49 protein-coding genes (2 of these 49 cut by a window edge) are annotated in these 57,671 nt (G+C 72.4%); 16 read left to right on the top strand and 33 right to left on the bottom strand.

Going from position 1 to position 57,671, the window contains the following annotated elements:
• On the top strand, positions 1–157 hold the 3' portion of the coding sequence (locus CRV15_RS22720) for a hypothetical protein (protein ID WP_003957039.1). Its footprint begins 281 nt before the window's first position; the window shows 157 of its 438 coding nt (coding positions 282–438); the start codon falls outside the window, past its left edge; it ends in the stop codon at positions 155–157.
• Between the two features lie 16 nt (positions 158–173).
• Here CRV15_RS22720 and CRV15_RS22715 read toward each other — a convergent pair whose 3' ends face one another.
• Positions 174–890 (bottom strand): antibiotic biosynthesis monooxygenase, encoded by a 717-nt coding sequence (locus CRV15_RS22715; RefSeq protein WP_009995770.1) that lies wholly within the window; start codon positions 888–890, stop codon positions 174–176.
• Positions 891–1,122: 232 nt separating this feature from the next.
• Here CRV15_RS22715 and dapA point away from each other — a divergent pair, with 232 nt between their 5' ends.
• Together dapA and CRV15_RS22705 are read left to right on the top strand one after the other, a co-directional pair.
• Positions 1,123–2,004 carry a 4-hydroxy-tetrahydrodipicolinate synthase gene (gene dapA / locus CRV15_RS22710; protein ID WP_029182876.1) on the top strand — a complete coding sequence of 294 codons (882 nt, stop codon included), beginning with the start codon at positions 1,123–1,125 and terminating at the stop codon, positions 2,002–2,004.
• Between the two features lie 204 nt (positions 2,005–2,208).
• The gene (locus tag CRV15_RS22705) at positions 2,209–3,096 is read left to right on the top strand and encodes an FG-GAP repeat domain-containing protein (RefSeq protein ID WP_009995772.1); all 888 of its coding nucleotides are present in this window, start codon (positions 2,209–2,211) and stop codon (positions 3,094–3,096) included.
• A 102-nt stretch (positions 3,097–3,198) separates the two neighbouring features.
• Here the strand turns inward: CRV15_RS22705 and dapD are convergent, their stop codons facing one another.
• The 9 genes from dapD to CRV15_RS22660 all read right to left on the bottom strand — a co-directional run bounded on the left by dapD (position 3,199) and on the right by CRV15_RS22660 (position 11,184).
• Positions 3,199–4,188 carry a 2,3,4,5-tetrahydropyridine-2,6-dicarboxylate N-succinyltransferase gene (gene dapD / locus CRV15_RS22700; protein ID WP_003957035.1) on the bottom strand — a complete coding sequence of 330 codons (990 nt, stop codon included), beginning with the start codon at positions 4,186–4,188 and terminating at the stop codon, positions 3,199–3,201.
• 287 nt (positions 4,189–4,475) lie between these two features.
• Positions 4,476–4,790 carry a metal-sulfur cluster assembly factor gene (locus tag CRV15_RS22695; protein ID WP_029182877.1) on the bottom strand — a complete coding sequence of 105 codons (315 nt, stop codon included), beginning with the start codon at positions 4,788–4,790 and terminating at the stop codon, positions 4,476–4,478.
• A 143-nt stretch (positions 4,791–4,933) separates the two neighbouring features.
• Positions 4,934–5,398 carry a Fe-S cluster assembly sulfur transfer protein SufU gene (sufU, locus tag CRV15_RS22690; protein ID WP_003957033.1) on the bottom strand — a complete coding sequence of 155 codons (465 nt, stop codon included), beginning with the start codon at positions 5,396–5,398 and terminating at the stop codon, positions 4,934–4,936.
• Positions 5,399–5,411: 13 nt separating this feature from the next.
• A complete protein-coding gene (locus CRV15_RS22685; RefSeq protein ID WP_003957032.1) occupies positions 5,412–6,668 on the bottom strand; it encodes a cysteine desulfurase in 1,257 nt (418 codons plus the stop codon).
• A complete protein-coding gene (gene sufC, locus CRV15_RS22680) occupies positions 6,665–7,429 on the bottom strand; it encodes a Fe-S cluster assembly ATPase SufC (protein WP_003960049.1) in 765 nt (254 codons plus the stop codon). The genes CRV15_RS22685 and sufC overlap by 4 nt, the downstream gene beginning before the upstream one ends.
• Before the next feature lie 7 nt (positions 7,430–7,436).
• Positions 7,437–7,754, bottom strand: a complete 318-nt coding sequence (locus tag CRV15_RS22675) for a non-heme iron oxygenase ferredoxin subunit (RefSeq protein ID WP_003960050.1) — start codon at positions 7,752–7,754, stop codon at positions 7,437–7,439.
• Positions 7,751–8,935 (bottom strand): Fe-S cluster assembly protein SufD, encoded by a 1,185-nt coding sequence (gene sufD / locus CRV15_RS22670; RefSeq protein ID WP_003957030.1) that lies wholly within the window; start codon positions 8,933–8,935, stop codon positions 7,751–7,753. Before sufD ends, CRV15_RS22675 begins: the two co-directional genes overlap by 4 nt.
• 93 nt (positions 8,936–9,028) lie before the next feature.
• Positions 9,029–10,450, bottom strand: a complete 1,422-nt coding sequence (sufB, locus tag CRV15_RS22665) for a Fe-S cluster assembly protein SufB (RefSeq protein WP_003957029.1) — start codon at positions 10,448–10,450, stop codon at positions 9,029–9,031.
• Complete coding sequence (locus CRV15_RS22660) at positions 10,447–11,184, bottom strand: helix-turn-helix transcriptional regulator (RefSeq protein ID WP_003957028.1); 738 nt, start codon at positions 11,182–11,184, stop codon at positions 10,447–10,449. Before CRV15_RS22660 ends, sufB begins: the two co-directional genes overlap by 4 nt.
• A 299-nt stretch (positions 11,185–11,483) precedes the next feature.
• On the opposite strand from CRV15_RS22660, the gene CRV15_RS22655 reads away from it, so the two are divergent.
• From CRV15_RS22655 to CRV15_RS22640, 4 genes are all read left to right on the top strand, one after another.
• The gene (locus CRV15_RS22655) at positions 11,484–12,410 is read left to right on the top strand and encodes an ABC transporter ATP-binding protein (RefSeq protein WP_003957027.1); all 927 of its coding nucleotides are present in this window, start codon (positions 11,484–11,486) and stop codon (positions 12,408–12,410) included.
• A complete protein-coding gene (locus CRV15_RS22650) occupies positions 12,407–13,174 on the top strand; it encodes an ABC transporter permease (RefSeq protein WP_003957026.1) in 768 nt (255 codons plus the stop codon). The genes CRV15_RS22655 and CRV15_RS22650 overlap by 4 nt, the downstream gene beginning before the upstream one ends.
• A 182-nt stretch (positions 13,175–13,356) precedes the next feature.
• Entirely contained in the window at positions 13,357–14,598 is a 1,242-nt protein-coding gene (locus CRV15_RS22645; RefSeq protein WP_009995777.1) for a hypothetical protein, read from the top strand.
• A 7-nt stretch (positions 14,599–14,605) separates the two neighbouring features.
• Complete coding sequence (locus tag CRV15_RS22640; protein ID WP_003957023.1) at positions 14,606–15,616, top strand: COX15/CtaA family protein; 1,011 nt, start codon at positions 14,606–14,608, stop codon at positions 15,614–15,616.
• A gap of 87 nt (positions 15,617–15,703) precedes the next feature.
• Here the strand turns inward: CRV15_RS22640 and CRV15_RS22635 are convergent, their stop codons facing one another.
• The 3 genes from CRV15_RS22635 to CRV15_RS22625 all read right to left on the bottom strand — a co-directional run bounded on the left by CRV15_RS22635 (position 15,704) and on the right by CRV15_RS22625 (position 18,373).
• On the bottom strand, positions 15,704–16,783 hold the full coding sequence (locus CRV15_RS22635; protein WP_003957022.1) for a hypothetical protein: 1,080 nt from the start codon (positions 16,781–16,783) through the stop codon (positions 15,704–15,706).
• A 136-nt stretch (positions 16,784–16,919) separates the two neighbouring features.
• Complete coding sequence (locus CRV15_RS22630) at positions 16,920–17,303, bottom strand: hypothetical protein (protein ID WP_003957021.1); 384 nt, start codon at positions 17,301–17,303, stop codon at positions 16,920–16,922.
• A 95-nt stretch (positions 17,304–17,398) separates the two neighbouring features.
• Positions 17,399–18,373: a heme o synthase gene (locus CRV15_RS22625; RefSeq protein WP_029182879.1), complete on the bottom strand. Its 975-nt coding sequence runs from the start codon at positions 18,371–18,373 to the stop codon at positions 17,399–17,401.
• Between the two features lie 274 nt (positions 18,374–18,647).
• Here CRV15_RS22625 and tkt point away from each other — a divergent pair, with 274 nt between their 5' ends.
• Genes tkt through pgl form a run of 5 tightly spaced genes read left to right on the top strand, consistent with a single transcriptional unit; the run spans position 18,648 to position 25,293 of the window.
• Complete coding sequence (gene tkt / locus CRV15_RS22620) at positions 18,648–20,750, top strand: transketolase (protein ID WP_003957019.1); 2,103 nt, start codon at positions 18,648–18,650, stop codon at positions 20,748–20,750.
• Positions 20,751–20,787: 37 nt separating this feature from the next.
• Complete coding sequence (gene tal, locus CRV15_RS22615) at positions 20,788–21,906, top strand: transaldolase (protein WP_003957018.1); 1,119 nt, start codon at positions 20,788–20,790, stop codon at positions 21,904–21,906.
• Between the two features lie 14 nt (positions 21,907–21,920).
• Positions 21,921–23,441, top strand: a complete 1,521-nt coding sequence (zwf, locus tag CRV15_RS22610) for a glucose-6-phosphate dehydrogenase (RefSeq protein ID WP_003957017.1) — start codon at positions 21,921–21,923, stop codon at positions 23,439–23,441.
• The gene (gene opcA / locus CRV15_RS22605; RefSeq protein WP_003957016.1) at positions 23,438–24,514 is read left to right on the top strand and encodes a glucose-6-phosphate dehydrogenase assembly protein OpcA; all 1,077 of its coding nucleotides are present in this window, start codon (positions 23,438–23,440) and stop codon (positions 24,512–24,514) included. The genes zwf and opcA overlap by 4 nt, the downstream gene beginning before the upstream one ends.
• Positions 24,511–25,293 (top strand): 6-phosphogluconolactonase, encoded by a 783-nt coding sequence (pgl, locus tag CRV15_RS22600; protein ID WP_003960059.1) that lies wholly within the window; start codon positions 24,511–24,513, stop codon positions 25,291–25,293. Before opcA ends, pgl begins: the two co-directional genes overlap by 4 nt.
• Positions 25,294–26,352: 1,059 nt before the next feature.
• On the opposite strand, the gene CRV15_RS22595 is transcribed toward pgl, so the two are convergent.
• The 15 genes from CRV15_RS22595 to CRV15_RS22520 form a co-directional block, all read right to left on the bottom strand.
• Positions 26,353–27,978: a PH domain-containing protein gene (locus tag CRV15_RS22595; protein WP_003957013.1), complete on the bottom strand. Its 1,626-nt coding sequence runs from the start codon at positions 27,976–27,978 to the stop codon at positions 26,353–26,355.
• A complete protein-coding gene (locus tag CRV15_RS22590) occupies positions 27,975–28,580 on the bottom strand; it encodes a PH domain-containing protein (protein WP_003960062.1) in 606 nt (201 codons plus the stop codon). The genes CRV15_RS22595 and CRV15_RS22590 overlap by 4 nt, the downstream gene beginning before the upstream one ends.
• A 4-nt stretch (positions 28,581–28,584) precedes the next feature.
• Complete coding sequence (gene pgi / locus CRV15_RS22585; RefSeq protein ID WP_003960063.1) at positions 28,585–30,237, bottom strand: glucose-6-phosphate isomerase; 1,653 nt, start codon at positions 30,235–30,237, stop codon at positions 28,585–28,587.
• Between the two features lie 185 nt (positions 30,238–30,422).
• The gene (locus CRV15_RS22580) at positions 30,423–30,758 is read right to left on the bottom strand and encodes an RNA polymerase-binding protein RbpA (RefSeq protein ID WP_003957010.1); all 336 of its coding nucleotides are present in this window, start codon (positions 30,756–30,758) and stop codon (positions 30,423–30,425) included.
• Between the two features lie 147 nt (positions 30,759–30,905).
• The gene (gene secG / locus CRV15_RS22575; protein ID WP_003960065.1) at positions 30,906–31,133 is read right to left on the bottom strand and encodes a preprotein translocase subunit SecG; all 228 of its coding nucleotides are present in this window, start codon (positions 31,131–31,133) and stop codon (positions 30,906–30,908) included.
• Positions 31,134–31,252: 119 nt separating this feature from the next.
• Complete coding sequence (gene tpiA, locus CRV15_RS22570; RefSeq protein WP_003957008.1) at positions 31,253–32,029, bottom strand: triose-phosphate isomerase; 777 nt, start codon at positions 32,027–32,029, stop codon at positions 31,253–31,255.
• 6 nt (positions 32,030–32,035) lie between these two features.
• Positions 32,036–33,247: a phosphoglycerate kinase gene (locus CRV15_RS22565; RefSeq protein WP_003957007.1), complete on the bottom strand. Its 1,212-nt coding sequence runs from the start codon at positions 33,245–33,247 to the stop codon at positions 32,036–32,038.
• A gap of 146 nt (positions 33,248–33,393) precedes the next feature.
• Positions 33,394–34,401, bottom strand: a complete 1,008-nt coding sequence (gene gap, locus CRV15_RS22560) for a type I glyceraldehyde-3-phosphate dehydrogenase (protein ID WP_003957006.1) — start codon at positions 34,399–34,401, stop codon at positions 33,394–33,396.
• A gap of 220 nt (positions 34,402–34,621) precedes the next feature.
• On the bottom strand, positions 34,622–37,573 hold the full coding sequence (locus CRV15_RS22555; RefSeq protein WP_029182880.1) for a M14 family metallopeptidase: 2,952 nt from the start codon (positions 37,571–37,573) through the stop codon (positions 34,622–34,624).
• 338 nt (positions 37,574–37,911) lie between these two features.
• Complete coding sequence (whiA, locus tag CRV15_RS22545; protein ID WP_009995792.1) at positions 37,912–38,901, bottom strand: DNA-binding protein WhiA; 990 nt, start codon at positions 38,899–38,901, stop codon at positions 37,912–37,914.
• Positions 38,892–39,926, bottom strand: coding sequence for a gluconeogenesis factor YvcK family protein (locus CRV15_RS22540; protein ID WP_003960069.1), 1,035 nt, complete (start codon positions 39,924–39,926; stop codon positions 38,892–38,894). Before CRV15_RS22540 ends, whiA begins: the two co-directional genes overlap by 10 nt.
• Positions 39,923–40,861 carry an RNase adapter RapZ gene (gene rapZ / locus CRV15_RS22535; protein WP_003960070.1) on the bottom strand — a complete coding sequence of 313 codons (939 nt, stop codon included), beginning with the start codon at positions 40,859–40,861 and terminating at the stop codon, positions 39,923–39,925. Before rapZ ends, CRV15_RS22540 begins: the two co-directional genes overlap by 4 nt.
• Positions 40,858–43,056: an excinuclease ABC subunit UvrC gene (gene uvrC / locus CRV15_RS22530; RefSeq protein WP_009995797.1), complete on the bottom strand. Its 2,199-nt coding sequence runs from the start codon at positions 43,054–43,056 to the stop codon at positions 40,858–40,860. The genes rapZ and uvrC overlap by 4 nt, the downstream gene beginning before the upstream one ends.
• Before the next feature lie 154 nt (positions 43,057–43,210).
• On the bottom strand, positions 43,211–44,110 hold the full coding sequence (locus tag CRV15_RS22525; protein ID WP_003960072.1) for a hypothetical protein: 900 nt from the start codon (positions 44,108–44,110) through the stop codon (positions 43,211–43,213).
• A 5-nt stretch (positions 44,111–44,115) separates the two neighbouring features.
• Entirely contained in the window at positions 44,116–44,775 is a 660-nt protein-coding gene (locus CRV15_RS22520; RefSeq protein ID WP_003960073.1) for a papain-like cysteine protease family protein, read from the bottom strand.
• 269 nt (positions 44,776–45,044) lie between these two features.
• On the opposite strand from CRV15_RS22520, the gene CRV15_RS22515 reads away from it, so the two are divergent.
• Positions 45,045–45,980: a hypothetical protein gene (locus CRV15_RS22515; RefSeq protein WP_009995800.1), complete on the top strand. Its 936-nt coding sequence runs from the start codon at positions 45,045–45,047 to the stop codon at positions 45,978–45,980.
• A gap of 444 nt (positions 45,981–46,424) precedes the next feature.
• Here the strand turns inward: CRV15_RS22515 and CRV15_RS22510 are convergent, their stop codons facing one another.
• On the bottom strand, positions 46,425–46,856 hold the full coding sequence (locus tag CRV15_RS22510; RefSeq protein ID WP_003960075.1) for a Rieske (2Fe-2S) protein: 432 nt from the start codon (positions 46,854–46,856) through the stop codon (positions 46,425–46,427).
• 984 nt (positions 46,857–47,840) lie between these two features.
• On the opposite strand from CRV15_RS22510, the gene CRV15_RS22505 reads away from it, so the two are divergent.
• A complete protein-coding gene (locus tag CRV15_RS22505) occupies positions 47,841–48,830 on the top strand; it encodes a carbohydrate kinase family protein (RefSeq protein ID WP_003960076.1) in 990 nt (329 codons plus the stop codon).
• A gap of 41 nt (positions 48,831–48,871) precedes the next feature.
• Here CRV15_RS22505 and uvrA read toward each other — a convergent pair whose 3' ends face one another.
• Entirely contained in the window at positions 48,872–51,955 is a 3,084-nt protein-coding gene (gene uvrA, locus CRV15_RS22500; RefSeq protein WP_009995801.1) for an excinuclease ABC subunit UvrA, read from the bottom strand.
• A gap of 333 nt (positions 51,956–52,288) precedes the next feature.
• On the opposite strand from uvrA, the gene CRV15_RS22495 reads away from it, so the two are divergent.
• Positions 52,289–52,981 (top strand): maleylpyruvate isomerase family mycothiol-dependent enzyme, encoded by a 693-nt coding sequence (locus CRV15_RS22495; RefSeq protein WP_003956668.1) that lies wholly within the window; start codon positions 52,289–52,291, stop codon positions 52,979–52,981.
• Positions 52,982–53,079: 98 nt separating this feature from the next.
• Positions 53,080–53,736: an MBL fold metallo-hydrolase gene (locus CRV15_RS22490; protein WP_003956667.1), complete on the top strand. Its 657-nt coding sequence runs from the start codon at positions 53,080–53,082 to the stop codon at positions 53,734–53,736.
• A gap of 72 nt (positions 53,737–53,808) precedes the next feature.
• Here the strand turns inward: CRV15_RS22490 and CRV15_RS22485 are convergent, their stop codons facing one another.
• The 3 genes from CRV15_RS22485 to CRV15_RS22475 all read right to left on the bottom strand — a co-directional run.
• Positions 53,809–54,834 carry a TerC family protein gene (locus CRV15_RS22485; RefSeq protein WP_003960078.1) on the bottom strand — a complete coding sequence of 342 codons (1,026 nt, stop codon included), beginning with the start codon at positions 54,832–54,834 and terminating at the stop codon, positions 53,809–53,811.
• Positions 54,835–55,114: 280 nt separating this feature from the next.
• Positions 55,115–57,145: a TerD family protein gene (locus tag CRV15_RS22480; RefSeq protein WP_009995809.1), complete on the bottom strand. Its 2,031-nt coding sequence runs from the start codon at positions 57,143–57,145 to the stop codon at positions 55,115–55,117.
• Positions 57,146–57,284: 139 nt separating this feature from the next.
• Positions 57,285–57,671, bottom strand: the 3' portion of a protein-coding gene (locus CRV15_RS22475) for a TerD family protein (protein WP_003956661.1). The gene runs 231 nt beyond the window's last position; 387 of the gene's 618 nt are visible here — the last part of the coding sequence; the start codon falls outside the window, past its right edge; its stop codon occupies positions 57,285–57,287.

Raw genomic sequence — 57,671 nt, 5'->3', positions numbered from 1 at the left:
GAGCAACAAGTGCAACGCCTCGTACGACCTCGTCCCCGCATGGGTCAATCCGACGGTCGCGGCCTGCTTCGCCATCGCGGTGCTCAGCGTCATCGCGCTCGGCTGCCTCGGCGTCTCCCGCGCATCGGCGGCGATGCGCGGGGAGCCTCGTTCATGACGAGCCCGCGTCGGGCTCACGCGCCGGGGACAAGCGTGATCCCCGGCGTATAGCGCCGCACCCCGCCCCCCTGCACCCCCGGGAAGGTGTGCACCCGGTCCCACTCCGGGGTGCCGGAACCGACGCCCGCGCCCGGCGCGGCCAGCGCCCGCTCATGGGCGTCGGCGCTCTCCCACTCGGCGTAGTTCAGCACCCGGTCGCCCTCGGTGCCGACATGGAACCAGCCCGAGATGCCGCCGGACCTGGCCCTGTTGTCCGCGTCCGACGCCAGTGCCGTGAGGACCGTGTCCACCCACTCCCGCTGGCGCTTCGCGTCCGGCCCCGCGAACTCGACCTCGACGATCACGATCGAGCCGGGGTCCCGGGCGGCGTCGCCCGCGCCCCGGTACAGCTCGTAGAAGTCCAGCCGGACGCGCTCGATACCGGGGACCGCCGCGTCGATCTCGGCGTTGCGTTCGTCGCGGAAGGTACGGACGAAGCGGTCGTACGCCTCCTTGTCCGGCCACTGCGAGTAGTGCAGCAGGGTGCGGCCGTCGTCGCCGAGATGGACGGTGTAGGAGAGCGGGCCGCCCTCGGGCCAGGGGCGGCCGAGCCAGGCCCGTTCGATGGCGGCCAGGGTGGCGCGCTGGCGTTCGGAGGTCCCGACGTCCCAGGTGGAGACACCCACCAGGCCCACTCCGGGGCGCTCGAAGTCGGGGCGGGGCCGCGGACGGCTGAGGGCGGGCACGGACATGACGGGCTCCTTCCGGCGCGCGCTCCCCTGCGGTGCGCGGCGATTGCCATCGTTCAAGCTCAAGCGAGATTGAGGTCAAGGGCCCGAGGGGTGCCGCACTCAGGCGTGCCCGGCTCCGCACCGCCCGGCCCGGCCCGGGAGCGCCCGGCTCCGCACTGTTCAGCCGCGCTAAACCGACGAGCCAAGCCGATCTAAGTGGACCGTGACCGCCGGAGGCCCGCAGACTGCCGTCATGATCACCTCACCCCCCTTCGGCCGAGCGCTCTGCGCGATGATCACCCCGTTCACCGAGGACGGGGAGCGACTGGACCTGGACGCGGCGGGCGCCCTCGCCGCCCGGCTGATCGCCGACGGCTGCGACGGGCTCGTCCTCAGCGGCACCACCGGCGAGTCCCCGACGACCTCCGACGCCGAGAAGACCGCGCTGATCACAGCGGTACGGCAGGCCGTGGGCCCGGACGTCCCGCTGATCGCGGGGGTGGGATCGGCCGACACCCGGCACACGGCCGGCCTGGCCCGCGCCGCCGAGGACGCGGGCGCCGACGGGCTGCTCGTCGTCACGCCGTACTACAGCAGGCCCCCGCAGACCGCCGTCGAAACGCACTTCCGCAGGGTCGCGGACGCGGTCGGCGTACCGGTGATGCTGTACGACATCCCGGGGCGCACCGGCACCCGGATCGAGGTGGAGACGGTACTCCGGCTGGCCGAGCACCCCCGGATCACGGCCGTGAAGGACTGCTCGGGCGATCTGCTCGGGGCCACCCGGGTGATCGCCCGGACCGGTCTCGCGTACTACTCCGGCAACGAGGAGCTGAACCTCCCCCTGTACGCGGTGGGCGGGGCCGGCTATGTGAGCACCGTGGCCAATGTGGCGCCTGCCGCGCTGCGGGCGGTGCTCGACGCGTTCGACCGGGGGGACACCGCACGGGCGGCGCGGCTCAACGCGCGGGTGATGGAGCTGGCGGAGCGGATGATGCACGGGGGGCTGCCCGGCACGGTCACCGCGAAGGCGCTGCTCGGCGCGGGTCCGGTGCGCGAGCCCCTGTGGTCCGCCGACGCGGAGACGACCGGCGAACTGCGCGAGCTGTACACGGCGCTGCTGAACGGCGTCTAGATCGTCCCGTTACTCCGGAATATTTCCTTCCGTCAAACTTCAAGCCAACTGTCTGCTTCGTCCGGCCATCTTCATGCGCCCGGCCTCACAACGAGCCCCCGAGTGGGATACAACCCCCGTCATTGAGACGGCTCTTCCCCAGGAGGCACAGTGAAGCCGGAAACGTACTCGTTACAGACCGCACAAACGTCACGAAGATCGCGGGTGAAGCGGTCGCTGACCACCGTTCTGCTGGGCGCGGCCCTGTCGCTGCTCGCTCCGGCCCTGGCCGAGGCCGCGCCGCCGGCTCCCGCCGAGTCGGTGGCCGCCGAGGGCTACACCTCGTTCGGAACGGTCGACTGGGACCGCGACGGCTTCCGGGATGTCGTCACCCGCGAGGACACCAACGGAAACCTCTGGCTCTACCCCGGCAAAGGCGGACGCGGCCCCAACTGGGACGCCCGCATCCTGATCGGAACCGGCTGGACCGCCTACACACCCTTCGGCCTCACCGACTGGGACCGCGACGGCTTCCAAGACGTCCTCACCCGCGAGGACACCAACGGAAACCTCTGGCTCTACCCCGGCAAAGGCGGACGCGGCCCCAACTGGGACGCCCGCATCCTGATCGGAACCGGCTGGACCGCCTACACACCCTTCGGCCTCACCGACTGGGACCGCGACGGCTTCCAAGACGTCCTCACCCGCGAGGACACCAACGGAAACCTCTGGCTCTACCCCGGCAAAGGCGGACGCGGCCCCAACTGGGACGCCCGCATCCTGATCGGAACCGGCTGGACCGCCTACACACCCTTCGGCCTCACCGACTGGGACCGCGACGGCTTCCAAGACGTCCTCACCCGCGAGAACGCCAACGGAAACCTCTGGCTCTACCCCGGCAAAGGCGGACGCGGCCCCAACTGGGACGCCCGCATCCTGATCGGAACCGGCTGGACCGCCTACACACCCTTCGGCCTCACCGACTGGGACCGCGACGGCTTCCAAGACGTCCTCACCCGCGAGGACACCAGCAGAATCCTCTGGCTCTACCCCGGCAAAGGCGGACGCGGCCCCAACTGGGACCCCCGTGTCCTGATCGGAACCGGCTGGTAGACGCGGTTCGCGCACGGGCCGCCCGGCCGGGTGGCCCGCCATGACCCGGGACCGGACCGGCACGCTGTCAGCGGGCCGGTCCGGTCCCCCAGGGCGGGATGCTCAGTTGTGGCTGTGGAGCACGTCGTTCAGCCCGCCCCACACCGCGTTGTTCGGGCGCGCCTCGACCGCTCCGGTCACCGAGTTGCGGCGGAAGAGGATATTGCTCGCGCCGGACAGCTCACGGGCCTTGACGATCTCTCCGTCCGGCATCGTGACCCGGGTCCCGGCGGTGACATACAGACCGGCCTCGACGACGCACTCGTCACCGAGCGGAATGCCGACACCCGCCTCCGCGCCGATCAGGCAGCGCTCGCCGATGGAGATGATGACGTTGCCGCCGCCGGAGAGGGTGCCCATGGTGGAGGCGCCGCCGCCGATGTCGGAGCCGTCGCCGACGACCACACCGGCGGAGATCCGGCCCTCGACCATGGAGGTGCCGAGCGTTCCGGCGTTGAAGTTGACGAAGCCCTCGTGCATCACGGTGGTGCCCTCGGCGAGGTGCGCGCCGAGGCGGACGCGGTCGGCGTCACCGATGCGCACGCCCTTGGGGGCGACGTAGTCCGTCATCCGGGGGAACTTGTCGATGCTGGTCACCTGGAGGTGCAGGCCCTCGGCGCGGGCGTTCAGCCGGACCGTCTCGATGTCGTCGACGGCGACGGGGCCGAGCGAGGTCCAGGCGACATTGGTGAGCAGCCCGAAGAGGCCGTCCAGGCTCTGGCCGTGCGGCTTGACCAGCCGGTGGGAGAGCAGGTGCAGCCGCAGGTACGCGTCGTGTGCGTCGAGCGGCTTGTCGTCCAGCGAGGAGATGACCGTCCGCACGGCGACGACCTCGACGCCTCGGCGGGCGTCGGGGCCGAGTGCCTTGACGGCTCCCGCGCCGAGGAGTTCCCCGGCCTGCTCGGCGGTCAGCCGCTCGGTCCCGGCGGGGCCGGGGGCCTCCGCCAGCTCCGGGGCGGGGAACCAGGTGTCGAGCACGGTGCCGTCGGCGGTCAGGGTGGCGAGACCGGCGGCGACGGCGCCGGTGGTGCGGGGGGTGGTGGTATCGGTCATGGGGAAAACCTAACCTCCGGCGCGCCACCCGGGCGAACCGGTCCCACGCTTCGGCCCGGACCGGAAATTCCGGGATGGAACCTCCCACCGGACATTCCGGAACGGGACCCCCACCGGGCATTCCGGAGCAAGGCCGGGACCGGACATCCCGGAACGAGGCCCGCGCCGGTACTTCCCGGACGAGGCCCGCGCCGATACTTCCGGAACGGGGTCCGCGCCCCGCACGAAGACGGCCGCGCCCCCAGGGGACGCGGCCGTCTCACCGTACGCGGCGACGGGACCGGGGCTCAGACGTTGAAGCCCAGCGCCCGGAGCTGCTCCCGGCCGTCGTCCGTGATCTTGTCAGGACCCCACGGCGGCATCCAGACCCAGTTGATCTTCAGCTCGTTGACGATGCCGTCGGTGGCCGACTTCGCCTGGTCCTCGATCACATCGGTGAGCGGGCAGGCGGCCGAGGTCAGCGTCATGTCCAGGGTCGCGATATTGGACTCGTCGACATGGATGCCGTAGATCAGCCCGAGGTTGACCACGTCGATCCCCAGCTCGGGGTCGACCACGTCGTACAGCGCCTCGCGGACCTCTTCCTCAGTGGCGAGCGTCAGCCCGGTGACCGCAGGGGTCCCTTCGGCCACAGCGGCCCCGTCAGTCCCGGCAGCCTCAGGGGCCTCAGGGGTCTCAGAAACCTCGGGCGCCTTCTCGACCTCAGGGGTCTCGATGGCAGCCTCGGCGGCCTCGGTGTTCTCCGTCATACCGTCTTCCTCCCGGCGCTCTCGCCCAGGGCCTGGGCGGTCGCGTCCTTCCATGCCATCCAGCTCAGCAGCGCGCACTTCACCCGAGCCGGGTACTTGGAGACACCGGCGAACGCGACCGCGTCCTCCAGCACCTCCTCCATCGCGTCGTCGGGCTCGACCTGTCCCTTGGACTGCATCAGCTCCAGGAAGGTCTCCTGGATCTTCTGCGCCTCGGCCAGCTCCTTGCCCACCAGCAGTTCGTTCAGGACGGACGCGCTGGCCTGGCTGATGGAGCAGCCCTGACCGTCGTACGACACGTCCGCGACGCGCGAGCCGTCGTACCTCACCCGCAGAGTGATCTCGTCACCGCAGGTGGGATTGACATGGTGCACCTCGGCATCGCCGTCCCGCAGACCGCGCCCATGAGGGTGCTTGTAGTGGTCCAGGATGACGTCCTGGTACATCGAATCCAGCTTCACTGACGACCCCGCTCTACCCGAAGAACTGACGGACGTGCTCCAGCCCGTCGACCAGCGCGTCCACCTCGGCGGGCGTGGAGTACAGATAGAACGACGCCCGGGTGGTCGCGGGAATTCCGTACCGCAGACAGACCGGCCGCGCGCAGTGGTGGCCGACCCGGACCGCGATGCCCTGCTCGTCCAGGACCTGGCCCACGTCGTGGGGGTGGATGTCCCCCAGCGTGAAGGAGATCGCCGCGCCCCGGTCCTCGGCCGAGACCGGGCCGATGATCCGCAGGTCGGGGACCTCCTGGAGCCGTCGGACCGCGTACTCGGTGATCGCGTGCTCATGCGCGGCGATCTTGTCCATGCCGATGGCGGTGAGGTAGTCCACCGCCGCGCCGAGACCCACGGCCTGGGCGATCGGCGGCGTACCGGCCTCGAACTTGTGCGGCGCCGGGGCGTAGGTGGAGGAGTTCATCGAGACGGTCTCGATCATCTCGCCGCCGCCGAGGAACGGCGGCAGGTCCTCCAGCAGCTCCTGCCGTCCCCACAGCACGCCTATGCCCGTCGGACCGCACATCTTGTGACCGGTGAAGGCCACGAAGTCCGCGCCGAGCGCCTGGACGTCCAGCGGGGAGTGCGGGGCCGCCTGGGAGGCGTCGATCAGCACCAGGGCGCCGACCTCCTGGGCGCGGCGGACGATCGCCTCGACCGGGTTGACCGTGCCCAGGATGTTGGAGACCAGCACAAAGGAGACGATCTTCGTCTTCTCGGTGATGATCTCGTCGATGTGCGAGAGGTCGAGACGGCCGTCGTCGGTCAGCCCGAACCACTTCAGCTTCGCCCCGGTGCGCTGCGCCAGCAGCTGCCACGGAACGATGTTGGAGTGGTGCTCCATCTCGGTGATCACGATCTCGGTGTCGCGGTCCACCCGGTAGGGCTCGTCCGCCCAGCCGAGCATGTTCGCCACCAGGTTCAGCGACTCCGAGGCGTTCTTGGTGAAGATCACCTCATCGCGGCTGGGCGCGTTGATGAAGGCCGCCACCTTGTCCCGGGCACCCTCGTACAGCGCGGTGGCCTCGTCCGCGAGCACATGGATGCCCCGGTGGACATTGGCGTGGTGACGCTCGTAGTACTCGTTGACCGCGTCGATCACCTGGCGCGGCTTCTGCGAGCTGGCCGCGCTGTCGAGGTAGACGAGCTTCTTGTCCCCATGGATCACCCGGTCGAGGATCGGGAAGTCCTTGCGGATCGCCTCGGTGTCGAGGAGGCCCGGCAGCAGTGTCACGAAGATGCGCCGCCCTTCACATACGCCTCGTAGCCCTCCGCCTCCAGCTTGTCCGCCAGCTCGGGGCCGCCGGACTCGGCGATCCGCCCGTTGGCGAAGACATGCACGTGGTCGGGCTTGATGTAACGGAGGATACGCGTGTAGTGCGTGATCAGGAGAGTGCCGACCTCGCCGGTCTCGCGGACCCGGTTGACGCCCTCGGAGACGATCCGCAGCGCGTCGACGTCCAGACCGGAGTCGGTCTCGTCCAGGATGGCGACCTTCGGCTTCAGCAGTTCGAGCTGAAGGATCTCGTGGCGCTTCTTCTCACCGCCGGAGAAGCCCTCGTTGACATTGCGCTCGGCGAAGGCGGGGTCCATGCTCAGCCGCTCCATGGCCTCCCGGACCTCCTTCACCCAGGTGCGCAGCTTGGGCGCCTCGCCGCGGACGGCGGTGGCGGAGGTGCGCAGGAAGTTGGAGACGGAGACGCCGGGGACCTCGACCGGGTACTGCATGGCCAGGAAGAGGCCGGCGCGGGCGCGCTCGTCGACGCTCATCTCCAGCACGTCCTCGCCGTCCAGGGTGACCTGACCGCCGGTGATCGTGTACTTGGGGTGACCGGCGAGGGAGTACGCCAGGGTGGACTTGCCGGAGCCGTTGGGGCCCATGATGGCGTGGGTCTCGCCCTGCTTCACGGTCAGGTCGACGCCCTTGAGGATCTCCCGGGGGCCGTTCTCGGCTTCGACGGAGACATGCAGGTCGCGGATTTCAAGCGTTGCCATGGGTGACTCAGGACTCCTGGGTGATGGAGACGAGCACATCGTCCCCTTCGATCTTGACGGGGTATACGGGGACGGGGCGCGTCGCGGGCAGTCCGGACGGCTTGCCGGTGCGGAGGTCGAAGGCGGAGCCGTGGAGCCAGCACTCGATCCGGCAGTCCTCGACCTCCCCCTCGGAGAGGGAGACGTTCGCGTGCGAGCAGATGTCGTGGATCGCGAAGACCTCGCCCTCCGTGCGGACGAGCGAGACGGGGGTGCCGTCCAGCTCCACCCGCTTGGGGGTGTCCTCCTCCAGCTCACTCAGGCCGCAGACACGGACGAAGCTCATGCGACCGCCGCCTCCAGCTCTTCCTCGATCTTGGCGAGCAGCCGCTCCTCGACGTCGGGCAGGCCGATCTGCTGGACCAGCTCGGCGAAGAAGCCGCGGACCACCAGGCGGCGGGCCTCGTGCTCCGGGATGCCGCGGGCCATCAGATAGAAGAGCTGCTCGTCGTCGAAGCGGCCGGTGGCCGACGCGTGCCCGGCCCCGGCGATCTCACCGGTCTCGATCTCCAGATTGGGCACGGAGTCGACCCGCGCGCCGTCCGTGAGGACGAGGTTCCGGTTCATCTCGTAGGTGTCGGTGCCCTCGGCGGCGGCCCGGATCAGCACATCGCCGATCCACACCGCGTGCGCGTCCTCGCCCTGGAGCGCGCCCTTGTACACGGCGTTCGACCGGTTGTGGGGCTTGTTGTGGTCGACGAGGAGACGGTGCTCCTGGTGCTGGCCCCGGTCGGTGAAGTAGAGGCCGAACAGCTCGGCCTCGCCGCCGGTGGCCGCGTAGGAGACCCGGGGGTGGAGCCGGACCAGGTCGCCGCCGAAGGTGACGACCACGGACTTGAAGCTCGCGTCCCGGCCGACGAGCGCGTCGTGCTGCGCGACGTGGACGGCCTTGTCGTCCCAGTCCTGGACGGAGATCACGGTGAGCTTGGCGCCGTCGCCGATGACGTACTCGACATTGGCGGCGAGCACCGCGTCACCGGTGTGGTCGATGACGACGACGGCCTCGGCGAACGGGCCCAGCTCGATCACCTGGTGGGCGAAGGCGACCCCGCCCTCCCCGTGGACCGCGATCCGCACCGGCTCGGTGAGCACGGTCTCCTTGGGCACAGTCACGACCGACGCCAGCTCGAAGGAGGTGTACGCCTGGGCCGCGACCCGGTCGACGGGGGTGCCGGCCCGGCCGAGGCGGGCGTCGTCCCGGCCGACGGTCTCGACGGTGACGCCCTCGGGCGCCTCGACCGCGACCTTGACACCGGTGCCGGTGGCGACGGCGGTGCCGTCGTGGAGCCCGGCGAGCCGCTCCAGCGGGGTGAAGCGCCACTCCTCCTCCCGGCCGTGCGGCACCGGGAAGTCCGCCACGTCGAAGGACGGGGGCGCGCTCATACGGGTGGCGACGGTCGACTCGGCGGCCACCGCGATCGCGCCGGACGTGGTAGATCCGGCCGGAATGTTCTGAGCCTCAGCCATGGCTGTCGTCGTGCTCTCTCTCTGCCTTCTGGGTCACGAAAATCTCATCCGAGGGGGCGGGCCGTCCGGGCCCGCCCCGCCGCTGCGGCCGGGTCAGCCGACCGAGCCCTCCATCTGGAGCTCGATCAGCCGGTTCAGCTCCAGCGCGTACTCCATCGGCAGTTCCTTGGCGATCGGCTCGACAAAGCCGCGCACGATCATCGCCATCGCCTCGAACTCGGTCAGACCCCGGCTCATCAGGTAGAAGAGCTGGTCCTCGGAGACCTTGGAGACCGTGGCCTCATGGCCCATCGAGACGTCGTCCTCGCGGACGTCGACATAGGGGTAGGTGTCCGAGCGGGAGATGGTGTCCACCAGCAGCGCGTCACAGAGCACATTGGACTTGGCGCCCGGGGCGCCCTCGCCGATCTCGATCAGACCGCGGTAGGAGGTGCGGCCGCCGCCCCGCGCCACCGACTTGGAGACGATGTTCGACGAGGTGTTGGGGGCCATGTGGACCATCTTGGCGCCCGCGTCCTGGTGCTGGCCCTCGCCCGCGAAGGCGATGGACAGGGTCTCGCCCCTGGCGTGCTCGCCCATGAGGTAGACGGCCGGGTACTTCATCGTCACCTTGGAGCCGATGTTGCCGTCGACCCACTCCATGGTCGCGCCCTCGTAGGCCACGGCGCGCTTGGTGACCAGGTTGTAGACGTTGTTCGACCAGTTCTGGATCGTCGTGTAGCGGCAGCGGCCGCCCTTCTTCACGATGATCTCGACGACGGCGCTGTGCAGCGAGTCCGAGGAGTAGATCGGGGCGGTGCAGCCCTCGACGTAGTGGACGTAGGCGTCCTCGTCGACGATGATCAGCGTCCGCTCGAACTGGCCCATGTTCTCCGTGTTGATCCGGAAGTAGGCCTGGAGCGGGATGTCGACGTGCACGCCCTTGGGGACGTAGATGAACGAGCCGCCGGACCACACGGCGGTGTTCAGCGAGGCGAACTTGTTGTCGCCGACCGGGATGACGGTGCCGAAGTACTCCTGGAAGAGCTCCGGGTGCTCCTTCAGCGCGGTGTCCGTGTCCAGGAAGATGACGCCCTGCTCCTCCAGGTCCTCACGGATCTGGTGATAGACCACCTCGGACTCGTACTGGGCGGCGACACCGGCGACCAGGCGCTGCTTCTCCGCCTCCGGGATGCCCAGCTTGTCGTAGGTGTTCTTGATGTCCTCGGGCAGGTCCTCCCAGGACGCCGCCTGCTTCTCCGTGGAGCGGACGAAGTACTTGATGTTGTCGAAGTCGATGCCGGAGAGGTCCGAGCCCCAGCTCGGCATGGGCTTCTTGTCGAACAGCCGCAGCCCCTTCAGGCGCAGCTTCAGCATCCACTCGGGCTCGTTCTTCTTCGCCGAGATGTCACGAACGACCTCTTCGGACAGGCCGCGTTTGGCGACGGAACCTGCCTCATCGGAGTCGGCCCAGCCGAATTCGTACGTACCCAGCCCTTCGAGTTCGGGGTGGGCAGTCTCCGTGGGGAGAGTCATGCGGGGTTCCTCCCGGCCGTGCTTCCAGATGCTGATGGGGTTGTGGTGCTGCGCGGAATGTACGTCGTGCACACACCGTCGCCGTGGGCGATGGTGGCGAGACGCTGCACATGGGTCCCGAGCAGACGGGAGAAGAGCTCGGTCTCCGCCTCGCACAGCTGCGGGTACTGCTCGGCGACATGCGCGACCGGACAGTGGTGCTGGCAGAGCTGCTCGCCCTGCTGGGGGGTGGGGGCGCTACGCGCTGTAGCAGCGTACCCGTCGTCGCTCAAGGCTTTCGCCAGAGCCTGGGTGCGCTCCCCGGGGGCCGCCCGGGCGATCGCCTCGCGGTACGGCGCGGCCTGGGCCTCCGCCCGGGCCCGGGCGAAGGCGGCGACGGCCGCCTCTCCCCCGGCGTTCCGCTCGATCCAGCGGAGGGCGTCCACCGCGAGCGAGTCGTAGGACTGGTCGAAGGCGTCCCGTCCGCAGGCGGTGAGCGCGAAGACCCGGGCAGGTCTGCCACGGGTACGCGCCCCGTAAACCCGCTGCTCACGGGCCTCTACCATGGTCTCGGCCACCAGGGTGTCGAGATGGCGGCGGACGGCCGCCTGGGTGAGGCCGAGGCGGGCGGAGAGGTCCGCGACGGTGGACGGGCCGTGGTCCAGGATGGAGCGCGCGACCCGGTTGCGTGTCGGATGATCCGCACGCGCACCGGCCGCGAAGTCCTCCCGGGGAGCCTCGCCGACGTTTTTCACAACGCCATTGTTGCGTAATTCGCTGGAACGTGACAACAGGCGAAAGCCCCTCGTCTGGTGCGCTTCGTCACTTAGGGTCACCTAACGAAGGCTCCCCTCACCCGGCCTCACCAGGTGGTTTCCCGGCGGACCCGAGGGGCGCGCGGACCCGTCGAGCCGGATGGAATCTAGGGTTCCGCCAGCATGGGAACACCGGGGGAGCAACAGGGGAGCGACCGGAGGCACCGGCTCCGGGGGGCGTGGAAGGCATCCCGGGGGCGCGGCCCGGGCCCCTCGGGCGCCCGCCTAGACTTCCCGGCATGCGCAGCGAGTCCGTCGTCCGGATCAAGGGCCTGGTCAAGCGGTACGGAACCAAGACCGCCGTCGACGGGCTCGACCTCGACGTCGCCCAGGGCCGGGTCACGGCCGTCCTCGGCCCCAACGGAGCCGGGAAGACCACCACCATCGAGACCTGTGAGGGCTACCGCCGCCCCGACGCGGGCACGGTACGCGTCCTCGGGCTCGACCCCGTCGCCGACGCGCCGCGGCTGCGCGCCCGGGTCGGGGTGATGCTCCAGTCGGGCGGCGTGTACTCCACCGCCCGCGCGGGCGACATGCTCCGCCATATGGCGAAGCTGCACGCCCACCCGCTGGACGTCGACTCCCTGATCGAACGGCTCGGCCTCGGCGGCTGCGGCCGTACCCCCTACCGCCGGCTCTCCGGCGGCCAGCAGCAGCGGCTCTCCCTGGCGATGGCCGTCGTCGGCCGTCCCGAGCTGGTCTTCCTGGACGAGCCCAGCGCCGGGCTCGACCCGCAGGCCCGCCGCGCCACCTGGGAGCTGGTCCGGGAGCTGCGCGCCGACGGGGTCTCCACCGTCCTCACCACCCACGCCATGGACGAGGCCGAACAGCTCGCGGACGACGTCGCCGTCATCGACGCCGGACGGGTGATCGCCCAGGGCACCCCGGAGGAGCTGTGCCGGGGCGGCGCCGAGAACACCCTGCGTTTCACCGGCCGCCCGGGGCTGGACCTGGCCTCCCTGCTCAAGGCGCTGCCGGAGGGCACCGCCGCCGTCGAGCAGGCCCCCGGCGGCTACCGCATCACCGGCAGCGTCGACCCCCAGCTCCTGGCGACGGTCACCTCGTGGTGCGCCCAGCACGGCGTCCTGCCGGACCGCATCTCGGTGGAGCGGCACACGCTGGAGGACGTCTTTCTTGAACTGACGGGCAAGGAGCTGCGCGGATGAGCGCCGGTACGTTTACGCCGAAGCCGGGCGCCGCCCCGATCGGCCGGATGATCGCGGCGCAGACCGCGTTCGAGACGAAGATGCTGCTGCGCAACGGCGAACAGCTGCTGCTCACCATCGTCATCCCCTCGCTGCTGCTCGTGCTCTTCTCCACCGTCGACATCGTCGACACGGGCACCGAGGACCCCGTCGACTTCCTCGCCCCCGGGGTGCTCGCGCTCGCCGTGATGTCCACCGCCTTCACCGGCCAGGCCATCGCCACCGGCTTCGAACGGCGCTACGGGGTGCTCAAGCGGCTCGGCGCCTCGCCGCTGCCGCGCTGGGGCCTGATGTGCGCCAAGACCCTGTCGGTCCTGGTCACCGAGGTGCTCCAGATCGCGCTGCTGACCGGGATCGCGCTGGCGCTCGGCTGGTCACCGGCGGGCGACCCCTTCTCCGTGCTGCTGCTGCTCGTCCTCGGGACGGCCGCCTTCAGCGGGCTGGGCCTGCTGATGGCGGGCACCCTGCGGGCCGAGGCCACCCTCGCGGCGGCGAATCTGGTCTTTCTGCTGCTGCTGATGGGCGGCGGGGTGGTCGTGCCGCTGGACCGCTTCCCGGACGGGGTGGAGTCCGCGCTCTCCCTGCTGCCGATATCGGCGCTCTCGGACGGGCTGCGCGACGTGCTCCAGCACGGGCAGTCGCTGCCGTGGGGCGCGCTGGGCGTGCTCGCGCTCTGGGCTGCGGCCGGGCTCGCCGCGGCGGGCCGCTTCTTCCGCTGGGAGTAGCCGCCGGTCCCGCCGGGAGGAGCCGCCGGGAGGAGTCGGCGCCCGGCCCGCGAGCACGGGGCACACCGGCGGACGACGGGGTTCCGGGCGCTCCCGGACCCGGGCGGGTGGTCGGGCCCCGGCCACCCGTGCCCCCGCGGGTGCTCCCCGAGTCTTCCCCGAACACCCGCCCCGGGGTGACTATGACCCTGCGCAAGATCGGCCACGGTGGGCGCGGTCCGGTCGGCGTGCTCGCGCAGGGAGGGCTCATGGAGCGCACCGCCGTACTGCGGCTGGACGCGGAGTGGACCAAGGTCAGGGCGGGCCGTGCGGCGGTCCCGCCCGGTGAGCGCGAACGGATGCTGCTGGACCTGATATCCGCGCTCGCCCCGCACGCCGCGAACGACCTCCCCCTCACCGCGCGGCTCAGCCTGCGGTACGCGGACCTCGCCCGGCACCACTTCGACGCGGGCCGCCGGGTCAAGGCGCTGCGCGCGGTCGCCGAGGCGGTCCGGCACTGCGCCGAGCCCGCCCGCCACGACGAGGAGCACGCCCGCTGGTACGCCAGGGCGCTGCTCAGCCAGTCCGTCTATCTCGCCGAGCCGCTCAGCGACGAGCTGGGGCTGCCCCGGTACGCGTTCCCCGCGCGGGGCGAGCGTCCGCCCGCCGCCGCCCGCGCGGACGGGATCGCGGCCCTGGAGGCGACCCGGCGGGCCATGGCGGTCTGGGAGGGGCTGCCCGGGGGCGACCCGCGCAACCGCGAAGGGCTCGCCCAGTCGCGGGCCTTCCTCGGGGACCGGCTCGAAGAGCTGGGCGACCCGGTGGAGGCGGTGGTCTGGGCGGTCCGCGCGGAGCAGGAGTTCCACGCGCTGGGCGAGCGGCCCGGCGCCCCGCACGGCACGGCCCTCGAACACCTCGGCGACCAGCTCGTCCGGCGGCTGCGCCGGTGCGGTTTCCAGGGCGGGCTGACCCGGCTGCGGGCCGAGGGGCTGCTGCCCGGCCGGCTGCTGCCGCTGGCGGTGGTCGCCGCCCGGGTGGAGGGGGTGGAGCCGGAGGCGATAGCGCGGGGGCTGCGGCTCGCCCCGGAGGAGGTGCGGCGGGTCCTGCGGGCGCGCTGCTGGCGGGCGGTGTGGCGGTTCGACGTCCGGGAGCGCGACGGCGCGCCCTGGACCCCGATGCCCTACCCCTGGCGGGGGATGGACGCGGTCACCGACCGCAGCGCGGCCGAGGTGGCGGCGGAGCTGACGGACGCCCTGCTCACCGGGGAGGACCGGCCGCCGGACACGGCGCACTGGCGGATCGCCGTCTGGTGGGAGGACGAGGGGCGGCTCGAAGGCGCGTGCTTCCGCCGGACGCACGCGCCCCGGCGGGGGCGGGCCCCGCGCCCCGGGAACCACCCGGACGGCGGCCTGACCCCCCGGGGCACACCGCAATCGCCCCCCTAGTGAAAACATGCACAAGGCCCGCCCTACGATGGAGCCCGTGCAGACCCCCCTCGCCCATATCGCCCAGCGCTGGACACCCGACCCGCGAACGGTCCGGCGTGCCGCGCTCTCCGCGGTCGTGATGACCGTCGTGATCATCGTCACCGGTGGCGCGGTCCGGCTGACCGGCTCCGGTCTCGGCTGCGACACCTGGCCCAAGTGCACGGACGACAGCCTCTTCGCCACGCCCGAACAGGGGATGCACGGGGCGATCGAGTTCGGCAACCGGATGCTGACGTACGTCCTGTCGGCGGCCGTGGGCTGGGCGATCGTCGCCGCCCGCGCGGCGAAGCCGCGCCGCCGCTCGCTGACCCGGCTGGGCTGGGCCCAGTTCTGGATCGTGCTGAGCAACGCGATCGTCGGCGGCATCACGGTCTGGGCGGGGCTCAACCCCTGGACGGTCGCGGGCCACTTCCTGCTGGCGAACGCGCTGCTCACGGTGGCCGTGCTGACCTGGCACCGCACCGGTGAGGGCGATGGGGCCCCGCGGCCCCGGGTGCCGCGCCCGGTCCTGCGCCTCGGCTGGGCGATCGTCCTCGTCTCCGGGCTGCTCGTCGTCCTCGGGACGGCGGTGACCGGCGCGGGCAAGCACGCCGGTGACTCCAGCGACGTCCCCCGGATGCCGTGGGACTGGGTCGACGCGGCCCGGCTGCACTCCGCGTCCGCGTGGGCGGTGTGCGCGCTCGCCCTCGCGATGTGGCTGGTGCTGCGGGTGGTGGACGCGCCGGACGACATCCGGGCGCGCGCCCGCGACCTGCTGGTCGTGCTGCTCGTGCAGGGCGGCCTCGGCTATGTCCAGTACTTCACCGGGGTGCCCGAGCTGCTGGTGGGCGTGCACATGCTCGGCTCGGCGCTGATGTGGATCGTGGTGCTGCGGCTGCTGCTGAGCCTGCGGGAGCGTCCGGGCGTCGACGCCGCGGCGGAGACGGCGGAGCCCGTGGCGGGCGCCCCCGCGGACCCGGAGCTGTCCCGCGCCTGACCCCTCGTACGTCCGACAGCGCCCCGGAGCCGGTCCCCGGGGCGCTGTTCGTGTACCGGGGGGGGGGAGCCGCGGGAACGGGCGGGTTCAGGCCAGGCCGTAGACCCGGCGGGCGTTGGCGCCGGCGAGCATCGTGGCGACCCGGTCGGCGTCCCGGCGGGCCCACGCGCCGTCGCCGACCCAGCCGCCGAGGACCCGGCCCAGGGCCTCGTGGAACAGCCGGGCGCCCACGACATGCAGCTCGGGCAGTCCGCGCGCGCCGCTGGAGTAGAGGAGCTTGCCGAAGGGCGCCAGCTCCAGCGTCTCGGCGAGCACGGCGGCGGCACGGGCCCCGGTGGTGGCGAGCGCGGTGCCCAGATCGGCGTACACATGGGAGAAGAGACCGGTGAGCCGGGCCGCGCTGCGGTGGTGGGGGTAGCCGTGCAGCAGCACCAGCGAGGTGCCGAGCCCGGAGGTGGCGGCGGCGAAGTCCCCGAGCGGCATGGGGTCGTCGTCGCCGAGGTGGAGCTGGAGGGGCAGCCCGGTGCCGACCGCCGTCCACAGCGCGTGGCGTAACAGGACGGGGGCGGCGGGCAGCTCGCCCGGCCGCCGGATGGCGAGCCAGTGGCTCACGGCCCGGCGCACCTCACCGGGGCCGGGCGCCCCGGGCTCCAGGGCGAGCCCCCCGCGCACGGCGGCGGCGGAGGCGAAGGCGACGGCGGTACGGGCGGCCCCGTACACGGCCCCGGCGAGCGAGGAGAGGAACTCCTCGACGGTGCCGCAGGCGTCGGCGACCCGTCCCGCGAGCGGTTCGAGACGGACGATCTCATGCGCCTCGGCCCCCGCGGAGGTGGCCATCTCACCGGGCGGGGTGAGGTCCCCGGGCACCCCGGTGTCGACCAGATAGACGGCGGTGCCGCTGCCGCGCAGCAGCCGTCGGCCCGCCTCGGCCGCGCCCAGCTCCCGGCGGCGGGCCAGATAGCGGGCGGGCGGGCAGTGGGGTTCCAGGCCGAGCAGCGGCGGGCACCAGCGCCGGATCGCGAACCCGGCCTGGGTGTCGAAGAAGGTGGTGCCGGGAGCGGGCCGGGCGGCCCGGGGCCCCAGCTCGGCCTCGAAGGTGCCGAGGCCCAGCTCGGTGCGGAGCACCCCGTGGCAGTGCTGGTCCACGAGGGGCGGTGTCTCGGTCATCGGGGCTCCCGGTCGGCGACGGCGCGTGCGCGATCGTCACCAGTGGTACCCCGGTGTCGGCGGCGATACCCCGGTGAGGTGTCACCCGGGCCCTGTGGTTCCGGTCTCACCGGGCTCGGGTGCCGTGGCGGCGCGGCTAGCCGTTGGAGGGGCCGCCGAGCTGGATTCCGGCCATCCGGGTCCACTCGTAGGGGCCGGTGCGGACCCGGGCGGCCAGCTCCCCGTCGAAGGTCTCGTGGAGGGTGAGCCCGGCCCGCTCCGCCGCGGCGGCGGCGATCTCGTGGGTCGGGGCGACGAGGTCCCCCCAGCCGCCGTCCGTGCCGACGAGGACGATCCGGGTGCCCGCCTGCCCTATGTACGCGAGCTGTCCCTCGGCCCCGCCGTGCGCCCGGGAGAACGCGGTGATCTCCCGCGCCAGCCGGGCCGCCTTGCGCTCGGCGCGCTTGGCCCGCGCGTCCTTGGCCCCGGCCGTCCCGGGGGCCGGGGGCATGGTGTCGTCCGCGTGCGTGGTGTCTGCCATGGGCGCGATGCTACTCGCGGGTATGCGCCGTGGACCATGGTCCACGGGGGTGACGGGAGCCACGCCCGGCGGCCCGGGTACCGGCCCGGCGGGCGTCAGCGCAGGAAGGGGTCGACCGCGACGGCCACGAAGAGCAGCGAGACATAGGTGATGGACCAGTGGAAGAGGCGCATCTCCTTGAGCTTGCCGCCCGTGACGCCCGCCCTGGCGCGCGTCTGGAGGGCGTGCGCCTCCCACAGCCACCAGCCGCCGGCGGCCAGCGCGACCGCGGTGTAGAACCAGCCGGTGTACCCCATCGGGGTGAGCAGCAGCGAGACGCCGACCATCACCCAGCTGTAGAGGACGATCTGGCGGGCCACGACCTTGTTGGAGGCGACCACCGGCAGCATCGGCACACCGACGCGGGCGTAGTCCTCCTTGACCTTCATGGAGAGCGGCCAGTAGTGCGGCGGCGTCCAGAAGAAGATGACGAGGAAGAGGACGACGGCGGCCCAGGAGAGCGAGTTCGTCACCGAGGACCAGCCGATGAGGACCGGCATACAGCCCGCGATGCCGCCCCAGACGATGTTCTGCGCGGTGCGGCGCTTGAGGATCATCGTGTAGACGACGACGTAGAAGAGGAGCGCGCCGAGCGCCAGCCAGGCCGAGAGCCAGTTGACGAGCAGCCCGAACCAGAGGGTGGAGACCACGGCGAGCGTGATGCCGAAGACCAGCGCCTCACGCGGTGAGACCATGCCCGTGACCAGCGGCCGTCCGGAGGTGCGGTCCATCAGCGCGTCGATGTCGCGGTCGATGTACATGTTGAGCGCGTTGGCGCCGCCCGCGGAGAGATAGCCGCCGAAGCAGGTGGCCAGAACCAGCCACAGGTCGGGCACCCCTTGCGCGGCGAGGAACATCACCGGCACTGTGGTGATGAGCAGCAACTCGATGATCCGCGGCTTGGTCAGCGCCACGAAGGCCATGACCCGGGCCCCGAACGGCCGGTGGCCGGGGCTCGTACCGAGCTCCCCCAGTGTCCCGCGGGCAGGGGAGGTCTCCCCACTCGCCGGACGGGATTCGACGGCCGTCACGCACACCCCTGACAGAGACTCCCAGCAAGCCCCGGCCGCATGCGGACATACATGAAGGCCCGGTAAAGACTTGCGCGTACGACGCCACTGTAGAGGCTGCCCCCGCGTCGCCCCGCACGGGGGTGGTGTCGTGTTGAGCGGCCCTCCCCGCCCGTGGGCGCCCCCCGTCACGACGGGCCGCGGGCGCTCGCGCGGGTAGGCTCGACACCGCCCGGTGCGTCCCTTGTCGCCGGGAGTACGACATGGAGCATGTGGAGAGGAGCCCTGACCCAGGGTGAGCACCAAGCCGACCACCACAGACCTTGAGTGGACCGATCTGGACCAGCGGGCAGTCGACACCGGTCGCGTCCTGGCCATGGATTCCGTACAGAAGGTCGGCAACGGCCACCCCGGTACGGCCATGAGCCTGGCGCCCGCCGCGTACGTGCTGTTCCAGAAGCTGATGCGGCACGACCCCGCCGACGCGGACTGGACCGGCCGGGACCGGTTCGTCCTGTCCGCGGGCCACTCCTCGCTGACCCTCTACATCCAGCTCTACCTGGCCGGGTACGGACTGGAGCTGGACGACCTGAAGGCGTTCCGCACCTGGGGTTCGAAGACCCCCGGCCACCCCGAGTACGGCCACACCACCGGCGTGGAGACGACCACCGGCCCGCTGGGGCAGGGCGTCGCCAACGCGGTGGGCATGGCGATGGCCGCCCGCTACGAGCGCGGTCTGTTCGACCCGGACGCCCCCGCGGGCGCCTCCCCGTTCGACCACACCGTCTGGTGCATCGCGGGTGACGGCTGCCTCCAGGAGGGCATCTCCGCCGAGGCGTCCTCGCTCGCCGGGCACCAGAAGCTGGGCAATCTGGTGCTGCTGTGGGACGACAACCACATCTCGATCGAGGGCGACACGGAGACGGCCGTCTCCGAGGACACCCTCAAGCGGTACGAGGCGTACGGCTGGCACGTCCAGCGGGTGGAGCAGCTTCCCAACGGCGATCTGGACCCGGCGGGCCTGTACCGGGCGCTGAAGGCGGCGCGGGAGGAGACGGAGCGCCCCTCGTTCATCGCGGCCCGCTCCATCATCGCCTGGCCCGCCCCGCACGCGCAGAACACCGAGGCCGCGCACGGCTCGGCGCTGGGCGAGGAGGAGGTCGCGGCCACCAAGCGGGTGCTGGGCTTCGACCCGGAGCAGAGCTTCGAGGTCTCGGACGAGGTCATCGGGCACACCCGCAAGGCGCTGGACCGGGGCCGCGACGCGCGCGCCCGGTGGGAGAAGACCTTCGCCGCCTGGCGCACCGCGCACCCGGAGCGCGCCGCCTCGTTCGACCGCATCCGCGCGACCGAGCTGCCCGCGGGCTGGGAGGGGCACCTGCCGGAGTTCGAGACCGGCACGAGCGTCGCCACCCGCGCCGCCTCGGGCAAGGTGCTCCAGGCGCTCGGCGGGGTGCTGCCGGAGCTGTGGGGCGGCTCCGCCGACCTGGCCGGCTCCAACAACACCACCATCGACAAGACGTCCTCGTTCCTGCCGGTGGGCAACCCGCTGCCGGAGGCCGACCCGTACGGCCGCACGGTGCACTTCGGCATCCGCGAGCACTCCATGGCCGCCGTGATGAACGGCATCGCGCTGCACGGCAACACCCGTATCTACGGCGGCACCTTCCTGGTCTTCTCCGACTACATGCGCAACGCGGTGCGGCTGTCGGCCCTGATGCACCTGCCGGTGACGTATGTGTGGACGCACGACTCGATCGGTCTGGGCGAGGACGGCCCGACCCACCAGCCGGTGGAGCACCTGGCCTCGCTGCGCGCCATCCCCGGGCTGAACGTCGTCCGTCCGGCCGACGCCAACGAGACGGCGATCGCCTGGCGTGAAATCCTCAAGCGGTACACGAAGAAGTTCGGCGTGGGCGCCCCGCACGGTCTGGCGCTGACCCGTCAGGGCGTGCCGACCTACCCGCGCAACGAGGACGCGGCCCGTGGCGGCTATGTCCTGTTCGAGGCCGAGGAGGCCGACGGCCGGCCCGCGGCGCCGCGGGTCGTGCTGATCGGCACCGGGTCCGAGGTGCAGCTCGCCGTGGAGGCGCGGGAGCAGCTCCAGGCGGCCGGGGTGCCGACCCGGGTGGTCTCCATGCCGTCGGTGGAGTGGTTCGAGGAGCAGGACCAGGAGTACCGGGACGCGGTGCTGCCGCCGTCGGTGCGGGCCCGGGTCGCCGTCGAGGCGGGCATCGGGCTGACCTGGCACCGCTATGTCGGTGACGCGGGCCGCATCGTCTCGCTGGAGCACTTCGGTGCCTCCGCCGACGGAAAGGTCCTGTTCCGCGAGTTCGGCTTCACCGCCGACGCGGTCGCCGCCGCCGCGCGGGAATCTCTGACGGCCGTCGCACGCTGACGCCGGTACACGTACTACGCAGGAGATGCAGACTCATATGACAGACGCACTCAAGCGCCTCTCCGACGAAGGCGTCGCGATCTGGCTCGACGACCTGTCGCGCAAGCGGATCACCTCGGGCAACCTGGCCGAGCTGCTGGACCAGCAGCACGTGGTGGGCGTGACGACCAACCCGTCGATCTTCCAGAAGGCGATCTCCGGGGGTGACGGCTACGAGCAGCAGCTCACCGAGCTGGCGGCGCGCGGCGTCACCGTCGACGAGGCCATTCGCATGATCACCACCGCGGACGTCCGGGACGCGGCCGACATCCTCCGGCCGGTCTTCGACGCCACGGAGGGGCAGGACGGCCGGGTCTCGATCGAGGTCGACCCCCGGCTGGCCCACGAGACGGCGGCCACCGTGGCCGAGGCCAAGCAGCTCGCCTGGCTGGTGGACCGCCCCAACACCCTGATCAAGATCCCCGCCACCCGGGCGGGCCTCCCGGCGATCACCGAGGTCATCGGCCTCGGCATCAGCGTAAATGTCACGCTGATCTTCTCGCTGGAGCGCTACCGCGAGGTGATGGACGCCTACCTGGCCGGTCTGGAGAAGGCCAGGGCCCGCGGGCTCGACCTCTCGGCGATCCACTCGGTGGCGTCGTTCTTCGTCTCCCGGGTCGACGCCGAGATCGACAAGCGCCTCGACGCGCTGGGCACCGACGAGGCGAAGGCCGCGCGCGGCAAGGCCGCTCTCGCCAACGCCCGGCTGGCCTACGAGGCGTACGAGGAGGTGTTCGGCTCGGAGCGCTGGGCGGAGCTGGACCGGGCGCGCGCCAACAAGCAGCGTCCGCTGTGGGCCTCGACGGGCGTGAAGGACCCGGCGTACAAGGACACCCTGTACGTCGACGAGCTGGTGGCGCCGGGCACCGTCAACACCATGCCGGAGGCCACCCTGGAGGCCACCGCCGACCACGGCCAAATCACCGGCGACACCGTGCGGGGCACCTACGCGCAGTCGCGTGCGGAGCTGGCCGCCGTGGCGGCGCTCGGCATCTCGTACGACGAGGTCGTGGGGCTCCTGGAGGACGAGGGCGTCGAGAAGTTCGCGTCGTCCTGGAACGACCTGCTCACCTCGACCGAGGCGCAGCTCAAGCGTCTCGCCCCGTCGAAGGGCTGACCACCGTGTCCGGTATTGGCGAGGCCAATCCGCTGCGTGACACCGCCGACCGACGGCTCCCGCGTATCGCGGGGCCGTCGGGCCTGGTCATCTTCGGTGTCACGGGCGATCTCTCCCGCAAGAAGCTCATGCCCGCGGTCTACGACCTGGCCAACCGCGGGCTGCTGCCACCAGGTTTCTCGCTCATCGGGTTCGCCCGCCGTGAGTGGCAGGACGAGGACTTCGCGCAGGAGGTCCACGACGCCGTCAAGGAGCACGCCCGCACTCCCTTCCGGGAGGAGGTCTGGCAGCAGCTCAACCAGGGGATGCGGTTCGTCCAGGGCGACTTCGACGACGACGAGGCGTTCGAGCACCTGAAGAAGACCATCGCCGAGCTGGACCAGGCACAGGGCACCGGCGGCAACTTCGCCTTCTATCTCTCGGTGCCGCCGAAGTTCTTCCCCAAGGTCGTCCAGCAGCTCAAGAAGCACGGTCTGGCCGAGAAGGAGGGCTCCTGGCGCCGGGCGGTCATCGAGAAGCCGTTCGGGCACGACCTGGAGTCGGCGGAGGAGCTGAACCAGGTCGTCCATGAGGTCTTCCCCTCGAACGAGGTCTTCCGGATCGACCACTACCTGGGCAAGGAGACCGTCCAGAACATCCTGGCGCTGCGGTTCGCGAACACGCTCTTCGAGCCGATCTGGAACCGGTCGTATGTCGACCATGTCCAGATCACCATGGCCGAGGACATCGGCATCGGCGGCCGGGCCGGGTACTACGACGGCATCGGCGCCGCGCGGGACGTCATCCAGAACCATCTGCTCCAGTTGCTGGCGCTGACCGCGATGGAGGAGCCCGCCTCCTTTGACGCGGACGCGCTCGCGGCGGAGAAGGTCAAGGTGCTGGGCGCGGTGCGGCTCCCGAAGGACCTGGGCGAGTCCACCGTGCGCGCCCAGTACGCGGCCGGGTGGCAGGGCGGCGAGAAGGCCGTCGGCTATCTCCAGGAGGACGGGATCGACCCCTCGTCCACCACGGACACCTATGCCGCGATCAAGCTGGCGATCGACAACCGCCGCTGGGCGGGCGTGCCCTTCTATCTGCGGACGGGCAAGCGGCTCGGCCGCCGGGTCACCGAGATCGCGGTGGTCTTCCAGCGGGCCCCGCACTCCCCGTTCGACCACACGGCGACCGAGGAATTGGGGCAGAACGCCCTGGTCATCCGGGTACAGCCGGACGAGGGCGTGACCCTGCGCTTCGGTTCCAAGGTCCCGGGCACCTCGATGGAGGTCCGGGACGTGTCGATGGACTTCGCCTATGGCGAGTCCTTCACGGAGTCCAGCCCGGAGGCGTACGAGCGGCTCATCCTCGATGTGCTGCTCGGCGACTCGAACCTCTTCCCCCGGGTGGAAGAGGTGGAGCTGTCCTGGAAGATCCTCGACCCGATCGAGGAGTACTGGGAGCAGAACGGCAGGCCCGCGCAGTACGCGGCGGGGACCTGGGGTCCGGTCGAGGCGGACGAGATGCTCGCACGAGACGGACGGAGCTGGCGGCGGCCATGAAGATCGACCTTACGGACACCACCTCCAGCAAGATCAACAAGGCGCTGGTGCAGGGCCGCCGGGCGATCGGCACCCCGGCCGTCGGCATGGTCCTCACCCTGGTCATCGTCACGGACGAGGAGAACGCGTACGACGCGCTCAAGGCGGCGAACGACGCCTCCCGCGAGCACCCCTCGCGCACCCTCGTCGTCATCAAGCGGGTCTCCCGCACCCCGCGGGCGCGGGCCCAGGCCCGGCTGGACGCCGAGGTGCGGGTGGGCGCGGAGGCGGGCACCGGCGAGACGGTGATCCTGCGGCTGTACGGCGAGGTCAGCGAGCACGCCCAGTCCGTGGTGCTGCCGCTGCTGCTGCCGGACGCCCCGGTCGTCGTCTGGTGGCCGGTGAACGCCCCGCTGGACCCGGCCAAGGACCCGCTGGGCGCGCTGGCCCAGCGCCGGGTCACCGACACCTACGCCTCCGAGCAGCCGATCCGGGAGCTGTCGGCGCGCGCCGACGCCTACACCCCCGGTGACACGGATCTGTCGTGGACCCGGATCACCCCCTGGCGTTCCATGCTCGCCGCCGCGCTGGACCAGGTGGCCTGCAAGGTCACCGGCGTCGAGGTGGAGGGCGAGGAGTTCAACCCCAGTGTGGAACTCCTCGCGATGTGGCTGGCGGACCGGCTGGCCGTGCCGGTGAGGCGGGCGCTGTCCGCCGGGCCCGGGCTGACCGCGGTACGGATGGAGACCGACTGCGGCGCGATCGTGCTCGACCGGGCGGACGGTTCGCTGGCGAACCTGTCCATCCAGGGGCAGCCCGACCGCGCGGTGGCGCTGAAGCGGCGGGAGACCGCCGAACTGATCGCCGAGGAGCTGCGGCGGCTCGACCCGGACGACACCTACGCCTCGGCGCTGCGCTACGGCGTGGACCGGCTGGGTGACGCGGACCCGGTGGCTCCGGCGCCCGCCGCCGAGCCGGTGGCCGCGTCCGGGGCGGACGGCGCGGGCTCCCCCGCCGCGTCCGCCTCCACCGCCGCCGCCCCGGCGAAGAAGGCCGCGAAGAAGGCCCCGGCCAAGAAGGCGGCGGCCGAGTGAGCACCCCCCAGCTCGTGGTCCACCGGGACAAGGAGCTGATGGCCCAGGCCGCGGCGGCCCGGCTGATCACCCGGATCGTGGACGCCCAGTCCGCCAGGGGCGCCGCCTCGGTGGTCCTGACGGGCGGACGCAACGGCAACGCCGTCCTGGCCGCCCTCGGCTCCGCCCCGGCCCGGGACGCCGTCGACTGGCAGCGGCTCGATCTGTGGTGGGGCGACGAGCGGTTCCTGCCCGAGGGCGACCCGGAGCGCAATGTGACGCAGGCCCGCGCGGCACTGCTGGACAGCGTTCCGGTGGACCCGGCGCGGGTGCACGCCATGCCCGCCTCGGACGGCCCCTGCGGCGGTGACGCCGACGCGGCGGCAGCCGCGTACGCCGCCGAGCTGGCAGCGGCGGCGGGACCCGAGGACCACGGCCCGGTGCCGGTCTTCGACGTCCTGATGCTGGGCGTCGGCCCGGACACCCATGTGGCCTCGCTCTTCCCCGAGCTGCCCGCGGTCCGGGAGACCGAGCGCACGGTGGTCGGGGTGCACGGCGCGCCCAAGCCGCCGCCCACCCGGATCTCGCTGACGCTGCCCGCGATCCGCGCGGCACGCGAGGTCTGGCTGCTGGCGGCCGGTGAGGACAAGGCCAAGGCGGTGGCCATGGCCCTGTCGGGCGCGGGCGAGGTCCAGGCCCCCGCGGCGGGCGCCCACGGCCGCAGCCGCACCCTCTGGCTGCTGGACGCGGCCGCGGCGGCCGAGCTGCCGCGCGACCTCTACCCTCCGGCGCTCGCCTGAGCGACACCATGGCGAAGGGCCCGGTACTCCTGTACCGGGCCCTTCGCCATGGCGGGCCGGGCCGGGGTGGGCCACCGGGCGCTCCCGCCGGGCCGCAGCCCGGCGACGGGCGTGGCGGGCGTGCGGCGGGGCGCGGGATGCCGGTGGGCCGTCCGCCCGGCCGGATCTGCCCGGCAGGAACGGGCTCTCGCACCCGGTACGCCAGTTCCGGTTCCGGTCGCCCCCTCGCACCGCACGGCGCGGCTGCTCGCGTTGCGCGGCCCTCGGACATCCCACGGCCGGGAACGGGCTCTCACACGCACCTGTGCATCGGCTCCGGTCGACCACCCGTACGCGGCACGGTGCGGTGCGGTCGCGGGGTGGTCAGTGCCGACGACGACCGAGCACGCCAGGGTGGTGGGACGGGCGTCCCGGACGTCCTGCACCGTGCGGCCGTGCGCCGGGAGCGTCGAAGCCGCAGGCGGTGGACGTGATACGCGGCTCGAAGTGGCCGCTCGCACCGCGCGGCCCTCAGGCGGCGCCTTGCCGGGGCGGGGCGGGCGTCGGCGACGCCCTCCCGGCCTCGGTGCCGCCGCCGTGAAACACGCGGGGGTCCCGGCGGGGCGGCCTTCGCCAGGAGATCCCTGCCGCCTGAGGCCCCTCCGGAGGTCGGCACAGGAGGCGTACGGGGGGTGCCACGTCACCCACCGGGGTCGGAACGGACGGCGTGGCGGCAGCCTGCCCGGCCGCCGCCGAGCACGGCACCGGCCCGTGCGGTCGGGACGGTACGCCGTCCGGCGGTCGTCATGCCGTCCCACCGGGTCCCACGGCCCGGGAGGAGGTCGGTGAGACCTGCCGGATCGACCCGACGCGACATCCCTGAGCCCACGGAATCCGGACCGCCCGCAGGGGCAGCCGGGCCCGGCGGGACCGATGCGCCGTCCGGTCGTCGCCGCGCCTCCTCCCCGTCACCCCGGGGCCGAAGCCCGTCCCCTGAGCCGGTGACAACCGGGCACCGCCCGGCCCCAGTGCCTTCTTGGGAGTCAGCGAGACCCGCCGAACGGGTCCGAGGGAAGCCCCTCAGCCGGCGGAATCCGCACCGACCGCGGCGAGCGCTGCCCGGGAAGGCCCGCCGGGCACCCCGGGCAGCGGCTCCAGGAAGGGTTCCAGCAGACCCGGTACCGCCTGGGCCGCGAAGGTCAGCCCCTCGACCGCGTCGGCGTCGCGGACCGCGTACCCCCCGGTCCCCGCGGCCGTCGTCGCGGTCAGGGTCAGCAGCCCGGCCCGGCGCTGGAAGGGGGACTGCCGCACCACCCAGCCGATGACCCCGGCACGCTGGAGCGCCACGGTGGAGCGGCGCACCGAGCCGGAGCGGACCACCAGGAACTCCCCGCTGATCCCGTGCCCCAGGGCCCGGTACGCGTCCAGACCGAGCAGCGCCGCCGCCGGGACGGCCACCGCCGCGACCGCCGCCGCGATCCACAGCAGCACGGGCGTGAGCCAGAGCCCCAGCACGGCCACCACCCCGAGCGGGACGAGGACGGCGCCCAGCGCCCGGCGCAGCCTGCGGGCGCGGGCGGCCCGGGGGTGCCCGGTCAGCGGGGCGTCCGTCGGCGGGTCGGGCACCCGCAGCACCCGGGCGACGACCTCCCCGGCGACGCCCCGGGGCGCGGCGGGCAGCAGCACCTCCAGATCGTCGCCCTGGGCGTCGGCGTCCTGCCCCATCCCGGTGGCGACGGCGTCCACCCGGGCGGCGCCCGCCAGCCGGACCCCCAGCGGCTCGACCAGCTCGACCCCGCGCAGCCGCCGTTCCTCCAGCGATATGGAGCGGACGGTGAACAGCCCGCGGCGCACCCGGAGCGTGCCGCCGGGCTCCCGCTCCAGCCGGTGGTTCCACCACATCTCGGTCCACAGGCCGAGCGAGCCGACCACCCCGGCGAGCAGGGCCGCCGACACGAGGACGGCCACCGTCACGGCGACGGTGGTGTCCCGGAACAGCTCGCCGACACGGTGGACGACCTCGCCCTGGAGCCCGAGCCAGTCGCTGACCTGGAGCACCGCCCCGACGGCCGCCCCGCCGAGCGTGGGCGCGACGAAGGACAGCGGGGCATAGCGGATCCAGCCCCGCTCCAGGGCGGCCAGCGGCCCGTCCGCCGACAGGCCGCCGGTGTCCTCGGCCGTCCGGTCCAGCAGTTCCCGGCGGAGCCGTTCGCCCTCGGCGCGGGAGACCGGGTTCAGCTCCAGGGTGGGGGCGCCGCTCCCGGCCCGTTCCCCGGTGCCGATGCGGACCTTCACCAGGCCGAGCAGCCGCAGCAGCGGATGGGCGGTGAGATCGACCGCGCGGATGCGCTCCCGGGCCAGGGAGCGCCGGTTGACCAGCAGGATTCCGCTGTGCAGCTCGACCGTGTCGGGCCCGGTGCGATAACGGGTGCGCCGCAGCCGCAGCCACTCCAGACCGGCCGCTCCGGCGGTCACCAGTACCGCCCCGGCCACCAGCAGGGCGGCTCGGGGCCGCAGGTCGCCGAGGAACTCCGGGAGGGCGGTGAGACCGAGCAGCACGGGCAGGGTGACGCCACCGGCCGCACCGGCCATGAGGGCGGCGGCGACCAGGGGCGCCCGGCGGTCCAGCCGCCGCCAGCCCGTGTGGACCCGGACGCCCGTGCCGCCGCCGGCCGGTCCCTCCGGGCCGGGGCCGGTGCCGCTCATGTGGCGTCGCCCGGGGTGGCCCGGGTCATCGCGGTGAGCCGCCGCGCCAGGTCGGCGGCGTGCTCGTGGTCGAGTCCCTCCAGGGTGAGCGCGCCCTTGGACGAGGCCGTGGTGACGACGACCGTCGCCAGCCGGAACCGGCGCTCCAGCGGGCCCTGCCGGGTGTCCACGGTCTGGATCCGGGACATGGGGGCGATCCGCCACTCCTGCCAGAACGCGCCCGTCCGGACATGGACGGCCTCGTCGGTGACCTCCCAGCGGTGCACGCGGTACCGCCAGCGGGGCACGGTCAGGGCCTCCAGGGCCCCCAGGACGAGCGCCAGGGCCGCGGCGGCGAGCAGCCAGGGCCGCGCCGGTCCGACGAACCACCCCAGGACGGCGAGCACCCCGGTGATCAGCGCCGTGGCGAGCGCCGACCGCGCCCGCCACCAGCCCACGGCCCGTTCGCTGAGCGCGTGGGCGGGTGGCCGCAGCCGTACCCGGACGACCGGTGCCGCCGCCCCCGGTACCGCCGCCCCCGGTGCGGCCGTTCCCGGTGACGCCGTTCCCGGTGCCCCCGCGAGCGCGTCCGGTATGTCCCCGGACCCCTCCCCCGTGGTCATCGGCTCAGCGCCCGCGCAGGGTGCGGTACGCGGCGGTGAGCGCGGCCGTGGAGCTGTCCAGGCCCTCGGTGCCCGTGCCCCCGGTGAGCACCGGCTCGATCCGCCTGGCCAGGACCTTGCCCAGCTCGACGCCCCACTGGTCGAAGGAGTCGATGTTCCAGACCGCGCCCTGGACGAAGACCTTGTGCTCGTAGAGGGCGATGAGCTGGCCGAGCACCGAGGGCGTCAGCTCGTCGGCGAGGATCGTGGTGGTGGGGTGGTCGCCCCGGAAGGTCTTGTGCGGGACCAGCTCCTCCGGCACGCCCTCGGCGCGTACCTCGTCGGCGGTCCTGCCGAAGGCCAGCGCCTGCGTCTGGGCGAAGAAGTTGGCCATCAGCAGATCGTGCTGCCCGGCCAGCCGGGGCGGCAGCTCCGGCAGCGGGCGGGCGAAGCCGATGAAGTCGGCGGGGATGACCTTGGTGCCCTGGTGGATCAACTGGTAGTACGCGTGCTGCCCGTTGGTGCCGGGCGTGCCCCACACCACCGGACCGGTCTGCCAGGAGACCGGCTCCCCGTCCCGGGTCACGGACTTGCCGTTCGACTCCATGTCGAGCTGCTGGAGATAGGCGGTGAACCGGCTCAGATAGTGCGAGTACGGCAACACCGCGTGCGACTGCGCGTCGAAGAACCCGCCGTACCAGACGCCCAGCAGGCCCAGCAGCAGCGGTGCGTTGGCCTCGGGGGGCGCGGTGCGGAAGTGCTCGTCGACGAGGTGGAACCCGTTCAGCAGCTCCCGGAAGTGCTCCGGTCCGATCGCGATCATCAACGAGAGACCGATGGCGGAGTCGAACGAGTAGCGCCCGCCGACCCAGTCCCAGAACTCGAACATGTTCGCCGTGTCGATGCCGAACGCGGCGACCTTCTCCGCGTTGGTCGACAGCGCCACGAAGTGCCGGGCGACGGCGTCCTGACCCGCGTTCAACCCGTCGAGCAGCCACTCCCGCGCGGAGGTCGCGTTGGTGACGGTCTCGATGGTGGTGAAGGTCTTGGAGGCGACGATGAACAGCGTCTCCGCCGGGTCCAGCCCGTGCAGCGCCTCGTACAGGTCGGCGCCGTCCACATTGGAGACGAAGCGGAAGGTCAGCTCGCGGTCCGTGAAGGGGCGCAGCGCCTCGTACGCCATCGCCGGACCGAGGTCGGAGCCGCCGATGCCGATGTTGACGACGTTCCGGATCGGCCTGCCGGTGTGTCCGGTCCACTCGCCGGTGCGGATCTTCTCGGCGAAGGCGTCCATGCGGTCGAGGACCCGGTGCACCCCGGGAACCACGTTCTCGCCGTCGACCTCGATCACGGCGCCCCGGGGGGCCCGGAGGGCGACATGGAGGACGGCGCGGTCCTCGGTGGTGTTGATCTTCTCGCCGCGGAACATGGCGTCCCGCAGCCCGGCCACGCCGGTCGCCGCCGCCAGCTCGCGCAGCAGGCCCAGGGTCTCGCCGGTGACCAGGTTCTTCGAGTAGTCGATCCACAGATCGCCGACGCGCAGGCCGTAGCCGCTCCCGCGGTCCGGGTCGGCGGCGAACAGCTCACGCAGGGTGGTCCCGCGCAGCCGCTCGCGGTGGTCGCCCAGGGCGGTCCACTCCGGCAACCGGTCGAGCCTGGTTCGGCCGCTTGTGTTCACTCGGACATCAGCTCACTTCTTGTCGTCACTGCCCTGCCGTCCCGTCGTTCCCAACCTAATTGATCAGGATGGCCCCTACGGGGAGGGGAGGGCGGCGTCGGCCAGGAGCGAAGCGGGGAACAGATCCGGAAGCCCGCGGAACGCGATCCGGCCGGACACCAGGGTGCCCGGCCGGATCGTCCGTTCTAGATCTCGCCCCGCAGTTTGGCGAGCGCCTCGGCGAGAATCGCCTCACCGTCGGCGTCGCTGCGCCGCTCCCGCACATACGCGAGATGCGTCTTGTACGGCTCGGTACGCGGCGGGTCCGGCGGATTGTCCCGGTCCTGTCCGGCCGGGAATCCGCAGCGCGGGCAGTCCCAGGTGTCCGGGACCTGTGCATCGCTGGCGAAGCTCGGCTGTGTCTCGTGCCCGTTGGAGCACCAGAAGGAGATGCGCAGACGTGGCGCGGACTCGCCGCGCTCGGCCTCGCCCATCGGCCCCGCCCCGACCCGGCTTCCCCGGATCGCGTTGCCACTTGCCACGGTCGTAACTCCCTGCGTGATGGTGCTGTACGGCGTATCACAGCGGCTGCGCCGCGGTGCCCCAGTCTACGTAAGGCCCAACGCTCGTCCAGGGATTGGAGTTACCTGCCCGCCCCGGACAGGAAGCCTGTGGGTGACGTGGGTGGCTCAGTCCAGCTTCATGATCAGGCCAAGAACGACAATGCAGGCGAACCAGAGGACACCGACCACGACGGTGATCCGGTCGAGGTTGCGCTCGGCGACCGAGGAGCCGCCGACGGACGACTGCATACCGCCGCCGAACATGTCGGAGAGGCCGCCGCCCTTCCCCTTGTGCATCAGCACCAGCAGCATCAGCAGCAGGCTGAAGACGATCAGGGCGATCGAGAACCCCATAACCACGGCTGGACCCTACTTCCTGGCAAATCTCTCGGAACATCTACGGACTGCGGGGGCCGGGTGGTGACACCACCCCGGCCCCCGCAAGGGTACGACGGATCAGCCCTACCGCATACTCACTGGTCGCGGAAGCGGACGATCTTGACGAACTCGTCGGTGTCCAGCGAGGCACCGCCGACCAGGGCGCCGTCCACATCGGGCTGGGACATGATCGCGGCGACATTCCCGGACTTGACCGAGCCGCCGTACTGGATGCGGACCTTGTCGGCCACGTCCTGCGAGTACAGCTCGGCGAGCCGGGCGCGGATCGCCCCGCAGACCTCCTGGGCGTCCTCGGGGGTGGCGACCTCGCCGGTGCCGATCGCCCAGACCGGCTCGTACGCGATCACCACGGTCTCGGCCTGCTCGGCCGGGACGTCCTTCAGACCGCCGTCGAGCTGGCTGAGGGTGTGCGGCACCTGCTCGCCCGCCTTGCGGACGTCCAGGCCCTCCCCGATGCAGAGGATCGGGGTGACACCGTGCCGGAAGGCCGCCTTCACCTTGGCGTTGCACAGCTCGTCGGTCTCGCCGTGGTACTGGCGGCGCTCGGAGTGGCCGACGGCCACGTAGGCGCACTTCAGCTTGGCGAGCATCGACCCGGAGATCTCCCCGGTGTACGCGCCGGAGTCCTGCGCGGAGAGGTCCTGGGCGCCGTACTTCAGCTTGTACTTGTCGCCCTCGACCAGGGTCTGGACGGACCGCAGATCGGTGAAGGGGACGAGCACGGCGACCTCGACGGCCGCGTAGTCCTTGTCGGTGAGGGCGAAGGCGATCTTCTGGGCGTGGGCGATGGCCTCAAGGTGGTTGAGGTTCATCTTCCAGTTGCCCGCCATCAGCGGGGTGCGAGTGGTCATGGAATGTCAGTCCTCCAGTGCGGCGAGCCCGGGAAGCGTCTTGCCTTCGAGGTATTCGAGGCTGGCGCCGCCGCCGGTCGAGATATGGCCGAATGCGTTCTCGTCGAAGCCCAGGATGCGCACCGCGGCGGCGGAGTCCCCGCCGCCCACGACGGTGAAGGCCGGGGAGTCGACGAGCGCCTGGGCCACGGCCTTGGTGCCCTCGGCGAAGTCGGGGTGCTCGAAGACGCCCATCGGACCGTTCCAGAAGACGGTGGCCGAGTCGGCGATCTTCGAGGCGAAGAGCTTGCGGCTCTCGGGGCCGATGTCCAGGCCCTCCTGGTCGGCCGGGATGGCGTCCGCAGAGACGGTGGTGGGGTGCGCCGGGGCCTTGGTCCTGAGGTCCGGGAAGGCGGGCGAGACCAGGACGTCGACCGGCAGGACCAGCTCCACGCCCCGCTCCCGGGCCCGCTCCAGATAGCCCTGGACCGTCGGGACCTGCTCCTCCTGGAGCAGCGAGATACCGACCTCGTGGCCCTGGGCCTTGAGGAAGGTGTAGGCCATGCCGCCGCCGATGAGGATGCGGTCGGCCTTCTCCAGCAGATGGTCGATCACCCCGAGCTTGTCGGAGACCTTGGCCCCGCCGAGCACGACGGTGTACGGGCGGCGCACGTCATCGGTGAGCTGCTTGAGGACGCCGACCTCGGTGGCGATCAGCTCCCCGGCCGCGTGCGGCAGCCGGGCGGGCAGGTCGTAGACGGAGGCGTGCTTGCGGTGCACGGCCCCGAAGCCGTCGCCGACATAGAGGTCGGCGAGGGAGGCGAGCCGGTCGGCGAAGGCGCCGCGCTCGGCGTCGTCCTTGCTGGTCTCGCCCGGGTTGAAGCGCAGGTTCTCCACCACGGCGACCTGGCCGTCCGCGAGGGAGGCGACCACGGCGCGGGCCGAGTCGCCGACGGTGTCGGTGGCGAAGGCGACATCCGTCCCCAGCAGTTCGCCCAGCCGCCGCGCGGCGGGGGCGAGCGAGAAGGCCGGGTCCGGGGCGCCCTGGGGACGGCCCAGATGGGAGGCGACGATCACGCGCGCGCCCGCGGCCGCGAGCCTGGCCACGGTCGGCGCGACGGCGCGGATGCGGCCGTCGTCGGTGATGGTGGTGCCGTCGAGCGGCACATTGAGGTCGGCGCGGACGAATACGCGCTTGCCCGCGACCCCAGCGGCAAGAAGCTGGTCGATCGTCTTCATGGACGGGACTCCTCGGAGGGCTGAGCCGAAATACGCGCGAGGGGGCCCGGGGGGCGCTGCGGTGCGCCACCCGGGCCCCGTCGCTCACTTCACTGAGCTGATCAGAACCGTACTGTGTTGATAGGTGCTGGTCAGAGCCGTGTCCCTCAGAGCTGCTCGCCGACGAAGACCGTGAGGTCGACGAGGCGGTTGGAGTAGCCCCACTCGTTGTCGTACCAGCCGAGGATCTTCACCGAGTTGCCCTCCTGGACCATGGTCAGGGAGGAGTCGAAGGTGCAGGAGGCCGGGTCGCCGACGATGTCCGAGGAGACGATCGGGTCCTCGGTGTAGCTCAGGATGCCCTGGAGCTCGCCCTCGGCGGCCTTCTTGAACGCGGCGTTGACCTCGTCCTTGGTGACCTCGCGGCTCAGCTCGACGACCAGGTCGGTCGCGGAGCCGGTGGGGACCGGGACGCGCATGGCGATGCCGTCCAGCTTGCCCTTGAGCTGCGGGAGGACCAGCGCGGTGGCCTTGGCGGCACCCGTGGTGGTCGGGATGATGTTCTCCGCGGCGGCGCGGGCGCGGCGCAGGTCCGAGTGCGGGAAGTCCAGGATGCGCTGGTCGTTGGTGTAGGCGTGGACCGTCGTCATCAGACCGCGGACGATGCCGAAGTTCTCGTCGAGCACCTTCGCCATCGGCGCCACACAGTTGGTGGTGCAGGAGGCGTTGGAGATGACGTGGTGCTGCGCCGGGTCGTAGGTGTCCTGGTTGACACCCATCACCAGGGTGATGTCCTCGTCCTTGGCCGGAGCCGAGATCAGGACCTTCTTGGCGCCGCCGGCGAGGTGCTTCTCGGCGTCGGCCTTCTTGGTGAAGATGCCCGTCGACTCGATCACGATGTCGACGCCCAGCTCGCCCCACGGGATGTCGGCGGGGTTGCGCTCGGAGAGCACCTTGATCGTGTGGCCGTCGACGGTGATGGTGTCGGCGGTGTGGGTGACCTCGGCCTTGAGGCGTCCCAGAATGGTGTCGTACTTCAGCAGGTGAGCCGTGGTCGCGGTGTCACCCAGGTCGTTGACAGCCACGATCTCGATGTCTGCACCCTGCTCCAGCAGCGCGCGGAAGTAGTTACGACCGATGCGGCCAAAGCCGTTGATGCCTACGCGGATCGTCACGAACCGATCTCCTCGTTGGTACGCCGGGTGATCAAAACCTCCCGGCGAGTTGTATTGGGATGTCCCCGACCGCTTACGACCCTACCTCCCTGAAGGGCCCGAAGTGACATCGGAGGGCCCGTACGTGGCGATGGCGGCCCCTAACCCTCGACAGAGGGCAAGGACCGCCAATCACCTGGGCTGGGGCCCCTTCGGATGAGCGGTTTCGAGGGGCTCGGAGTCAGCGTTTGAGCGCCCCCAGCGCCCGTCCGAGCACCCTTGCGCGAGCCCCCTCATCGGTCAGGTGTTCGAGACCGAAGCCCAACAGGACAGTGTCACGCGTAGTAACCGCTCCAGCGGTCGGGAACAGCTCCTGGCTGCGCGTCCACCACCCCTGCGGAGCGGGGCTGCCGGCCGGCGACTCCGTCGCCGACCACGCGCCGAGCGAGGTCTCGAACCCCTCGGCGGCGGCGGTGCCGCCCCGAGTCACCAGCCGGGTGTCGTCGAGGAAGACGCCATGGCCGCCCGTGACCGAGTCGGTGACATACGCGACGGAGATCTCGACCCGCTTGCCCGCCCAGGCGCTCAGATCGAACGAGGTCGCCCGCCAGCCGTTGGTCGAGCCCGTGATCGAGTTCCAGGAGCCGCTGGTGCCGGTCGGGGCGCAGCCGCTGCCCGAGACCGTCAGATAGCGCTGGAGGAAGGGGTGCTCCCGGGCGAAGAACCCGGCCTCGCACTCCTCGGGCACCGCCGTACCGGTGGCGCCGTTCCGGTCGGGCAGGGTGGTCCAGTCGTCCCCGCCCACGGTGTGCGCCTCGATCAGCGCGTGGTCGTACCCGTTCTCGGTCTCGGCGCTGAGCCGCAGATCGAGCCGGGGCGCGTCCGCCGCGGTGACACCGGTCAGGTCGAACTGCCGCGACAGCCGCTGCCAGGAGGAGCCGCGGTGCCGGGCCGCCGCGTACCACTGGCCCTCGTACGGGGTGAAGGGCAGCCGCACCCCCGGGTAGTCGCCCGCCGCCGCGCCGCGGAACCGGGGGAACAGGGCGGGCGGCAGGGTGTGCGAGGTGACGGTGTACACCCCGGCGGCGTCCAGCGGGTTGCCCGGCGCGTCGCCGAGGGGCCCCGAGGCTCCCGCGAGCCCGCCCGCGCCCCGGAAGGACGTGACCCCGGTGAGCGGGATACGGCTGGAGGCCCCCTGGTAGTACTGGGCGAAGTCGTCGCTCACCCCGTTGCCGAGGCTGACGCCGCCGCCCGCGCGCTCACCGGCGTTGACGAGCCTGCCGCCCTCGTTGAGATAGGCGCGCACGGCCCGGGTGGTGGGCCAGGACGGCGTCACGGCGCCGGTGTACCAGACGACGGAACGGAAGTGGCCGAGCACCCCGAGCGGATGCGGAACGCCCTGGGTGGCGACGTCCCAGACCGCGCCGGACCGCTGGTTCGCGGCGAGGGCGCGGGTGTACACGGACGGGTGGCGCGCCGGGGCGGTGCCGCCCTCCTCCGCGAGCACCAGGGTGGCCGCACGGGGCCGGGGCGCGACCCGGTAGGTGAAGGAGTCACTGGTGACGGCCGTGCCCCGGGCGGTCTTCCCGGTGAACCACACCCGCACCGAGGCCCCGGTACGGGCGCCCTTCACCGGGGCGCGGTACTCGTCGAGGACGAGGTTGTCCTCGCCGCCGAAGGTCTCGCCGCCCCGCCAGGCGGTCAGCGGGGCGCTGTGCGTCCGTCCCCCGTCGACGCGGTACCTGACCCGCTTGTCCCGCAGGGACTTCCGGGCGACGACGGAGACCGGCTGGTCGGCGCCCGCGGCGTAGGAGACCGTGAACGGGTCGGGGGTGAAGGGGGCCGCGCTCGCGCCCACCGGGGAGGAGACCCGGTCCCGGTCCTTCGCCGTCTCGGCGACGGCGAGGGCGAACGGGATGTTCTTCTCGAACTCCTGCCGGATCAGCTTCTCGTCGTCCGGGAAGGTGAAGACGGAGGCGCAGTCGGCCGGTTCCCACGCGTCGTCCGGGTCCACCCGGGAGGCGCCGGCGCAGGTGGACATCTCCGGGGTGAACGTCACCGTGCCGTTGACGTTGGCCGCGTGGCCGTCGGTCTCGCCGTTGGTGGTGTACAGATCGGAGGCGATCTGCGGGCGGTAGCCGGGGATCGCCGGTTTCGCGGGGGTGCCCGCGAGTGCCCGGTGCAGTACGTCGTCGGGGGACGGGGTGCCGACCTGCCAGCCCACGCCGTAGAGGATCAGACTGGCGGCGGAGTGGTAGTTGACGCCCATCTCGAAGCCGATCCGCTTCATGAAGGCGTCCATGGCCCTGGTCTCGGGCTCGGACGAGGGGCGGGGGCCGCGGTAGGTCTCCTCACCCGGGTCGGGGGACGAGCCCTCGTTGTCGTAGGCCCACTTGTAGGAGAAGTTGCGGTTGAGGTCGACCCCGTCGGTGGGCTCGATCACGCCGTCGCCGTCGTGGTCGCGCAGATTCTTGCGCCACTGGCGCTCCACGGGGCCCCGGAAGGTGTGGTCGTATCCGTCCGGGTTGGCGGAGAGGACGAACCACAGCTCGGTGGTGTCGACGATCCGGGTGATGCGGGGGTCCTTGCCGTACCCGTTCAGATAGTGGTGCATCAGCCGCCGGGTCATCTCCGGGGTGATCCACTCACGGGCGTGCTGGTTGGACAGGTAGAGCGTGGCGGGCCTGGCCCCGTCCCGGGTGCTCCGGGCGCCCTTGCTGACCTTGAGGGCGAGGATGTCCTGGCCCTTGACCGTGCGGCCGATACTGACCGCCTTGGTGAGCGCGGGATGGGCCCGCGCGGTGTCCAGGATCTCCTGCCCGAGCCCCCGGGCCCCGCCGTAGGGACGGAAGACGCCATCGCCCGCGGCCTCGACCCGGTCGCGCGCCGCGGCCGAGAGGCGGTGCTCCGTGACGGTGACGCCCTGCTCGCGCAGCTCACCCGCCTGGCGGTCGGTGAGATGCAGCTCCACGGTCGCCGAGCCCCGCTCCGGCACCCGTGAGCCGAGTTCGTGCCCGTCCGCGCCCGCTGCGATGACCAGCGGGACCTGCGCCCTGGACACCTGCGCGTGCCATACCGACAGGCCCCCGCCGCCGTCGTGGCCCGGCTGCTCGGCCCGGGCCGTGGGAGCCACCGCGAGTGCGGTGGTCACCAGGGAAACCGCGGCGAGAATCGCTCCCGCTCTGCGTTTCATGTACCCCCCTGCGTCTGTCGGCGCCGACGCCCGCCGACGCCCGCTGTGTCCGCCGGGACAGTGGACAGACGCCAGACTCATCAGCGCCCCCGGCCGCGTCAAGAACAAACGCGGCCTCATCGGGGAGTCCGATGGCGGGAGTCCGCCGGGCGGCGGAGCACCCGGCGGAGGGCGGCCCGGGGGACCTGGGGGCGGGGGCCGTCCGGGCGGGGCGGGGGCGTGCCCCGGCGGAGCGGGACGGACAGGAAGGGCGGGACGGACGGGCGGGGCGTGCCCCGGCCGGGCGGGGGTCGTCCGGGCGGGGGCGCCGTCGTCGGCGCGGGGGCGGGGCTCAGGGCTCAGACGGCGAGGCCGTCGGCCATCTCCTCCGTGAGGTTGGACTCGGTGCCCGGGATGCCCAGATCCTGTGCCCGCTTGTCCGCCATGGCGAGCAGCCGCCGGATACGGCCCGCGACGGCGTCCTTCGTCAGCGGCGGATCGGCCAGCGCGCCCAGCTCCTCCAGCGACGCCTGCTTGTGCTCCATCCGCAGCCGCCCCGCAGCCGCCAGATGCTCCGGCACCTCCTCGCCGAGGATCTCCAGCGCCCGCTGCACCCGGGCCCCGGCGGCCACCGCCGCCCGTGCGGACCGGCGCAGATTCGCGTCGTCGAAGTTGGCCAGCCGGTTCGCCGTGGCCCGGACCTCGCGCCGCATCCGGCGCTCCTCCCAGGCCAGCACCGACTCATGGGCCCCGAGCCGGGTCAGCAGCGCGCCGATGGCGTCGCCGTCGCGCACCACGACCCGGTCCACCCCGCGGACCTCCCGTGCCTTGGCCGCGATGGAGAGTCTGCGGGCCGCGCCCACCAGGGCGAGCGCCGCCTCGGGGCCGGGGCAGGTGACCTCCAGGGAGGAGGAGCGGCCCGGCTCGGTCAGCGAGCCGTGGGCGAGGAAGGCGCCGCGCCAGGCGGCCTCCGCGTCACAGGTGGCCCCGGAGACGACCTGCGGGGGCAGCCCCCGGATCGGGCGGCCCCTGCCGTCGACCAGACCGGTCTGCCGGGCGAGCTGGTCACCGCCCGCGACCACGCGGACCACATAGCGCGAGCCCCGGCGCAGCCCGCCGGGCGCCATGACCATCAGCTCGGACGTATGGCCGAAGATCTCCAGGATGTCCCGCTTCAGCCGCCGGGCGGCGATGCCGGTGTCCAGCTCCGCCTCGATCACGATCCGACCGCTCACCAGGTGCAGTCCGCCCGCGAACCGCAGGATCGCCGAGACCTCCGCCTTCCTGCAGCAGGTCCGGGTGACGGGAAGCCGGGAGATCTCATCCTTCACCGCTGCCGTCATCGCCATGGGCCGATCCTTCCATGCATCCGAAAAATACGGTCGTACGCGGCGGCCAACAGCTCCGGATCATGCTTGGCGGCGCTGTCGGGCGAGGCCACGGGGGCCAGCTCGACCGCCGCGCCCAGGTGTCGTGCGGCGTCGGCGAGGCAGTCGCGGTCGGGCACGGCAGCCTCGTCGGCGAGCACCACGTCCAGGGCGAGTTTAGGCGCGTGTCGTCCCAAAACCTCCACATGACGCTGCGGGGAAAAACCTTCTGTCTCACCGGGCTGCGGCGCGAGATTCAGCGAGAGCACCCGCCGGGCCTTGGTCTTCACCAGTGCGTCCAGCAGTTCGGGCACCAGCAGATGCGGCATGACCGAGGAGAACCAGGAGCCGGGCCCGAGAACCACCCAGTCGGCGTCAAGCACCGCGGCGACCGCCTCCGGCACCGCCGGAGGGTCGTTCGGCACCAGATGGACCGACTGCACCTCGCCGGGAGTCAGGGCCACGGTCGCCTGCCCCCGGACGGTGTCCACGTCGTCGGGGCGGGCCGGGTCGTGCCCCCGGACCAGCGCCTGGAGCTCCAGCGGCACCGCCGACATCGGCAGCACCCGGCCCTGGGCGCCGAGCAGCCTGCCCACCAGGTCCAGGGCCTGGACATGGTCGCCGAGCTGCTCCCACAGGGCCACGATCAGCAGATTGCCGACGGCGTGCTCATGCAGCTCGCCGTGGGACTGGAAGCGGTGCTGGATCACCCGCGCCCAGGTCTGGCCCCAGTCGTCGTCCCCGCAGAGCGCGGCGAGCGCCTTGCGCAGATCGCCGGGGGGCAGTACGCCCAGTTCCTTGCGGAGACGGCCGCTGGAGCCGCCGTCGTCGGCGACGGTGACGACGGCGGTGAGGTCACCGGTGATCCGGCGGAGCGCCGCCAGGGAGGCGGAGAGCCCCCGGCCGCCGCCGAGGGCGACCACCTTGGGCTGGGCACCGCCCCGGCGGCTCAGCGGGGTCAGCGCGGACCTGCGCAGACGGCGCAGCCGCAGGGAGCGAGTCGTCACTCGCGCCCCATGTCCCGGTGGACGACGACGGTCTCGACGCCCGCCGACGCCAGCCGTGCGGCCAGCCGCTCGGAGGTGGCCACGGAGCGGTGCTTGCCGCCGGTGCAGCCGACGGCGATGGTCACATACCGCTTGCCCTCGCGCCGGTAACCGGCGGCGATCAACTGGAGCAGCTCCGTATAGCGGTCCAGGAACTCCTTGGCCCCGGGCTGGTTGAAGACATAGTTCGCCACCTCTTCGTTCAGCCCGCTGAACGGGCGCAGCTCCGGCACCCAGTGGGGGTTGGGGAGAAAGCGCATGTCGACGACGAGGTCGGCGTCGACGGGCAGTCCGTACTTGAAGCCGAAGGACATCACCGTGGCCCGCAGCTCGGGCTCCTCCTCCCCCGCGAACTGCGCGTCCATCTTGGCCCGCAGCTCGTGGACGTTGAGGCTGGAGGTGTCGATGACCAGGTCGGCGTCGCCGCGCAGCTCCCGCAGCAGATCGCGCTCGGCGGCGATGCCGTCGACGATCCGCCCGTCGCCCTGGAGCGGATGCGGGCGGCGGACCGACTCGAACCGCCGCACCAGGGCGTCGTCGGAGGACTCCAGGAAGACGATCCGGCGGGTGACCTGCTTGGCGTCGAGGTCGGCCAGCGACTCGCGGAGATTGTCGAAGAACCGGCGTCCGCGGACGTCCACGACCACGGCGATCCGGGCGACGTTCCCCTGCGAGCGGGCGCCCAGCTCCACCATGGTGGGGATCAGCGCGGGCGGCAGGTTGTCGACCACGAACCAGCCGAGGTCCTCAAGACATTTGGCGGCCGTGCTGCGGCCCGCGCCGGACATGCCGGAGATGATCACCAGCTCGGGGATGGCCGACTCCGCGGCTCCGCCGGGCTCGGTGGTGCTGCCCGTACTCATGTCTGCTGCTCCGTCTGTGTCGAACTCGTTCATGTGCTGCCCCCGTCGTTCTCTTCCATGATCTCTCCTGTCGCGGTGTTCACGGCAGGAGCGGCCGGTGCCGCCCGGGCCAGGGCCGCCGCCACGGACTCCGCGGTCTTGCGGCCCATCCCCGGTACCTCGCAGATCTGCTCGATTGTGGCCTGCCGCAGGCGCTTCACCGAGCCGAAATGCTTGATGAGGGCCTGTTTGCGGACCGTGCCGAGGCCGGGGACGTCATCGAGGGGGCTGGTCCGGATGCGGTGGGTCCGCTTGGAGCGCTGATAGCGGATGGCGAAGTCATGGGCCGTGTCGCGGACCCGCTGGAGGAGGTACAGGCCCTCGCTGGCGCGCGGCAGGACCACCGGGTCGCTCTCGCCGGGCAGCCAGACCTCCTCCAGCCGCTTGGCCAGCCCGCACACGGCGACATCGTCGATGCCCAGCTCGTCGAGGGCGCGCCGGGCGGCGGCCACCTGGGGCGCCCCGCCGTCGACCACGACGAGCTGGGGCGGGTAGGCGAAGCGCCGGGGCCTGCCGTCGTCGGCCGCGCCGGGGCCCGGAAGCCCGGCTTCCAGGTCTGCGGGGAGCCCGGGGGCTCCCGGGTGACCGGCCTCCGCCGTCCCGGGGCGGCCGGGGGCCCCGGCGCCGCCGCGGCTCCCGGGGCTCCCCTGGCTCTCGGCGCTGCCCGCGCTGCCGGGGCCGCCCGTGCTGTCAGGGCCGCCGGGGCTGTCGGTGCCGCCGGGGCAGCCCGCGCTGTCAGGGCCGCCGGGGGTGTCGGGGCTGTCGGCGCCGATCCACTCCCCCGTCCGGTCCTTCTCCGCGAGATAGCGGCGGAACCGGCGGCCGACCACCTCGTGCATGGAGCGGACGTCGTCCTGCCCCGGGAAACCCTTGATCTGGAAGCGGCGGTACTCACTCTTGCGCGGCAGCCCGTCCTCGAAGACCACCATCGACGCCACCACGTCCTCGCCCTGGAGGTGGGAGATGTCGAAGCACTCGATCCGCAGCGGCGCCGAGTCCAGCCCCAGCGCCTCGGCGATCTCCTCCAGCGCCCGGGAGCGCGTGGTGAGATCGCTGGCCCGCTTGGTCTTGTGCAGGGCCAGCGCCTGCTGGGCATTGCGCTGCACGGTCTCCATCAGCGCCTTCTTGTCCCCGCGCCGGGGCACCCGCAGCGAGACCTGTGCGCCCCGCCGCCCGCTCAGCCACTCGCCGACCGCGCCGCTGTCCTCGGGCAGGGCCGGGACCAGGACCTCCTTGGGGACGGCGTCGCCGCTCTCCTCCCCGTACAACTGCTGGAGGGCGTGCTCGACCAGCCCGGAGAGATCGACGGCCTCGACCTTGTCGGTGACCCAGCCCCGCTGGCCGCGCACCCGGCCGCCCCGGACGTGGAAGATCTGGACGGCCGCCTCCAGCTCGTCCTCGGCGACGGCGATCAGATCGGCGTCGGTGGCGTCGGCGAGCACGACGGCGCTCTTCTCCAGGGCGCGCCGCAGGGCCGTGATGTCGTCGCGGAGCCGGGCCGCCCGCTCGTACTCCAGTTCCTCGGCGGCCTCCGCCATCCGCTGTTCGAGCCGGCGGATGTAGGCGCCGGTGCGGCCCGCCATGAAGTCGCAGAACTCCTCGGCGAGTTCGCGGTGCTCCTCGGGGGTGACCCGGCCGACGCAGGGGGCCGAGCACTTGCCGATGTAGCCGAGGAGGCAGGGGCGGCCCTTGGCCCGGTGGTTCTTGAACACCCCGGCGGAGCAGGTGCGCACCGGGAAGACCCGGAGCATCAGATCGACGGTCTCCCGGATCGCCCAGGCGTGCCCGTAGGGGCCGAAGTAGCGCACGCCCTTGCGTTTGGCCCCGCGCATCACCTGGACCCGGGGGAACTCCTCGTTCAGCGTCACCGCGAGATAGGGATAGCTCTTGTCGTCCCGGTACTTGACGTTGAACCGGGGGTCGTACTCCTTGATCCAGGAGTATTCGAGCTGAAGCGCCTCGACCTCGGTGGCGACGACCGTCCACTCGACCGAGGCGGCCGAGGTGACCATGGTGGCGGTGCGCGGGTGCATACCGGCCAGGTCCTGGAAGTAGTTCGCCAGGCGCTGGCGCAGGCTCTTGGCCTTCCCGACGTAGATCACCCGGCGGTGCTCGTCACGGAACCGGTAGACCCCCGGGGAGTCGGGGATCTCTCCCGGCCTGGGACGGTAGCTGGAGGGGTCTGCCATGTCGTCCACCCTACTGGCGGGGACTGACACTCCGGTCGCCGCCGCCCCCGCCCCGGGCCGGACGCCCGCCCTCCGCCGAGTGGCGGAAGACGGGCGTCCGGTGTGCTGCCGCAGACGCCCCGCTGCGGGGCCCGCGCTGTGGGGGCAGTACGGCTCAGGCGCGGCGGCGCAACCGGGTCACCAGGAGTCCGCCCAGGGCCAGGGCGAGGACGGCCCCGGTGCCGGAGGCGACGGACGCCGCCGTCAGCGCGCCGGGGTCGCGGCCCTCGCCGGACGCCGTGCTTCCGGCGGCTGCGGGGACGGCGGCGGCCGGGGCACCGGCACCCGGGGCGGGAGCACCCGCGACCGGGCCGCCGACGGCCGGAGCCGGGGCGCCGTCCGTGCCGTAACCGCCCGCGACACCCTTCTTCGCGTACGCCGAACCGGGCAGCTTGTCGCCGTAGGCGGCCCGTACCCGGTCCCGGTACGCGTCGAGGCCGGTGCCCCGGGCGCCGATGGCGCGGGTCGCGTCCTCGTCGAGGGGGAGCACCTTCGTCCCCCTGGTCACATACCAGCCGTCGATCTGCGGCTCGCGGAAGACCGTGCCGCCCGGCAGTCTGCGCTCGCCGAGCCGGGCGTAGCGGAACTCGTCGTCACCGGTGGCTATGTTGACCACCTGCCAGGCACCGGCCTGCCGCGCGGTCCACACCGACGCCCGCTGTCCGTCGGACGCCACCGCCGGGGTCGCGACGACCTCGGTACGGGCCACGGGCGCGCCCGCCTTCCCGGCGACGAAATCCGGGCTGAGGACATGGACCGGCACGCTCTTCCCCTCGGTGCGGGGCGCGGCGGCCGACCGGGCCGACTTGCCGTCGCGGGCGAAGAAGCGGGCGAGCGTGTCCCGGGTCGCGGGCGCCGTGGCCGCGTCCCGCGCCGCCGCCAGTTCGGCCGCCGACGGGGCGGGCACGGTCGCGGGGGCGGCCGGGGGCGCGGTGTCCGCGACGGCGGTACCGGCGCCGAGCGCTCCGGCCGCGAGGCAGAGAGCGGCGACGCAGGCCATGGAGTTCCGCTTCATCGCGCTCACGCCCCGATCCGGTAGAGCGAGTGGGTCCAGGAGAAGGAGTTGTTGTTCACGTACCAGGCGTGGGAGGCCCAGTTGTAACGGGTGCTGGTCTGCCAGGGGTCGCCCCAATAGACCATGCTGTTGGCGTCGTCGTAGCCGTAGATGACATGCATGTGACCGCCGCCGCTCGACCACTGGATCCGGGTCTCCACCGGCCGGTCGGCGTTGATCTCGGTCTGCACGGCGGAGTAGCGCAGCCAGTTGTTGATGTACGAGCCGGGGCTGATCCCCGCCCAGCGCAGCCCGGTCTGCACATTTCCGAGCGTGGCCTGGTTGTTGGGGCATTCGGTGCCCTGCTGCCGGTTGAAGGCGGCGTTGCAGAACTGGTTCTGGGAGTACGTGCGGCCGTAGTAGGTGGCGATGGTGTTGCCCGCCGCCGACCAGCACCAATTGGTCTTGAGCTGGGCTTGCATGGCGATGTCAAGCCGCTTCCAGGCCAGGGCGCCCCGGTCGGCTGCGGAACCGTCGTGAGCCGCGGGCGTCCCCGGGGAGAGGGACGGCCGGGCGGTGGGGCCGTCCGCCGGGGCGGCGGTGGCGGCGGTGGCGGAGAAGGGGAGTGTGAGGGCTGCGGCGAGTACGGCCACCGTTGGGGCGAGCCGTCTCCTGGTCTTGCGCATCGCGTTCCTCCCTGAGGGATGGGGGGTGGAGGACCGCGTCCGGACGCTGCTGCTTGAGCATCAATCCTTGTCGGGAGCAGGTCAACAGGCTTCAATGCGAGGAACACGGAGCTGTGAACACGGCAGCCGGAGTGTGAACCTGGCCGTCCCGCGCTGCCTAGGGCGGTCCGCACCACCCCGCCCGGCGGGCCCGTCCCCGTCGTGAACGTTCACCGCGACCGTGCGGCGTTCACGTGCACGAGGGTTCGACCCGCTGGAGGATGATCCCCATGGACCACACCGAGGCCGATCTGGCACAGGTGCTCCACACCGGCCCGTTCCATCTGGCGCTGCGGACGGCGATCGCCGTGCGCGGGCTGCCGCTCCAACGGGTCCGGCACCATCTCACCCACCGGGGGATCACGGTCGGTGTGACCAGCCTCAGCTACTGGCAGCAGGGCGCGCGCCGGCCCCAGCGCCCCGAGTCGCTCCGGGCCGTACGGGCGCTGGAGGAGCTGCTGGAACTGCCCGGGAACTCGCTGATCCGGCTGTTGGGGACCGGCGACGGGGGCGCGGGGCGCCGGGAGGTGGACCGTCCGGCCTCCCGCGCGTACAGCTTCCTGATGGAGGTCTCGGGGACGGTCGAGCGGCTGCTCGCGGATCTGGAGGTCCCGGCGGACGGCGGGCTGCACACGGTGGGCCACCACGAGCGGATACGGATCGGGGCGGGCCGGGAGCTGCTGGGCCGGGAATCCCGGCAGGTGGTCCGCGCCCACCGGGACGGCATCGACCGCTATGTCGCCATCCACCACGGCGACCCGGGCTGCGAGCCGGAGCGGGTACGGGTGACCGCGCTGGAGAACTGCCGGACGGGCCGGGTGCGGCGACACCGGGAGACCGGGCTCGTGGTGGCGGAGCTGCTGTTCGACGCCCGGCTGCGCGCCGGGGAGACCCATGTCCTCGGCTACGGCTTCGAGGACGGGACCGGCGGGCCGAGCACCGAGTACGTCCGGGGCTTCACCCACGCGGGCGGGCAGTACGTCCTCCAGATCCACTTCGACGAGGGGGCGCTGCCGGCCAGGTGCCGCCGGTTCGCGCAGGCCACCACGGGGGCGCCGCGCGGCGGCCGGACGGATCTGACGCTGAGCGGGCGGCACCGGACGGTCCATCTGGTCGAGCAGGGCGTACGGCCGGGGATTCTCGGCATCGACTGGGACTGGGAGTAGGGCCGCCCGGAGAACGCGGGCGGGCCGGGCGCCCACCGCGTGGGTGCGGGGTGCCGGGCCCCTGCGGGCGGGCCCGGGCGCCCACCGCCGGGCCGAGCCCGCGGGCGCTCTCCCGCAGGTGGGCGGGCCTGCCGGGGCCGGGCTCAGGCGAGGGCAAGCGGTCCGGCATCCGGGGCGGGACTCCGGCGGGGGGCGGGCCTGCCCGGGGCCGGACTCAGGCAGCCGGACGGCCGGGCTCGGGGCTCCGGGCGTCCGGGGCACGGCGGCCGGGCTCGGGACATCCAGCGCGGCGGCCGGACTCAGGCAGCCGGAAGGCCGAACGACCGGGCTCGGGGCTCGGGCCGAACGGCCGGGCTCAGGGCTGCGGGCATCCGGGGCGCGGGTCCCGGGCGCGGCGGCCGGCTCAGGCATCAGGCGTCGGGACATCCAGCGCGGCGGCCGGACTCAGGCGTCGGGGCCCGCGATGAGGCTGCCGCCCTCCGCCTTGATCGCGACCTCGGGCAGCGGCACGGTCGCCGGGCCCACCAGTGCCTTGCCGGTGGTGACGTCGAAGCGGCTGCCGTGGCAGGGGCAGTTGCCCTCATTGCCGACGATCTTGTCGAGCGCGCAGCCCGCGTGGGTGCACTGGGCGCTGAACGCCTTGTACTCGCCCTCCTTGGGGCAGCTCACGATCAGCCGCTGATCGCGGTAGAGCTTGGCGCCGCCGACCGGAACCGCGTCCGCCGGTCCCAGGTCGACGGGTTCGGTCGGCGTCGGCACCTGGGCGCGCCCCAGCTTGGAGTCGGTGGAGCAGGCGGCGGCCCCGAGCCCGGCCGCCCCCGCGAGGGCGGCACCTTTCAGCACGGTACGGCGGGCGGCTGGGGAGGGGCCGGGCATGTGAGGACTCCATCTGCTCGATGCCGCCGACGGGAGAGACGGGACCGGACGGAACGGGGTCCCGGATGGCGGCAGACCCGACAATACCGACGGCGCCCGCCACTCCGACGAGCGGGCTCCGGTCCCGGCGCCTTCCCCGGACCGGACGCCTCCACCGCTCCGGAACGGTTCTCGCAGCAGAGTCCCTTCCGCGATCCGGCAGGCAGTCACCCTGCCGGGACGCTCTTCGCACCCGGCAGGACCGGCAGGACCCGACAAGGACGAGAACGCGCTGCGGCCGGGCCGAGGACGACCCCGGCGCCCAGGGCCGGACGGGACCAGGGCCAGGATCGCGGTCGGGGGCGGACCCGGGACGGAGGTACCCGACAGGCCGGACGGCTTCCCCACTCCAGAGCAGGGCAACCCGGCCGTACCCGACCGGGCGCGACGCTCCCCGCACGGCCGACAGCACCGCCCCGGCCCTCTTCCCCCGTCCGGGAATACCCTGCGGCGGACGCCCGGGGCAGCGGGACCGACGGCCTCCCCGCGCGGCGGGGCTCTGTATTCAGCCGATGCCGCCCCCGGCACCCCACCCCGCGCCCGGCTCCCGTCCGGCAGCGGCCGTGCCCGGCGGGTACGCCCGGGAGAGCGGTACGAGGCCCCCGGGCGCACCGGACAGAGGGGTGCCGGGGACCGGGACCACCCGGGACCGGAGCCGGACAGACCGGGCGGAGCCGGGTGCGACGCTCCCCGCACGGCCGACAGCACCGCCCCGGCCCTCTTCCCCCGTCCGGGAATACCCTGCGGCGGACGCCCGGCCGACGCCCGGGGCACCGGGGGCCGCCTCCCCGCGCGGCGCACCCTGTATCACCCGGTGCCGCCTCCGGCCCGGCTCCCGGCGCCCGACTCCCGGCCGTGGAGACCGGGCCCGAGGGCCCCGGGACACCGGGCCGGGGCCGTCCCGGGGGCTCCCCCGCCCGGAGGCGATCGGCTACCTTCGGGCAGGTGATCGTCGTCGCCGGAGAATCCCTGATCGATCTGGTCCCGCAGCGGGACCCCACGGCACCGCGGAACGACGGACCCGCCGCGCCACCACCGCCCCCGCCGGGACCGTCCGGCCCGCCTCCGGCCCCCGCGCTGCCGCCGCTGCTGCCCCGGCCGGGGGGCGGCCCGTACAACACCGCCGTCGCCCTGGGGCGGCTCGGCGCGCGGGCCGCCTTCTGCTCCCGGGTCTCCGGGGACGGCTTCGGTGAGGCGCTGCTCGCCGGGCTGCTGACGGCCGGTGTCGATGTCTCGCTCGTCGAACGCGGCCCGGAGCCGACGACACTGGCGGTCGCCTCCGTCGGCGCCGATGGCTCGGCCGGATACGGCTTCTACGCGGAGGGCACCGCGGACCGGCTCTTCGAGCTGCCGCCGCCGCTGCCGGACGAGGCGCGCGCGGTGGCGTTCGGCACCTGCTCACTGGTGCTGGAGCCGGGGGCGAGCGCCTATGAACAACTGCTGCGGCGCGAGGCCGGGCGCGGCCTTCTCACCCTGCTCGACCCCAATGTCCGCCCGGGGCTGATCCCCGATCCGGACGCCTACCGCCGGAGGTTCTCCGGCTGGCTGCCGGACGTCTCGCTGCTGAAACTCTCGGACGACGACGCCCGCTGGCTCGGCGGAGTCCCGTCGGGCCCGGCCGCCGTCGTGGTCACCCATGGTGCGGGCGGACTGACGGTACGGGCCCGGGGCGGTCTTGAGGTGTCCGTCCCGGCGGTCCCGGTGCGGGTCGTGGACACGATCGGCGCGGGCGACACCGTGAACGCCGCGCTGCTCCACGGTCTGGCCGCCCTCGACGCGCTCTCCCCCGACGCCCTGCCGGGGCTGGACGAGGACGCCTGGCGCGGCGTCCTCACCCTCGCCGCCCGGGCCGCCGCGCTCACCTGCTCCCGCCCGGGTGCCGAACCCCCGTACGCGGCGGAGCTGGACCCGCTGCCCGGCCCGGCCCGCACCTGAGCGGACCGGCCCCGGGCGGCCGGGACGGGGCCCGGCCCGGGTCAGGACGCCCGGCCGCGGGCGGTGCTCTTCTTCGGGGCGGCGGTCTTCGCCGCCGACGCCGCGCCCTTCCGCGCCGTCGCCTTCCTGGGCGCCGCCTTCTTCGCAGCGGCGGCCGGGGTGGCGGCCTCCTCCTTCGCCGTGGCGCTCTTCTTGGCCGCGGTCCGCTTCACCGCGGTCTTCCTGGCCCTGCCGCCATTGGCCCCGGCGCGCGGGGCCCGCTCCTCCGCGTCGCTGATCCGCTCGGGGTCCAGGATGTCGCGGAGGAACTTGCCGGTGTGGCTCGCCGCCACCCCGGCGACCCGCTCGGGCGTGCCCTCGGCGATCACCAGACCGCCGCCGCTGCCGCCCTCGGGGCCCATGTCGACGACCCAGTCGGCGGTCTTGATCACATCGAGGTTGTGCTCGATGACGATCACTGTGTTGCCCTTGTCGACCAGTCCGGACAGCACCGTGATCAGTTTGCTGATGTCCTCGAAGTGGAGCCCGGTCGTGGGCTCGTCCAGGACATAGACCGTCCGTCCGGTGGAGCGCTTCTGGAGCTCCGACGCCAGCTTCACCCGCTGGGCCTCACCGCCGGACAGCGTCGGCGCCGACTGCCCGAGCCGCACATAGCCGAGCCCCACCTCGTTCAGGGTCCGCAGATGGCGGGCGATGGTCGGCACGGCCTCGAAGAAGTCCAGCGCCTCCTCGATCGGCATGTCCAGTACCTCGGCGATGGACTTGCCCTTGTAGTGGACCTCCAGCGTCTCCCGGTTGTAGCGGGCGCCGTGGCAGACCTCGCAGGGGACGTACACGTCCGGCAGGAAGTTCATCTCGATCTTGATGGTGCCGTCGCCGGAGCAGTTCTCGCAGCGTCCGCCCTTGACGTTGAAGGAGAACCGGCCGGGGAGATAGCCCCGCACCTTGGCCTCCGCCGTCTCCGCGAAGAGCCTGCGGACATGGTCGAAGACGCCGGTGTAGGTGGCCGGGTTGGACCGGGGGGTGCGGCCGATGGGCGACTGGTCGACATGGACGACCTTGTCGACCAGGTCGTCCCCGGCGACCCGGGTGTGGCGGCCCGGCACCGACCTGGCGCCGTTCAGCTCACGCGCGAGATGCGTGTACAGGATGTCGTTGACCAGGGTCGACTTCCCAGACCCGGAGACACCGGTGACGGCGGTGAGCACGCCGAGCGGGAAGGAGACGTCGATGTCCTGGAGGTTGTTCTCCCGGGCGCCGTGGACGGTGAGCGTCCGGGACGGGTCCGCGGGACGGCGGATGTCGGGGGTCGCGATCGCCTTCCGGCCGGAGAGGTACTGCCCCGTCATCGACTCCTTGTTGGACAGGAGCTGCTTCAACGGGCCGGAGTGCACGACCTTGCCGCCGTGCTCACCGGCGCCGGGGCCGATGTCGACCACCCAGTCGGCCACCTTGATGGTGTCCTCGTCGTGCTCCACCACGATCAAGGTGTTGCCCATGTCCCGCAGCCGGACGAGGGTCTCGATCAGCCGGTGGTTGTCCCGCTGGTGGAGGCCGATGGAGGGCTCGTCCAGCACATAGAGCACGCCGACGAGGCCGGATCCGATCTGGGTGGCGAGCCGGATGCGCTGGGCCTCACCGCCGGAGAGCGTCCCGGCGGCGCGGTTGAGCGAGAGATAGTCCAGACCGACGTCGACCAGGAAGCGCAGCCGTTCGTTGACCTCCTTGAGGACCCGCTCGGCGATCTTCTTGTCCCGGGCGTTCAGCCTCAGCCGGCCGAGGAAGTCCGCGCACTCGCTGATCGACATCGCGGAGACCTCGGCGATGGACTTCTCCATCACCGTGACGGCGAGCACGATCGGCTTCAGCCGGGTGCCCTCGCAGGTGGGGCAGGGCACCTCGCGCATATAGCCCTCGAAGCGCTCCCTGCTGGCGTCGCTCTCGGCCTCCTGGTGCCGCCTGCGGACGAACTGCACCGCGCCCTCGAAGGCGGGCGTGGTGTAGGCCCGCTCCCTGCCGTAGCGATTGCGGTAGCGGACCTCGACCTGGGTCTTGTGGCCGTAGAGCAGGGCCTTCCTGGCCCGCTGCGGCAGCCCCGCCCAGGGCATGTCGGTGGCGAAGCCGAGGGCCTGGGCGAGCCCCCCGATCAGCCGCCCGAAGTACTCCTTGGTGTGGCCGTGGGACCAGGGGTGGATCGCCCCCTCGTCGAGGGACTTCTCCTCGTCCGGGACGAGCAGCTCGGGGTCCACCTCCATCCGGGTGCCGATGCCGGTGCAGTCCGGGCAGGCCCCGAAGGGGGAGTTGAAGGAGAAGGAGCGCGGCTCCAGCTCCTCGAAGGACAGGTCGTCGTAGGGGCAGTACAGATGCTCCGAGTACATCCGCTCGCGCTCGGGGTCGTCCTCGGGGAGGTCGACGAAGTCGAGCACGACCATGCCGCCGGAGAGTCCCAGCGCGGTCTCGACCGAGTCGGTCAGCCGCCGCTTGGCGCCCTCCTTGACGGTCAGGCGGTCCACGACCACCTCGATGGTGTGCTTCTCCTGCTTCTTGAGCACCGGCGGCTCGGCGAGCTGGACGGTCTTCCCGTCCACCCGGGCGCGGCTGTACCCCTTGGTCTGGAGGTCGGCGAAGAGGTCGACGAACTCCCCCTTGCGCTCGCGCACCAGCGGGGAGAGCACCTGGAAGCGGCTGCCCTCGGGCAGCTCCAGCACCTTGTCGACGATGGCCTGCGGCGACTGCCGGGAGATGGGACGGCCGCACTCGGGGCAGTGCGGCTTGCCGATCCGGGCGAAGAGGAGCCGGAGGTAGTCGTAGACCTCGGTGATCGTGCCGACCGTCGAGCGCGGGTTGCGCGAGGTCGACTTCTGGTCGATGGAGACCGCCGGGGAGAGCCCCTCGATGAAGTCGACGTCGGGCTTGTCCATCTGCCCCAGGAACTGGCGGGCGTACGACGACAGCGACTCCACATAGCGGCGCTGTCCCTCGGCGAAGATCGTGTCGAAGGCCAGCGAGGACTTGCCCGACCCGGAGAGCCCCGTGAAGACGATGAGCGAGTCACGGGGGAGGTCGAGCGAGACGTTCTTGAGGTTGTGCTCGCGAGCGCCACGGACGATGAGACGGTCGGCCACGCCGGGTCCGCACCTTTCTTGAGGAGTCCTGAAGGTCCTGGAGGTCCTGGAGGTCTTGAGGGTGGTGTGAGGGTGCTGAAGGGGTCCTGAGCGGTCGGAAGCCACCGGAGGGTCCGGGGCGACAGGGGCACGCGCCCCGGGTCCCGGACCTTCCAGCCTAGGTCGTGCGGCGGGTACCACCGGATCGGTGGACGCCGGGCAGCCGGTCGACCGCTCGACGGGGACGGCCCGACATCCAAGGATGCACCGCTCCAGGCTATAGCACGCACATTCGAATTACGGCGACCGGCAGCCTCCTTCACCCGATCGGGTGGCGGAGCTATCGTCAGGCGCATGATCGATCCCGTGCGCGACCTGGACTCTGTACGCGAGGCGACCGAACGACTGCTCACCGCGGTGGACACGCTGGACAGGACCCGGCTGTCCGGACCGTCCCGATTGCCCGGCTGGTCACGCGGCCATGTACTGGCCCACCTCGCCCGTAACGCCGACGCCCTCGTGAACGTCCTCGAAGGCCGGCCCATGTATCCGAGCGCCGCCGCGCGCGAGACCGACATCGAACGGGATTCCGGCCGCCCCCTCGATGTCCAGCTCGCCGACGTACGCGACAGCGCCGCCCAGTTCGAGGCCGTGGCCCGGCTGCCCGCGGAGTGGAACCGTACGGTCGCCCTCCGCAACGGCGTCACCGACCGGGCGGCCCGGGTGCCCTTCCGCAGACTGGTCGAGGTCGAGCTGCACCACGTCGACCTGGATGTCGGCCACGAGCTGGAGGATCTGCCCCGGGAGTTCGTCCTGCGGGAGATCGCCTTCCTCGCGGAGCGCTTCACCGGGAGCCCCCAGGTGCCGCCGGTCGCCCTGAGCGCGGCCTCGGGGGAGTCGTGGACCACCGGGGGCACGGCGGGCGCCCGGGTGAGTGTCGAGGGCCCGGCTCCGGAGCTGCTGGGCTGGCTCGCCGGGCGCCGGGCCGTCCGCGCGTCCGGGCTCACGACCGGCGGCGGCCCGCTGCCCGTCCTGCCGCCGCTCTGACCGCCCGCCGTGCCGCCGGGGCGGGCCCGCGCGCCCCCGGGCCCCGGGCCCGTTCCCTCACCCGCCGGTGCCCTGTCGCCCCGCTATAGGCTGCCGCCATGACGTACAGCGGAGCAGTGAAGGTCGGCGGCCCCGCCGACGTGCACGAGCTGACGGACCTGATGATCTCCAAGGTCGCGGTCGGACCCATGGACAACAACAGCTATCTGCTGCGCTGCCGGGCCACCGGCGAGCAGCTCCTGATCGACGCCGCCGCCGAGCCGGCGACCCTGCTGCGGCTCATCGGCGACGACTCCATCGCCTCGGTGGTGACCACCCACCGCCACGGCGACCACTGGCAGGCCCTCGCGGAGGTGGTCGCGGCGACCGGCGCGCGCACCTACGCCGGCGCCGAGGACGTCGAGGGCATCCCCGTCCCCACCGATGTGGCGGTCCATGACGGCGATGTGATCCGGGTCGGCCGGGTCGCGCTGACCGCGCGCCACCTCGTGGGGCACACAGCCGGGTCGATCGCGCTGGTCTTCGACGATCCGCACGGCCACCCCCATCTGTTCACGGGCGACTGCCTCTTCCCGGGGGGCGTCGGCAACACCCGCGACGACCCGGCGGCCTTCGCGAGCCTCCTGCACGACGTGGAGACCAAGCTCTTCGCCGTGCTGCCGGACGAGACCTGGGTCTACCCGGGACACGGCAGGGACACCACCCTGGGCGCCGAGCGTCCGCACCTCGCGGAGTGGCGCCGCCGCGGCTGGTGACCCCCGCGCAGACGGCGGAGGGGGCGGACGGCGACTGCCGTCCGCCCCCTCCTGGAGCCGCTGTCAGGACCGTCAGGCCTCGACGCTGTCCTTGTCCTTGCTGCCGTCGGCGCCCTCGTCGCCGCCCTTCGCGGCGGCCTCGGCCGCCTCGCGCTCCGCCTGCTTCTTCGAGGCGATGAGGCTGGTGATCGTGGTGATGATCAGCACGCCGCAGATGACGGAGAGGGAGAACGGGATCGAGATCTCCGGGACGTCGACACCGCTCTCGTGGAGCGCGTGCAGGATCAGCTTGACGCCGATGAATCCGAGGATCACCGAGAGGCCGTAGCTCAGGTGGACCAGCTTCTTCAGCAGGCCGCCGATGAGGAAGTAGAGCTGCCGCAGACCCATCAGGGCGAAGGCGTTGGCCGTGAAGACGATGTACGGGTCCTGGGTCAGACCGAAGATCGCCGGGATGGAGTCCAGCGCGAAGAGGATGTCCGTGGTACCGATCGCGAGCATGACCACCATCAGCGGGGTCATGATGCGCTTGCCGTTCTTCTGGATGAACAGCTTGGTGCCGTGGTACTGGTCGGCGACGCCGAACTTCTTCTCGACGGACTTCAGCAGGCGGTTCTCGTCCCAGTCGTCCTCCTCCTCGTCGGAGCGCGCCTCCTGGATGAGCTTCCAGGCGGTGTAGATCAGGAACGCGCCGAAGATGTAGAAGACCCAGGAGAAGCTGGCGATGATCGCCGCGCCCGCCGCGATGAAGATGCCGCGCAGGACCAGCGCGATGAGCACACCGATGAGCAGCACCCGCTGCTGGAGGTGGGAGGGCACCGAGAACTTCGCCATGATCAGGACGAAGACGAAGAGGTTGTCGACGCTCAGCGACTTCTCGGTGATGAAGCCGGCGAAGAACTCCCCGGACGCCTGGCTCGTGCCCCAGACCGCGAGGCCGATGCCGAAGAGCACCGCCAGCACGATCCAGACGATCGTCCAGATTCCGGCTTCCTTGATCGACACATCATGGGGCTTGCGCCCGATGAAGAAGTCGACCGCGATGAGGGCGGACAGACCAAGAATGGTCAACACCCACGTGGTAGTAGAAACGTCCACTGTGCCTCCGGCTTCGTACGGCTACTGATCAGCGTCGTCGCTGCCGGAGGTCTCTTCCACCCGAGTGGTCCTTGCCGCTCGGGCCGACGCCCCGGGACTCATCGGAGATCCGTACTGACGGGAACGTCGCAGGCCGGGAATACTCCCCTCCGCTCAGAGGAGCGTACAGGAGCCGCCAAGCGGCGGTAAAGAGCATGGTAAAGAAACATTCAAAATGCCAGCTCAGCAGGTTCTTTATTGGTCTACACCGGTTGACGCGGAGAGGTCGCGCAAGGGCTTTTCACGCCTCGTCGTCCCCGGTGTACCCGGCTGTCATGACCCGGTCGAGCACCTGCTCCAGGACCGCGCTGCCCGGCGGGACCGTCAGCGGGCCGTAGGTCCAGGCGTGGCGGACCCAGGGGTCGGCCAGATGGTCGTCAGGGACCGGGGTGATCCGCAGCAGGGAGCGCCAGAGGCGGTCCAGCTCGGGCCCGTAGGCGGCGGCGTCCTCGCGGTCCGCCACCATCAGCAGATGGACTCCGGCCGCCGGGCCCTCGTCCGCGAGATAGCGCAACCGGGTGACGGACCGGTCGTCGAAGCCGTGCGGGAAGTCGTTGACGATCAGCAGCTGCCCGGCCGTGGCCGGACCGGGCGGCAGCGCGTCGGCGGCGCCGCCGCGCAGCGCCATCGTGATCAGGTCGACCCGCTCGGTGAGCCGGGCGAGCGTCCCGGCCACCCCCTGGGCCCCGGTGGCGGGCAGCGCCGTCACCCCTGCGGACACCAGCGGGGCCAGCGCCGCGGCGGCGGTGCCCGCGGGGTCGACGACCTGCACGGAGAAGGCGCCGGGCGGGTGGACCGCGAGCAGCCGGGCCGCGTGGGCGACGGCGGTGTCCAGGGCGAGGCGCTTGACCCGGTCGGGACCGGACACCGCCCCGGGGCCCGTGTGCCCGCTGTCCACCCAGAGGCCGCGCTCCAGCGGGAGCCGGACGAGGAAGGGGATGACAAGACCGGGGGCCTCGGGCAGGGTCAGATCGCCCAGCCGCACCGCGAGCGGGCGCTCCCGGGGGGCGCGGTGGGCATGCCAGACCGGGTTGTCCCAGCGGGCGCAGGACGGCGGCAGCGCCGGTTCGACGACGTCGGACTCGGCGGCGAGCTGGGCCAGGTCCCGGTCGAGGACGGCGCGGGCCTCGGCGGTCAGCCGCTCGCACTTGTCCCGCGCGGCCTCGCGGGCGGCGTCCGCCGCGCCGCCGACGCGGGCGCGCGGGTCGGCGAGGAGGTCGTCCAACTCGCGGTCCATCCGGGACTCGGCGAAGTCGACGGCGCCGCGGTAGGCGGCGACGCTGCGGGCCAGATCCTCGAACATGCCCCAGACCTGGTTGTACAGCCGCTCCTCCAGCGACCAGCCGGTGGCGTCCCCGGCGACGGGTCCGGACGGCCGGACGGGGGCGGCGGACGGTGCCGCCGGGGGTGACGGGGGCGGGGTGGAGCGGCGCCCCGGGTGCGCATAGTCGATGGGCGCGGACGGCACGGGGGCGGCGGCCGACGGGGCCAGGGGCGGCGGCGCGGGCGTGCCCGTGCGCGGCGCCGCAGCGCCCGCGGTGTCCCCGGGGCCGCCCGTGGGCGGCCGGGCCGCGTCCACGGTGTCCCCGCGGTCGCGGGAGCCGGAGGCAGCGGGAGGCACGGCGTCCGCGGGAGTCCCGGGACCCGCCGGGCCGCCCGCCGGACCCGGGGCGGCGGCCCCGGCGGAACTCCCCGTCCCCAGCCGCGCGGGCGCGGCGCGCGGGGCCGTCGGCGCCGCGGCCCGCTGGATCTCCGCCGCCGCTTCCCGCGCCCGCGGATGCCCCTCGTCGGCGAGCAGCCGGGCGAGTCCGCCCGCGTACCCCTGGCCGACGGCGCGCACCTTCCAGGCGCCCCGGCGGCGGTACAGCTCGACGGCGATCAGCGCGGTCTCGGTGTCCAGGCCGGTGACGGTGAAGGCGGCCAGCGCGGTGCCACCGGGGCCCGCGAGCGCGAGGTGCGGGCCGGCCGTGGCGCCGAAGCGCCCGGGGGCCCCGGGCCCCTCGGGGAGCGCGAGGACGAGCGCGACCCGGTGCACCGTGTCCGGCAGCGCGTCCAGGTCGAAGGCGCAGCGGAGCACGGCCGCGGCCTGCCGGGGCACCTGGACGCCGGGGAGCCCCGGTGCGCCGGGGCGGGCGGGGGAGTCTCCGACGGCGGTGCCCCGCTCATCGGTGCCGAGGGCACAGGCCAGCAGCGGGTGACCGCCCGCCACCCGGATCTCCAGCCGGGTGGCGCTCAGTGGATGGTTCTGTCCCCGGGCCAGCTCGGCCGTCATCGCCGTGTCCCCCCTCGCTGCCGCTGTTCGGTGGTGCGTACCGGCCCCGCCCGGCCGAGGCCGGTACAGGGCCCGGTGTCCGGTGTCCACAGTCCGTGTGCCGGTGGCGCCGGATGATTGGCGTCCACCGATGGGGCGTCTACAGATGGGGCAGGATGGCCGGGATCAGGTCCTGGAAGGTCCGCCCGTTGGCCGGGTTGCCCAGGGCGGTCATCGTCCAGCCCCCCGGCGTGGGCTCCTTGGAGTAGCCCTGCGGCGGACCGCTCCTGGCGCGGTGCACCTTGGCCATGATCTGCGCGGTGTAGTGGCCGCCGCCGTCGAGGGTGTAGCGGGCCATCTCCTCGCCGTTGGTCTCGTCGACGATGCGGCAGAAGGCGTTCTGCACCTCCTGGAAGGTCTGGCCGGTGAAGGAGTTGACCGTGAAGACGATCTGGTCGACATGGACGGGGACCCGGCCGAGGTCCACCAGGATCGCCTCGTCGTCGCCCCCGGAGCCCGCGCCGCCGACCAGGTTGTCGCCGGTGTG

The sequence above is a fragment of the Streptomyces clavuligerus genome (genome assembly GCF_005519465.1).
In the GTDB taxonomy this organism is placed as follows: Bacteria; Actinomycetota; Actinomycetes; order Streptomycetales; family Streptomycetaceae; genus Streptomyces; species Streptomyces clavuligerus.
This window is presented reverse-complemented; position numbering and strand designations above follow the sequence as displayed.

Bases quoted from the DNA above. Each gene is read 5' to 3' on its own strand.
- CRV15_RS22480 (WP_009995809.1), bottom strand. From the start codon at position 57,145: ATGACGGCCGAGCTGGCCCGGGGACAGAACCATCCACTGAGCGCCACC.
- CRV15_RS22715 (WP_009995770.1), bottom strand. From the start codon at position 890: ATGTCCGTGCCCGCCCTCAGCCGTCCGCGGCCCCGCCCCGACTTCGAG.
- CRV15_RS22640 (WP_003957023.1), top strand. From the start codon at position 14,606: ATGCACAAGGCCCGCCCTACGATGGAGCCCGTGCAGACCCCCCTCGCC.
- CRV15_RS22675 (WP_003960050.1), bottom strand. From the start codon at position 7,754: ATGAGCTTCGTCCGTGTCTGCGGCCTGAGTGAGCTGGAGGAGGACACC.
- sufC (WP_003960049.1), bottom strand. From the start codon at position 7,429: ATGGCAACGCTTGAAATCCGCGACCTGCATGTCTCCGTCGAAGCCGAG.
- CRV15_RS22650 (WP_003957026.1), top strand. From the start codon at position 12,407: ATGAGCGCCGGTACGTTTACGCCGAAGCCGGGCGCCGCCCCGATCGGC.
- CRV15_RS22515 (WP_009995800.1), top strand. From the start codon at position 45,045: ATGGACCACACCGAGGCCGATCTGGCACAGGTGCTCCACACCGGCCCG.
- CRV15_RS22525 (WP_003960072.1), bottom strand. From the start codon at position 44,110: ATGAAGCGGAACTCCATGGCCTGCGTCGCCGCTCTCTGCCTCGCGGCC.
- CRV15_RS22635 (WP_003957022.1), bottom strand. From the start codon at position 16,783: ATGACCGAGACACCGCCCCTCGTGGACCAGCACTGCCACGGGGTGCTC.
- CRV15_RS22630 (WP_003957021.1), bottom strand. From the start codon at position 17,303: ATGGCAGACACCACGCACGCGGACGACACCATGCCCCCGGCCCCCGGG.
- tal (WP_003957018.1), top strand. From the start codon at position 20,788: ATGACAGACGCACTCAAGCGCCTCTCCGACGAAGGCGTCGCGATCTGG.
- tpiA (WP_003957008.1), bottom strand. From the start codon at position 32,029: ATGACCACTCGCACCCCGCTGATGGCGGGCAACTGGAAGATGAACCTC.
- rapZ (WP_003960070.1), bottom strand. From the start codon at position 40,861: ATGAACGAGTTCGACACAGACGGAGCAGCAGACATGAGTACGGGCAGC.
- CRV15_RS22645 (WP_009995777.1), top strand. From the start codon at position 13,357: ATGACCCTGCGCAAGATCGGCCACGGTGGGCGCGGTCCGGTCGGCGTG.
- opcA (WP_003957016.1), top strand. From the start codon at position 23,438: ATGAAGATCGACCTTACGGACACCACCTCCAGCAAGATCAACAAGGCG.
- CRV15_RS22520 (WP_003960073.1), bottom strand. From the start codon at position 44,775: ATGCGCAAGACCAGGAGACGGCTCGCCCCAACGGTGGCCGTACTCGCC.
- secG (WP_003960065.1), bottom strand. From the start codon at position 31,133: ATGGGGTTCTCGATCGCCCTGATCGTCTTCAGCCTGCTGCTGATGCTG.
- CRV15_RS22565 (WP_003957007.1), bottom strand. From the start codon at position 33,247: ATGAAGACGATCGACCAGCTTCTTGCCGCTGGGGTCGCGGGCAAGCGC.
- CRV15_RS22555 (WP_029182880.1), bottom strand. From the start codon at position 37,573: ATGAAACGCAGAGCGGGAGCGATTCTCGCCGCGGTTTCCCTGGTGACC.
- uvrC (WP_009995797.1), bottom strand. From the start codon at position 43,056: ATGGCAGACCCCTCCAGCTACCGTCCCAGGCCGGGAGAGATCCCCGAC.
- whiA (WP_009995792.1), bottom strand. From the start codon at position 38,901: ATGGCGATGACGGCAGCGGTGAAGGATGAGATCTCCCGGCTTCCCGTC.
- CRV15_RS22490 (WP_003956667.1), top strand. From the start codon at position 53,080: ATGACGTACAGCGGAGCAGTGAAGGTCGGCGGCCCCGCCGACGTGCAC.
- sufB (WP_003957029.1), bottom strand. From the start codon at position 10,450: ATGACTCTCCCCACGGAGACTGCCCACCCCGAACTCGAAGGGCTGGGT.
- CRV15_RS22595 (WP_003957013.1), bottom strand. From the start codon at position 27,978: ATGAGCGGCACCGGCCCCGGCCCGGAGGGACCGGCCGGCGGCGGCACG.
- CRV15_RS22655 (WP_003957027.1), top strand. From the start codon at position 11,484: ATGCGCAGCGAGTCCGTCGTCCGGATCAAGGGCCTGGTCAAGCGGTAC.
- sufD (WP_003957030.1), bottom strand. From the start codon at position 8,935: ATGGCTGAGGCTCAGAACATTCCGGCCGGATCTACCACGTCCGGCGCG.
- CRV15_RS22495 (WP_003956668.1), top strand. From the start codon at position 52,289: ATGATCGATCCCGTGCGCGACCTGGACTCTGTACGCGAGGCGACCGAA.
- CRV15_RS22510 (WP_003960075.1), bottom strand. From the start codon at position 46,856: ATGCCCGGCCCCTCCCCAGCCGCCCGCCGTACCGTGCTGAAAGGTGCC.
- CRV15_RS22590 (WP_003960062.1), bottom strand. From the start codon at position 28,580: ATGACCACGGGGGAGGGGTCCGGGGACATACCGGACGCGCTCGCGGGG.
- dapD (WP_003957035.1), bottom strand. From the start codon at position 4,188: ATGACCGATACCACCACCCCCCGCACCACCGGCGCCGTCGCCGCCGGT.
- dapA (WP_029182876.1), top strand. From the start codon at position 1,123: ATGATCACCTCACCCCCCTTCGGCCGAGCGCTCTGCGCGATGATCACC.